General features: G+C 63.6%; 49 protein-coding genes, 1 tRNA gene and 1 pseudogene (1 of these 51 running past the window's edge). 19 read left to right on the top strand and 32 right to left on the bottom strand.

Going from position 1 to position 50,519, the window contains the following annotated elements:
* Positions 1-993: 993 nt before the first annotated feature.
* From rpsI to BMX67_RS12435, 4 genes are all read right to left on the bottom strand, one after another.
* Positions 994-1,485: a 30S ribosomal protein S9 gene (gene rpsI, locus BMX67_RS12450; protein ID WP_090735483.1), complete on the bottom strand. Its 492-nt coding sequence runs from the start codon at positions 1,483-1,485 to the stop codon at positions 994-996.
* Positions 1,486-1,487: 2 nt separating this feature from the next.
* The gene (gene rplM, locus BMX67_RS12445) at positions 1,488-1,952 is read right to left on the bottom strand and encodes a 50S ribosomal protein L13 (RefSeq protein ID WP_090735440.1); all 465 of its coding nucleotides are present in this window, start codon (positions 1,950-1,952) and stop codon (positions 1,488-1,490) included.
* Between the two features lie 216 nt (positions 1,953-2,168).
* Entirely contained in the window at positions 2,169-3,107 is a 939-nt protein-coding gene (locus tag BMX67_RS12440; protein WP_175479892.1) for a collagen-binding domain-containing protein, read from the bottom strand.
* Positions 3,108-3,254: 147 nt separating this feature from the next.
* Entirely contained in the window at positions 3,255-3,677 is a 423-nt protein-coding gene (locus tag BMX67_RS12435) for a PaaI family thioesterase (RefSeq protein WP_090735434.1), read from the bottom strand.
* A 56-nt stretch (positions 3,678-3,733) separates the two neighbouring features.
* Between BMX67_RS12435 and BMX67_RS12430 the strand changes: the two genes are divergently transcribed.
* A complete protein-coding gene (locus BMX67_RS12430; RefSeq protein ID WP_090735431.1) occupies positions 3,734-4,519 on the top strand; it encodes an enoyl-CoA hydratase in 786 nt (261 codons plus the stop codon).
* A 6-nt stretch (positions 4,520-4,525) separates the two neighbouring features.
* On the opposite strand, the gene murD is transcribed toward BMX67_RS12430, so the two are convergent.
* The 9 genes from murD to BMX67_RS12385 all read right to left on the bottom strand — a co-directional run bounded on the left by murD (position 4,526) and on the right by BMX67_RS12385 (position 15,295).
* Complete coding sequence (gene murD / locus BMX67_RS12425) at positions 4,526-5,929, bottom strand: UDP-N-acetylmuramoyl-L-alanine--D-glutamate ligase (protein ID WP_090735428.1); 1,404 nt, start codon at positions 5,927-5,929, stop codon at positions 4,526-4,528.
* A gap of 75 nt (positions 5,930-6,004) precedes the next feature.
* Positions 6,005-7,087: a phospho-N-acetylmuramoyl-pentapeptide-transferase gene (gene mraY, locus BMX67_RS12420; protein WP_090735426.1), complete on the bottom strand. Its 1,083-nt coding sequence runs from the start codon at positions 7,085-7,087 to the stop codon at positions 6,005-6,007.
* A gap of 9 nt (positions 7,088-7,096) precedes the next feature.
* A complete protein-coding gene (locus tag BMX67_RS12415) occupies positions 7,097-8,473 on the bottom strand; it encodes a UDP-N-acetylmuramoyl-tripeptide--D-alanyl-D-alanine ligase (protein WP_090735423.1) in 1,377 nt (458 codons plus the stop codon).
* Entirely contained in the window at positions 8,470-9,969 is a 1,500-nt protein-coding gene (locus BMX67_RS12410; RefSeq protein ID WP_090735420.1) for a UDP-N-acetylmuramoyl-L-alanyl-D-glutamate--2,6-diaminopimelate ligase, read from the bottom strand. Before BMX67_RS12410 ends, BMX67_RS12415 begins: the two co-directional genes overlap by 4 nt.
* Positions 9,966-11,795 (bottom strand): peptidoglycan D,D-transpeptidase FtsI family protein, encoded by a 1,830-nt coding sequence (locus BMX67_RS12405; protein WP_090735417.1) that lies wholly within the window; start codon positions 11,793-11,795, stop codon positions 9,966-9,968. The genes BMX67_RS12410 and BMX67_RS12405 overlap by 4 nt, the downstream gene beginning before the upstream one ends.
* The gene (gene ftsL, locus BMX67_RS12400) at positions 11,792-12,133 is read right to left on the bottom strand and encodes a cell division protein FtsL (protein ID WP_090735414.1); all 342 of its coding nucleotides are present in this window, start codon (positions 12,131-12,133) and stop codon (positions 11,792-11,794) included. Before ftsL ends, BMX67_RS12405 begins: the two co-directional genes overlap by 4 nt.
* Complete coding sequence (gene rsmH, locus BMX67_RS12395; protein ID WP_090735412.1) at positions 12,133-13,101, bottom strand: 16S rRNA (cytosine(1402)-N(4))-methyltransferase RsmH; 969 nt, start codon at positions 13,099-13,101, stop codon at positions 12,133-12,135. Before rsmH ends, ftsL begins: the two co-directional genes overlap by 1 nt.
* Before the next feature lie 3 nt (positions 13,102-13,104).
* Positions 13,105-13,620 (bottom strand): division/cell wall cluster transcriptional repressor MraZ, encoded by a 516-nt coding sequence (locus BMX67_RS12390; protein ID WP_090735409.1) that lies wholly within the window; start codon positions 13,618-13,620, stop codon positions 13,105-13,107.
* Positions 13,621-14,218: 598 nt separating this feature from the next.
* Complete coding sequence (locus BMX67_RS12385) at positions 14,219-15,295, bottom strand: Mrp/NBP35 family ATP-binding protein (RefSeq protein WP_090735407.1); 1,077 nt, start codon at positions 15,293-15,295, stop codon at positions 14,219-14,221.
* A gap of 335 nt (positions 15,296-15,630) precedes the next feature.
* Here BMX67_RS12385 and BMX67_RS12380 point away from each other — a divergent pair, with 335 nt between their 5' ends.
* From BMX67_RS12380 to BMX67_RS12350, 7 genes are all read left to right on the top strand, one after another.
* Positions 15,631-15,858 (top strand): DUF1127 domain-containing protein, encoded by a 228-nt coding sequence (locus tag BMX67_RS12380; RefSeq protein ID WP_425438983.1) that lies wholly within the window; start codon positions 15,631-15,633, stop codon positions 15,856-15,858.
* A 631-nt stretch (positions 15,859-16,489) separates the two neighbouring features.
* Entirely contained in the window at positions 16,490-16,708 is a 219-nt protein-coding gene (locus BMX67_RS12375; protein WP_090735404.1) for a hypervirulence associated TUDOR domain-containing protein, read from the top strand.
* Positions 16,709-16,746: 38 nt separating this feature from the next.
* Positions 16,747-17,526, top strand: coding sequence for a 23S rRNA (adenine(2030)-N(6))-methyltransferase RlmJ (rlmJ, locus tag BMX67_RS12370; RefSeq protein ID WP_090735401.1), 780 nt, complete (start codon positions 16,747-16,749; stop codon positions 17,524-17,526).
* Positions 17,527-17,599: 73 nt separating this feature from the next.
* Entirely contained in the window at positions 17,600-17,893 is a 294-nt protein-coding gene (locus BMX67_RS12365; protein WP_090735398.1) for an FtsB family cell division protein, read from the top strand.
* A gap of 115 nt (positions 17,894-18,008) precedes the next feature.
* Positions 18,009-19,043 carry a pyruvate dehydrogenase (acetyl-transferring) E1 component subunit alpha gene (gene pdhA, locus BMX67_RS12360; protein WP_090735395.1) on the top strand — a complete coding sequence of 345 codons (1,035 nt, stop codon included), beginning with the start codon at positions 18,009-18,011 and terminating at the stop codon, positions 19,041-19,043.
* 13 nt (positions 19,044-19,056) lie between these two features.
* Entirely contained in the window at positions 19,057-20,430 is a 1,374-nt protein-coding gene (locus tag BMX67_RS12355; protein WP_090735392.1) for a pyruvate dehydrogenase complex E1 component subunit beta, read from the top strand.
* A gap of 12 nt (positions 20,431-20,442) precedes the next feature.
* Complete coding sequence (locus BMX67_RS12350) at positions 20,443-21,768, top strand: pyruvate dehydrogenase complex dihydrolipoamide acetyltransferase (protein ID WP_090735389.1); 1,326 nt, start codon at positions 20,443-20,445, stop codon at positions 21,766-21,768.
* 66 nt (positions 21,769-21,834) lie between these two features.
* On the opposite strand, the gene BMX67_RS12345 is transcribed toward BMX67_RS12350, so the two are convergent.
* From BMX67_RS12345 to BMX67_RS12330, 4 genes are all read right to left on the bottom strand, one after another.
* A complete protein-coding gene (locus tag BMX67_RS12345; protein WP_090735387.1) occupies positions 21,835-22,605 on the bottom strand; it encodes a division plane positioning ATPase MipZ in 771 nt (256 codons plus the stop codon).
* 82 nt (positions 22,606-22,687) lie between these two features.
* Complete coding sequence (locus tag BMX67_RS12340) at positions 22,688-22,978, bottom strand: hypothetical protein (RefSeq protein WP_090735384.1); 291 nt, start codon at positions 22,976-22,978, stop codon at positions 22,688-22,690.
* A 93-nt stretch (positions 22,979-23,071) separates the two neighbouring features.
* Positions 23,072-23,197, bottom strand: coding sequence for a type B 50S ribosomal protein L36 (gene ykgO, locus BMX67_RS12335; RefSeq protein WP_042245282.1), 126 nt, complete (start codon positions 23,195-23,197; stop codon positions 23,072-23,074).
* Between the two features lie 81 nt (positions 23,198-23,278).
* Positions 23,279-23,353 (bottom strand) — tRNA-Val (locus tag BMX67_RS12330).
* 156 nt (positions 23,354-23,509) lie between these two features.
* Here BMX67_RS12330 and BMX67_RS12325 point away from each other — a divergent pair.
* The 4 genes and pseudogenes from BMX67_RS12325 to BMX67_RS12310 form a co-directional block, all read left to right on the top strand.
* Positions 23,510-24,379 (top strand): N-formylglutamate amidohydrolase, encoded by an 870-nt coding sequence (locus tag BMX67_RS12325; protein WP_090735381.1) that lies wholly within the window; start codon positions 23,510-23,512, stop codon positions 24,377-24,379.
* Positions 24,380-24,390: 11 nt separating this feature from the next.
* Positions 24,391-25,290, top strand: a complete 900-nt coding sequence (locus tag BMX67_RS12320; protein ID WP_090735378.1) for an SPFH domain-containing protein — start codon at positions 24,391-24,393, stop codon at positions 25,288-25,290.
* Entirely contained in the window at positions 25,287-25,556 is a 270-nt protein-coding gene (locus tag BMX67_RS12315; protein ID WP_090735375.1) for a hypothetical protein, read from the top strand. Before BMX67_RS12320 ends, BMX67_RS12315 begins: the two co-directional genes overlap by 4 nt.
* 131 nt (positions 25,557-25,687) lie before the next feature.
* Positions 25,688-25,963: pseudogene (locus tag BMX67_RS12310) on the top strand (NUDIX domain-containing protein); the annotation flags it as partial.
* On the opposite strand, the gene BMX67_RS12305 reads toward BMX67_RS12310, so the two are convergent.
* Both BMX67_RS12305 and pyrF read right to left on the bottom strand, forming a co-directional pair.
* Positions 25,960-26,670 (bottom strand): DUF998 domain-containing protein, encoded by a 711-nt coding sequence (locus BMX67_RS12305; RefSeq protein WP_090735369.1) that lies wholly within the window; start codon positions 26,668-26,670, stop codon positions 25,960-25,962. The pseudogene BMX67_RS12310 and the gene BMX67_RS12305 sit on opposite strands and share 4 nt — an antisense overlap.
* Before the next feature lie 93 nt (positions 26,671-26,763).
* Positions 26,764-27,450 carry an orotidine-5'-phosphate decarboxylase gene (gene pyrF / locus BMX67_RS12300; RefSeq protein WP_090735366.1) on the bottom strand — a complete coding sequence of 229 codons (687 nt, stop codon included), beginning with the start codon at positions 27,448-27,450 and terminating at the stop codon, positions 26,764-26,766.
* A 158-nt stretch (positions 27,451-27,608) separates the two neighbouring features.
* Between pyrF and clpB the strand changes: the two genes are divergently transcribed.
* Positions 27,609-30,248 carry an ATP-dependent chaperone ClpB gene (gene clpB, locus BMX67_RS12295; protein ID WP_090735364.1) on the top strand — a complete coding sequence of 880 codons (2,640 nt, stop codon included), beginning with the start codon at positions 27,609-27,611 and terminating at the stop codon, positions 30,246-30,248.
* Positions 30,249-30,304: 56 nt separating this feature from the next.
* On the opposite strand, the gene BMX67_RS19890 is transcribed toward clpB, so the two are convergent.
* Positions 30,305-30,955, bottom strand: a complete 651-nt coding sequence (locus BMX67_RS19890; protein ID WP_090735361.1) for a VPLPA-CTERM sorting domain-containing protein — start codon at positions 30,953-30,955, stop codon at positions 30,305-30,307.
* A gap of 271 nt (positions 30,956-31,226) precedes the next feature.
* Between BMX67_RS19890 and BMX67_RS12285 the strand changes: the two genes are divergently transcribed.
* The 3 genes from BMX67_RS12285 to msrA all read left to right on the top strand — a co-directional run bounded on the left by BMX67_RS12285 (position 31,227) and on the right by msrA (position 33,207).
* The gene (locus BMX67_RS12285) at positions 31,227-32,192 is read left to right on the top strand and encodes an NAD(P)H-dependent flavin oxidoreductase (RefSeq protein ID WP_090735359.1); all 966 of its coding nucleotides are present in this window, start codon (positions 31,227-31,229) and stop codon (positions 32,190-32,192) included.
* A gap of 69 nt (positions 32,193-32,261) precedes the next feature.
* On the top strand, positions 32,262-32,708 hold the full coding sequence (msrB, locus tag BMX67_RS12280) for a peptide-methionine (R)-S-oxide reductase MsrB (RefSeq protein ID WP_090735356.1): 447 nt from the start codon (positions 32,262-32,264) through the stop codon (positions 32,706-32,708).
* Entirely contained in the window at positions 32,701-33,207 is a 507-nt protein-coding gene (gene msrA, locus BMX67_RS12275; protein ID WP_090735355.1) for a peptide-methionine (S)-S-oxide reductase MsrA, read from the top strand. The genes msrB and msrA overlap by 8 nt, the downstream gene beginning before the upstream one ends.
* Before the next feature lie 206 nt (positions 33,208-33,413).
* On the opposite strand, the gene BMX67_RS12270 is transcribed toward msrA, so the two are convergent.
* The 4 genes from BMX67_RS12270 to kynU form a co-directional block, all read right to left on the bottom strand.
* Positions 33,414-36,455 carry an efflux RND transporter permease subunit gene (locus BMX67_RS12270; protein ID WP_090735352.1) on the bottom strand — a complete coding sequence of 1,014 codons (3,042 nt, stop codon included), beginning with the start codon at positions 36,453-36,455 and terminating at the stop codon, positions 33,414-33,416.
* Positions 36,452-37,555 carry an efflux RND transporter periplasmic adaptor subunit gene (locus tag BMX67_RS12265; protein ID WP_090735349.1) on the bottom strand — a complete coding sequence of 368 codons (1,104 nt, stop codon included), beginning with the start codon at positions 37,553-37,555 and terminating at the stop codon, positions 36,452-36,454. The genes BMX67_RS12270 and BMX67_RS12265 overlap by 4 nt, the downstream gene beginning before the upstream one ends.
* Entirely contained in the window at positions 37,552-38,625 is a 1,074-nt protein-coding gene (locus BMX67_RS12260) for an efflux RND transporter periplasmic adaptor subunit (protein WP_090735347.1), read from the bottom strand. Before BMX67_RS12260 ends, BMX67_RS12265 begins: the two co-directional genes overlap by 4 nt.
* 64 nt (positions 38,626-38,689) lie before the next feature.
* Positions 38,690-39,877 (bottom strand): kynureninase, encoded by a 1,188-nt coding sequence (gene kynU / locus BMX67_RS12255; protein ID WP_090735344.1) that lies wholly within the window; start codon positions 39,875-39,877, stop codon positions 38,690-38,692.
* 64 nt (positions 39,878-39,941) lie between these two features.
* Between kynU and BMX67_RS12250 the strand changes: the two genes are divergently transcribed.
* A complete protein-coding gene (locus tag BMX67_RS12250) occupies positions 39,942-40,736 on the top strand; it encodes an alpha/beta hydrolase (protein ID WP_090735341.1) in 795 nt (264 codons plus the stop codon).
* 3 nt (positions 40,737-40,739) lie between these two features.
* Here BMX67_RS12250 and BMX67_RS12245 read toward each other — a convergent pair whose 3' ends face one another.
* From BMX67_RS12245 to purQ, 7 genes are all read right to left on the bottom strand, one after another.
* Positions 40,740-41,576, bottom strand: coding sequence for an aldo/keto reductase (locus tag BMX67_RS12245; RefSeq protein ID WP_090735338.1), 837 nt, complete (start codon positions 41,574-41,576; stop codon positions 40,740-40,742).
* A gap of 61 nt (positions 41,577-41,637) precedes the next feature.
* Positions 41,638-42,114: a YbaK/EbsC family protein gene (locus BMX67_RS12240; RefSeq protein WP_090735335.1), complete on the bottom strand. Its 477-nt coding sequence runs from the start codon at positions 42,112-42,114 to the stop codon at positions 41,638-41,640.
* 4 nt (positions 42,115-42,118) lie between these two features.
* Positions 42,119-43,126, bottom strand: coding sequence for a GTP cyclohydrolase FolE2 (gene folE2 / locus BMX67_RS12235; RefSeq protein ID WP_411958300.1), 1,008 nt, complete (start codon positions 43,124-43,126; stop codon positions 42,119-42,121).
* A 68-nt stretch (positions 43,127-43,194) separates the two neighbouring features.
* The gene (gene metZ / locus BMX67_RS12230; RefSeq protein WP_090735329.1) at positions 43,195-44,382 is read right to left on the bottom strand and encodes an O-succinylhomoserine sulfhydrylase; all 1,188 of its coding nucleotides are present in this window, start codon (positions 44,380-44,382) and stop codon (positions 43,195-43,197) included.
* A 421-nt stretch (positions 44,383-44,803) separates the two neighbouring features.
* A complete protein-coding gene (locus BMX67_RS12225) occupies positions 44,804-46,129 on the bottom strand; it encodes a sigma-54-dependent transcriptional regulator (RefSeq protein ID WP_090735327.1) in 1,326 nt (441 codons plus the stop codon).
* Positions 46,130-46,153: 24 nt separating this feature from the next.
* Positions 46,154-47,929, bottom strand: coding sequence for a sensor histidine kinase (locus BMX67_RS12220; protein WP_090735478.1), 1,776 nt, complete (start codon positions 47,927-47,929; stop codon positions 46,154-46,156).
* 79 nt (positions 47,930-48,008) lie between these two features.
* Positions 48,009-48,677 carry a phosphoribosylformylglycinamidine synthase subunit PurQ gene (purQ, locus tag BMX67_RS12215; RefSeq protein WP_090735323.1) on the bottom strand — a complete coding sequence of 223 codons (669 nt, stop codon included), beginning with the start codon at positions 48,675-48,677 and terminating at the stop codon, positions 48,009-48,011.
* 154 nt (positions 48,678-48,831) lie between these two features.
* Here purQ and BMX67_RS12210 point away from each other — a divergent pair, with 154 nt between their 5' ends.
* On the top strand, positions 48,832-49,422 hold the full coding sequence (locus tag BMX67_RS12210; protein WP_090735321.1) for a TetR/AcrR family transcriptional regulator: 591 nt from the start codon (positions 48,832-48,834) through the stop codon (positions 49,420-49,422).
* A 1-nt stretch (position 49,423) separates the two neighbouring features.
* The gene (locus BMX67_RS12205) at positions 49,424-50,356 is read left to right on the top strand and encodes a DMT family transporter (protein ID WP_090735318.1); all 933 of its coding nucleotides are present in this window, start codon (positions 49,424-49,426) and stop codon (positions 50,354-50,356) included.
* 51 nt (positions 50,357-50,407) lie between these two features.
* Here BMX67_RS12205 and BMX67_RS12200 read toward each other — a convergent pair whose 3' ends face one another.
* Positions 50,408-50,519, bottom strand: partial view of an NADP-dependent isocitrate dehydrogenase gene (locus BMX67_RS12200; RefSeq protein ID WP_090735315.1) — the final stretch only. 1,100 nt of this gene lie beyond the right edge of the window; 112 of the gene's 1,212 nt are visible here — the last part of the coding sequence; its start codon lies beyond the right edge, outside the window; it ends in the stop codon at positions 50,408-50,410.

Raw genomic sequence — 50,519 nt, 5'->3', positions numbered from 1 at the left:
CAAACTCTCAAGTTGAAAGTTCCGAAGAACTATCCTTGACGTCGAACCTTGCACATCTGTCATCCAATCCAAAAGGACCGGACAATCATCTGTTCATCGTCCTCACTTGCGTGAGCCGACAAACAGTGAAGCTGACACTCTCATCATCGCCCGAAAGCTAGAGAGCCGATATGCAAGACCTTAGTCGATTACGACCAAACCGCCCGCATATCCCTTCATAATTCCATCAATGTCAAAAAGCAGAGGAAACAAAATCGCGGAAGATGCGCCATTCAAGCGACGCCCCTACCGGTCAGTCATTCCCAGATTGTCTTGCCTTCGCCTTGCGCCATCTGACCGTCTGGTCTGTCTGGCCCGCCTCTCCGGCCCGTTCAGCGTGTCCCGCCGTTCGGTGAAGCGGTGTTTACGGTCAGCGATCAGAACCCGCAAGCAGAAAAATCACCCCAACAGGAAGAAAAGTTGCAACGCACTGAAAACAAACAAATCTTCGCACCATAAAATCCGCCAGAATCTCCACCCCCATCACCACACACCCCACACGGCCCACAGAACCCACAAAGCCCCAAACACCCCCAAAACCCCGCCAAGCCCAGCAAATGCTGACCAAACACCCAAGAACCCGATTCCCAAAATGCAAAACAAACAACCAGAATCAGGGAAGGTCGGGACGGAATCGCCCGAGTCGGTCACCCTGCGACGATCGCGACCAAGGCGCTTGCCCCTTGCCGGACCGTCGGGCGCAAATGACAGGAGGACGGGCGATACCCTCGCGCGCCCGGTGCAGCCCTTATCGGTCCGGCGCGTGATCTGGCGGCGCAATGATCCGCATGACGGGGCTTGCCTGGATGGCCATCGCGTGCGGGCACGGGGGTCGCCCCATAGCGGCCAAGCGCATCCCGGCCACAAGGATAATCCCGCATGTCTTGCAGCCACGGCCCAAACGAAAAACGCGGCCCCGATGGGACCGCGTTCCAGATGCAATATCTGTAGATCTTAGCGCTTCGAGAACTGGAAGCTGCGGCGTGCTTTTGCACGGCCATATTTCTTACGCTCGACCACACGGCTGTCACGGGTCAGGAAGCCTGCGGCTTTCAGTGCGGCGCGCAGGCTGGGTTCGTGCAGCTGCAGCGCCTGGCTGATGCCGTGCTTCACGGCGCCGGCCTGACCCGACAGACCGCCGCCCTTGACGGTGGCCTGAACGTCGTACTGACCGGCAACGCCGGCAACGTCGAAGGGCTGCTTCAGGATCATCTGCAGAACGGGACGAGCGAAATACTCGTTGATGTCCTTGCCGTTGACGGTGACCTTGCCCGAGCCGGGCTTGACCCAGACGCGTGCAACGGCGTCCTTGCGCTTGCCGGTCGCATAGGCGCGGCCCTGCGCGTCGCGCTGCGGTTCGCGCTTGGCTGCGGTCTCGATGACGGCGGCTTCGGTGCCCGAAACGGCCGACTTTAGATCGTCCAGAGTTTTGATGTCTTCGGCCATGATCATGCGCTCCGGGTGTTTTTCTTGTTCAGGACCTTCACGTCCAGAACTTCGGGCTGCTGCGCTTCATGCGGATGCTCGGCGCCGGCATAGACGCGCAGATTGGTCATCTGCTGCTTGCCCAGCTTGTTGCGGCTGATCATGCGCTCGACAGCTTTGAAGACGACGCGCTCGGGGTGGGCGCCTTCCAGGATCTGGCGTGCGGTGCGGTGCTTGATGCCGCCCGGGTGGCCAGTGTGCCAGTAGTATTTCTTGTCATCGCGCTTGGCGCCGGTCATCTGCACCTTGTCGGCGTTGATGATGATGACATTGTCGCCCATGTCCATGTGCGGCGTGAACGACGGCTTGTGCTTGCCACGAAGGCGGTTGGCGACGATCGTTGCGAGACGGCCCAGAACGACGCCCTCGGCGTCGATCAGGATCCACTTCTTTTCGATCTCCGCCGGCTTAGCGGTATAGGTTTTCATCTTTGATCGCCCCTTGACGGGTTGTGTGGAATTCGGATGCGGGCTTTTCCATGATTGGCGACGAAAAAGCAAGATGCATGAAGGTAGATTAATCACGCAAAAACAACGCTTTGCAAAATAGGTATCTAAATACCCCATCCCAGCCCCCCGGAATCGGGGCTGAAAACACGAAGGGCGGCCCGAAGGCCGCCCCCGTGGTTCGCGATGCCGGGAGGGTCAGGCTCGACGTCGCGCCACGACACCAAACACACCCAGCCCAAGCAGAAGCAGGGGCATACCCGCCGGTAGGGGGACCGGTGCAGGTTGGGTCATGTCGGTGGTAGTTCCGGGCAGCTCGCCATTGGCGAGGCCCACATAATGCAGTTCGCTGAGACCGCGGAAACTGTCCGAAAACACGCTGGCTTCGATATTGCCTGCGTTGGTCACCACCTCGGCCCCCTGGGCAAGGATGGCGCCTGCGGTGAACTGGGCGTCAAAGATCACCTGGTCAAAGCCGACAAAGTTCCAGATGACCTTGCTGGCGATGCTGGCGGATTGCTGGGCCTTGAAGGCGGACCCCAGGCTGAAGATCTTGTCGGCCGTCGCGGTGACATTCACGACCAGCCACTCGACCCCGGCCCCCAGATTGAAATTCATGTCGCGATCGGCGCGGATATCGCTTTCCAGCAACGACAGGACACCGATCTCGACCCCGGCGACGTCGTAGGTGTTGGTCGGGTCATGGATGGAACCCTGCCGCGTGATATTGGCCGATGTTTCGGCGTAACCGGCAAGCGTCTGGGCGTAATCGCCAAGGACGGTGCCATAGCCGGTCGGAGCGCTGGCTGCGGTATAGCTGCTTTTGCTGCCGCCGCCATTCATGTTCAGGTTATCCCGCCCACTGCCCGCAACCGCGTCACCGCCATTGTTGACATGGGTGGGCTGGGCAACGTCGCCTGCGATGATCGCGTCGGCAAAGCCGGACTCGGCCCCCTTGCCATTCATGTAGACGACGGTCGAGGGACCGGCCAGCCAATCGCCCCCGACCAGCACGCGGCCATCGACGTGAAAGCCGCCATTGCCGGTGACATCGCCGGTCGTGATCAGGTTGTACTGGCTAAGCAACTCACCCGCGGTCAGCGACGCGGCCTGCGCGAGGGGGGCTGACGCTGCCACGGCAACAATCGACAAAAACAAGGACTTGGTAAAAGACGGACGAGCCACTGAAACAACTCCGGACCTATTGACTGTCCAATCAATTACCATGCACGACACCGCAGGAACAACATACCCAGACGGATAGTCGCGGCTCTCTTTCGGGGATCAGCCGCGCGGGGGGATGGAATAGGTCATCGAACTGCGGGCTACCGGCGCGGGCTCATCCTGCGAGCGGATCAGAACATCCGCGACCGCCAGCACCCGGCCCAGTTTCAGCAACCGGCATTCGGCCAGCAGGTCGCGCCCGGCCACCGGCTTGCGCATGAAATCGATCGACGCATTGGTCGTCACCGCCAGACCGACCGGCCCGATCCGCGACAGGACCGCGCAGTAAACAGCCAGATCGGCCAGCGCGAACATCGACGGTCCGCTGATCGTGCCACCGGGGCGCAGATGGCCGTCATTGACCGACAGCCGCGCGACCAGACCGTCCTGCGACACGTGGTCAATGCTGTAACTGTCGCCGATCTGCGGAAATTCCGCCTTCAGAAAGGCGTTCAGCGCCCCGGCTTCCATCACGATGTCCATACTTTCCCCCTGCCCCGTTCCGCCATAGGCTTTCGGCAAATGGAGGAGAGATCAAGATGTCGGACCTGGTGTTACGCAGCGACACCGGCGCGGTCGCGCGCCTGATGCTGAACAGCCCTGCCAATTACAACGCCCTGTCGCGCGAAATGATCGCGGCGCTGGAAGACCAGTTGACGCGCATTGCCGATGACAGCGAAATCCGCGCCGTGATCCTGGCCGCCGAGGGCAAGGCATTTTCGGCTGGCCATGACCTGCGCCAGATGCAGGCATCGCGCGGCGACGAAGATGATGGCCGCGCGGCCTATCAGGATCTGTTCGGCGACTGCGCCCGGATGATGCAGATGATCCCCGCCCTGCCTCAGCCCGTCATCGCCGAGGTGCAGGGCATCGCGACCGCCGCGGGATGTCAGCTGGTCGCGTCCTGCGATCTGGCCGTCGCGGCCGAATCGGTGCGCTTTGGCGTCAATGGCGTGAATATCGGGCTGTTCTGCTCGACCCCGATGGTCGCGCTGAGCCGGGCGATCCCGCCCCGCGCCGCCTTCGAGATGCTGGTGACGGGCGATTTCATCCTGTCGGACCGCGCACGGGAACTGGGTCTGGTCAACCGGGTCGTACCTGCCGATCAGCTGCCCGATGCCACGATGGACCTGGCGCAGAAGATTGCGGCAAAGCTGCCCGCCGCCGTCCGCATGGGCAAGCGCGCCTTCCACGATCAGATCCGTCTGGGGCTGGCCGATGCCTATCAGCAGGCCGGGGGCACGATGTGCGAAAACATGATGCTGCCCGACACCGCCGAAGGCATCGCCGCCTTTCTGGAAAAGCGCAGCCCCAACTGGGGCTGAGACGCGTCAGGCCTGATCCAGATCCTGAACCAGCGCGGTGAAATGCTCGCCGCGCTTTTCGAAATTCGGATATTGGTCGAAACTTGCCGCCGCGGGGGCAAGCAATACGGTATCGCCCGTTTCGGCCTCGGACGCGGCGGCGGCGACGGCCTGATCCAGCGTCTCGAAGATTTCATGCGGGGTCTGGCCGATCTCAAGCGCGAAATCGCGGGCGGAATGGCCGAACAGATAGGCCTTGGCGACATTGGCCAGAAAAGGACTGAGCCCGGCGATGCCACCATCCTTGCCCAGACCGCCCGCGATCCAGCGGATCTTCTGGAAGGCCTGCAACGCCTTGGCCGCGGAATCGACATTCGTCGCCTTGGAATCGTTGACATAGCGGACCCCGTCCCGCTCGGCGATCAGCTGGCTGCGATGAGGCAGACCGGCAAAGCTGTGAAAGGCGGCCTCGATATCGCGCGGGGCCAGCCCGACCGAGCGGCAGGCGGCATAGGCCGCGCAGGCATTCTGATGGTTATGCGCGCCGGGCAGGCCCTTGACCTCGCGCAGGTCGATCGAGGCGACCTGGCGGCCCTTGCGATATTCCGACAGAAACCCCTTGCGGGCAAAGACCGACCACGCCCCGCGATCCAGCTTCTGACCTGCCGAAATGCGGATCACCCGGTCATCCGCCGGGCTGGTCGCCAGTTGCCCTGCCAGATACAGACCCTCGGGTTCGTCGATCCCGATGACCGCACGGTCCGGGCCGCCCTCGGCGAACAGTCGGCGCTTGGCCGCGAAATAGCCGCCCAGACCGGCATGGCGATCCAGATGGTCCGGGGAAAGGTTGGTCAGCACCGCCACGTCGGGGGTCAGCGCCCGGGCCAGATCGGTCTGATAGCTGGACAGTTCCAGCACCACGACCTCGCCGTCCTGCGCGGGGTCAAGCGACAGGACCCCGGTGCCGATATTGCCCCCCATCTGCGTCGGACGACCGCAGGTCCGCAGAATGTGGTGGATCAACGCCGTGGTGGTCGATTTGCCGTTCGATCCGGTCACCGCGATGACCCGTGGCGGGCGATCGAACGCATCCCAGCCCGCCGTCGCATAGCTGCGGAAGAACAGCCCGATATCATTGTCCACCGGAACGCCAAGCGCGTAGGCCTTGGCGATCACCGGGTGCGGTTTGGGATAGAGATGCGGGATGCCCGGCGAGGTCACCAGCATCGAGATGCCGTGCCACGCATCGTCGCGGGTCAGGTCGAGGACGCGCATCCCCTCGGCCTCGGCGGCGGCGCGGGTATCGACGCCATCGTCCCAGGCCACGACCTGTGCACCGCCCGCAGCCAGCGCGGCGGCGGTCGCCTTGCCCGACCGGCCAAGGCCCAGCACGGCGATCTTCTGATCTTCTACGCCTTCGACAGGGATCATACGTTCTTTCCTGATGTCAAAGCCGGGGGCTGTCTGCCCCCGGACCCCCGAGGATATTTTCACACAGAAGATGGGTCAGCGCAGCTTGAGCGTCGCCAGACCGATCAGGGCCAGGATCAGCGCGATGATCCAGAAACGGATCACGATCTGCGGTTCCTTCCAGCCCAGCTTTTCGAAATGGTGGTGGATCGGGGCCATCAGGAAGACGCGCTTGCCGGTCCGCTTGAAGTAAAGAACCTGGATGATCACGCTGAGCGCCTCGACCACGAAGAGGCCGCCGACGATGGCCAGCACGATTTCGTGCTTGGTGACGACGGCAATGGCGCCAAGCGCGCCGCCCAGGGCAAGACTGCCTGTGTCCCCCATGAAGACCGCCGCGGGCGGCGCGTTATACCACAGAAAGCCCAACCCGCCGCCGATCAGAGCCGCCACGAAGATCAGGATCTCGCCCGAGCCGGGGACATGGTGGACACCGAGATAGTCGGTGAAATCGACGCGGCCGACCGTGTAGGCGATGACGCCAAGGGTCGCGGCGGCAATCATCACCGGCATGATCGCCAGCCCGTCGAGCCCGTCGGTCAGGTTCACCGCATTGGCCGATCCGACGATCACCAGCATGCCGAAGGGAATGAAGAACAGGCCAAGATTGATCAGTGCATCCTTGAAGACCGGCAGGGCCAGTTGGCCGGTCAGGTCGGTCGGATGCAGCCACATCGCCCATGCCGAGGCGATGAAGGCCAGCGCCAGACCCAGCGCCATGCGGATCCGGCCCGGCACGCCCTTCGTGTTGTTCTTGCTGACCTTGGCATAGTCATCCGCGAAGCCGATCGCCGCATAGCCCGCCGTCACCAGCAGCACGATCCAGACATAGCCATTGTCCAGGCGTGCCCAGAGCAGGGTCGAGACGAACAATGCCGACAGGATCAGAAGCCCGCCCATCGTGGGCGTGCCTGCCTTGACGAAATGGCCCTCGGGGCCGTCGTCGCGGATGGGCTGGCCCTTTTTCTGGGTGCGGCGAAGGTAGTTGATCAGCGGACGACCGAAGATGAAGCCGAAGATCAGCGCCGTGAAGAACGCCGCCCCGGCGCGGAAGGTGATATAGCGAAACAGGTTGAAGAGGTCGCCCCCTTCCGAAAGACCGCTGAGCCAGTAAAGCATTGATGCCCCTTACCGTTGCGGCGCGGTTGAGCCCGCGCCTTTGCGAAGCGCATCGACCACGGTCGATACTTTCGAGGATTTCGAGCCCTTGACCAGAACGATATCGCCGGGCGCGACAAGACTGCCCGCGTTCAGGGCAAGTTCGGCCGCCGTGTCCGCCCAAGTGCCGCGTTTGGCCTCGGGCAGCGCGTCGTAAAGATGCCGCATCCGCAGGCCGGCCGCATGGATCAGGTCGATACTGGCGATCGATGGATCGCTGGCCATGTCGCGATGCATGGTCAGTTCCTGATCGCCAAGTTCAAGCATGTCGCCCAGAATCGCGACCCGACGTCCGCCTTGCAGGCCCGCCAGCGTTGCAAGCCCCGCCGACAGCGAGGCGGGGTTGGCGTTGAAGGCATCGTCGATCAGGCGAATCTGGCCGAGGATCTCGACCCCGCCGCGCCCCTTCGGGGGCGTCCAGTCGGCAAGATGCGTGGCAGCCTGTGTCAGGTCGGCCCCCGCCGCCGACAGCGCGGCCAGCACGCCGACCGCGTTCAGCACGAAATGCAGGCCGGTGCTGTTGAGGGTGAATTCGACCGTATCGCCGGTGATCCGGGCGCGGCATTCCAATTGCCCGTCCCGTGGCTTGGCCCAGACCAGACGCGCCATGCCCTCGCGTCCGAAGCCCAGCACCACGGCCCCCGCCTGGTCGGCGCAGTCGCGCAGGATCTGGGTCACCGGCAGATCCTCGGGAAGGATCGCGGTGCCGATGGGTTGCAGCCCCTGAAAGATCGCGCCCTTTTCGCGGGCGATGCCTTCAAGCGCGCCGAAGGCCTCCAGATGGGCGGCGGCGACGGTGGTGATCAGGGCGACATGCGGCCGCGCCTGCCGCGACAACGGGGCGATTTCGCCGGGATGGTTCATCCCGATCTCAATGATCGCAAAATCGGTATCGGCGGGCATCCGCGCCAGCGTCAGCGGCACCCCCCAGTGATTGTTGTAGCTGGCCTCGGCGGCGTGGATCCGGCCCTGCCCGGTCAGGGCAATCCGGGCCATTTCCTTGGTCGAGGTCTTGCCGACCGAACCGGTGATCGCGATCACCTTGCCCGACATGCGTGCGCGACCGGCGCGGCCCAGATCCTCCAGCGCGGCCAGAACGTCGGTGACGATCAGCAGCGGCGCATCGGCCGGCACGCCGTCGGGAACATGCGTGACCAGCGCCGCAGCGGCGCCCTTTGCCAGCGCCTGCGCGACGAAATCGTGACCGTCGCGGACATCCTTCAGGGCGACGAACAGGTCACCGGGCTGAAGGGTACGGGTATCGATCGACACGCCGGTCGCCGACCAATCGGCAGTCGCGCGACCACCGGTGGCCGCGGCGGCGTCGGTTGCGGTCCAAAGGCTCATATCTTGCCATCCAATGCGGCCACGGCGACCGAGGCCTGTTCGGCGTCGTCGAACGGGTAGACATCCTGCCCCACGATCTGCCCGGTTTCATGTCCCTTGCCACAGATCAGCAGCGCATCGCCCGGTTGCAGCGCATCGACCCCGCGCAGGATCGCCTCGGCCCGGTCGCCGATCTCGGTCGCCTCAGCGCCGGCGCCTTCCAGAACGGCGGCCCGGATCAGGGCCGGATCCTCGGTCCGGGGGTTGTCATCGGTGACGATGACCACATCGGCATGTTCCCGCGCCGCGGCCCCCATCAGCGGGCGCTTGCCCTTGTCGCGATCGCCGCCGGCGCCGATGACGACCACGATGCGGCCCATCACATGCGGGCGCAGCGATTGCAGCGCGGCGATGACCGCGCCCGGCTTGTGTGCGTAATCGACAAAGACCGCCGCGCCGTTTTCGCGCTGCGCGACCAGCTGCATCCGACCCCGCACGGTCTGCAACTGCGGCAGCACGGCAAGGATCTGTTCTGCCGAATCGCCCGCCGCCATCGCAAGGCCCATCGCGGCCAGCACGTTTTCGGCCTGAAAGCCGCCGATCAGCGGCAGGCGCACCATATGCGGCTGTCCCATGATCGAAAAGCGCAGGTCCTGCCCGGTCGCGTCATAGCGCTGACCCAGGATCCGCAGCATGGCGTCTTCGCCCTGCCCGATGGTCGTCAGCGCCAGACCGCGATCCTTGGCGATATCGGCCATCTGACGGCCACGATCGCTGTCGATATTGATGATCGCGTCCTCACCCTCTTCGAGGATGTGGTTGAACAGCAGGGCCTTGGCCGCGAAATAGCTGTCGAAATCGGCGTGGTAGTCCAGGTGATCCTGGCTGAAATTCGTGAAGGCCCCGGCCTTGACGCGCACGCCATCCATGCGACGCTGATCCAGCCCGTGGCTGGATGCCTCCAGCGCGGCATGGGTCACACCGGCGGCAGCCGCGTCCGACAAGGCGCGGTGCAGGGTCACGGGTTCGGGCGTCGTATGGGCCAGCTTGGCTTCGTAATCGCCCTGCACGCCCATGGTGCCCAGGCTGATCGCCTTGTGCCCGATGGCCTGCCAGATCTGGCGGGTAAAAGTCGCAACCGAGGTCTTGCCCGAGGTTCCGGTCACCGCAACGACATTTTCGGGCTGCGCCTCGAACCACAGCGCCGCCGCACCGGCCAGCGCGGCACGCGGGTCTTCCGCGATGATCACCGCGCCGTCCCAGCCCGCCAGCGCATCGGCGGCGATCTTCAGTCCGGCGCGGTCGGTCAGGATGGCCGCGGCCTCCATCCGGATCGCGAAGGTGATGAACTCGCCGCCATGCAGGGCCGACCCCGGAAGCGCCGCGAACAGATGCCCCGGCTTGACCATCCGGCTATCGACCGAAATTCCCGAAATCTCGGGATCGCGCCCGTCCTTTGCCCGCAGCCCCAGCTGCGACAACCTTTTTGCCGATTGGCCCACCGTCTCACCCGTCATTGGTTTGCGACGAGCTTTATCCCATCGTCCGAGCCGGGTTCAACACGCGGCTGGAACCGCGCACCGATCATCGGCAGCTTTACGTCCGTTCTCGGCTCGATCCCCAACAGGGGGCCAAGACGGCGCACCATCTCGGCAGCCACGGGCACTGCGGTCATGCCGGCGGTCCGGCTTTCGCCGCGACCATTGCTGATCGAGGGTTCGTCCAAAGTGACGATCAACACATATTTCGGATCGCTGGCCGGGAACATCGAGGCAAAGGTCGCGACGACCTTGTCCTTGTAATATCCCCCCGAGGGGCGCGGCTTGTCGGCGGTGCCGGTCTTGCCAGCGATTTCATAGCCCTCGACCTCGGCCTGCTTTGCCGTCCCGCGCGTCACGACCTGCCGCAGCATGCTGATGGCCATTTCTGCGGCCCGCGGCGACAGCACCTGTTCGCCTGCCGGACGGGCCCGCCCGTGAATCAGGGTCGGCTGAACGCGGCGCCCGTCATTGGCCAGGGTCGCATAGGCCGCAGCCAGATGCAGCGGGCTGGCGGCAAGGCCGTGCCCGAAGGACACCGTGGCCGCCGTCACCGCGGGCCAGCGCGAGGGCACAAGCGGCTGCCCGGTCGGCGCTTCGACCATTTCGACCGGGGTCGGCTGGAACAGGCCCAACTTTTGCAGGAAATCCTTCTGCCGCTCGACCCCAAGAAGCTGGGCGATTCGCACCGTCCCCACGTTCGAGGATTTGACGATGATGTCCGTGACGCTTAACTGTTTGCCGTAATTGTGGAAATCGTGGATCAGGTATTTGCCGATCTTCATCGGGCTGGAGCCGTTGATCCCGGTATTCGGGTTGATCAGTTTCAGATCCAGCGCCTGGGCGACCGGAAAGATCTTGAAGGTCGAGCCAAGCTCGTACTGACCCTGCACCACGCGATTGAACAGCGGACTGTCCGAGGGATCGCCGGTCAGTTGTGGACGGGGGCGGTCATTGGGGTCGAAATCGGGCAGGCTGGCCATCGCGACGATCTCGCCGGTCGATACCTCCATCAGCACGCCGGCGGCGCCCTTGGCACTCATGACCTTCATACCCGATTGCAGCACCTCTTCCATGGCGGACTGCACGGTCAGGTCGATCGACAGGGCCAGCGGCGCACCTTCGTTCGCCGGGTCGCGCAGCCAGCCGTCAAAGGCCTTTTCGACACCCGCGACGCCCAGAACCTCGGCGCTGTTCACACCCTCGTTGCCAAAGCCGGACCCACCCAGAATATGGCTGGCGATATGGCCGTTGGGATAGACGCGCATTTCGCGCGGGCCGAACAGCAGGCCCGGCTCGCCGATATCATGGACCGCCTGCATCTGCTCGGGGCTGATCTTGCGCTTGATCCACATGAATTTGCGCGATCCGGTGAAATCCTTGATCAGCCGCGCCTCATCCATGTCGGGAAAGATCTTGGCAAGGCCCTTGGCCGCGCGGATCGGATCGACCATCTGATGCGGATGCGCATAGATCGAATGGGTCAGCAGATTGGTTGCCAGCACCCGCCCGTGCCGGTCGGTGATGTCAGAACGCTGAGAAATGATCTGCGCCGACAGCACCTGCGCGCGCGGTTCGCTTGGCTGGCTGGATGCCAGCGCCCCCATGCGGACCCCGACCGTCCCGAAGGCCAGCACAAAGCAGCTGGCCATCAGCACCAGCCGCCCCTCGGCGCGACGGCGGGCGCGGTCCTGAATGACATCGTGTCGCCGCTGGCGGTTCTCGGCCTCGATCTCATCGGGGTTTTCGCCGCGCTCGCGGGCGCGAAGGATACGGGCCAGAGGGCGCAAAGGGGTGCGGATCATTGCTGTTCCTCCTCGGTGTCGTCCGCGTCAGACGGTTCCGGCGGTGCCGGGGGCTTGGGGTAATCGATATTGCCGACATCCAGCCGCTGCCCCGTCTCGATCGGGACAAGACGCAGCCGTTCGAAATTCAGATCGACCAGCTCACGCAGGCGCTGAGGCCGGTTCAGATAGGCCCATTCGGCACGCAGCACGCCCAGATCCTCGCGCAGGCCGGCGATTTCACGCTGCACCCGGCTCATGTCGCTGATGGCGGCCTGCGTGCGATAGTTTTCGCGATAGGCCCAGAAGGCCAGGCCCATCACCACCAGAACGCAGGACAGGTACAGGATCGACCGCATCAGCCGCCTGCCTTTCCGGGCAGTCGCGGCATCGCAAGACCTGCGTCATCATTGCTGCCGGCGGGCGCATCGGTGCGGATCGCCACCCGCAGCAACGCCGAGCGCGACCGGGGGTTTACCTCAAGCTCATCGGCATCGGGGCCGATCGCGCGGCGATAGGGTTGCGAAAATGCGGGCGCGACCGCGTCCTGCACCGGCGCATAGCGATTGCCGCCGCCCCCGGTGCTGGACCGCGCCTGCATGAACCGTTTGACGATCCGGTCCTCCAGCGAATGAAAGCTGACAACGGCCAGCTTGCCGCCGGGCTTCAGCGCGCGTTCCGCCGCGAACAGCCCATCGACCAACTGCCGGAATTCGTCATTCACCCAGATGCGGATGGCCTGAAAGCTGCGCGTCGCGGGATGGCTTTGACCGGGCTTCGGGCGCGGCAGGCAAGAGGCAACGACCTCGGCCAGCTGCGCGGTGGTGGTCAGCGGCCGGGCGTTGACGATGGCCCGCGCGATGCGCCGCGAGGCACGCTCTTCGCCATAATGGTAAAGGACATCGGCGATCAGCGCCTCTTCGACGCTGTTCAGCAGATCGGCGGCCGACGGTCCGTCGCGCCCCATCCGCATGTCCAGCGGACCGTCGCGCAGAAAGGAAAAGCCGCGCTCGGCCTGATCCAGCTGCATCGAGCTGACACCCAGATCCAGAACCACCCCGTCCAGGGGCTCGCCCGCCAGACTGTCCAGATCCGAAAAGGTGCCCTCGACCAGCCGCAGCCGATCGCCAAAGTCCCCGGCCCAGGCCTGCGCCATGTCAAAGACCGACGGATCGCGATCGACGCCGATCACCTGATCCGCCCCGGCCGCCAGCAGACCGCGGGTATAGCCGCCAGCCCCGAACGTGCCGTCCAGCCAGATGCCCGCGACCGGATCGACCGCGCGCAGCAGGGGATTCAACAGGACCGGGATATGAGGATCGGCCATGGCTTATTCCTTGTCCGCCACCTGCGCCAGAAATTCGCGGGGGTCGAAACCCTCGCCCTTCTCGGCGGCGAATTCTTCGATTTCCGCGATATCCTTGGGCGGCGATTCCGGCAGATACACCTTGATATAGTCGCCATGCGAGGCAAACAGCGTCTCGACGCCCGCCTCGAAGCCCAGCTTTTCGCGCAGTTTCAGTGGCAGCACCAGCCGCCCTTCACGGTCGATTTCCAGATCGGTGGACTGGCCGTTCATCAGCTGTTCCAGCCAGCGGCGTTCGCGGCTGCCGCGTGTCAGGCCGTCGATCTGTTCGTCGATCTCTTCGATGGCGTCGATGGTGTAAAGTTCGATCCAGTTCCACCAGTCCGGCCCATAGACTGCCACGACCTGCGTGCGCCCGGTATTGCTGGTGGAAAATGCGGGGTCGCCAGCGTCAAACACCTTGCGCAGCCGGGCCGGAATCGACATGCGACCCTTGCCATCGACCTTGACGCTTTCGGTGCCTCTGAACTTCCGCGCCACCCTCGCCCGTCCTCACTGTCCCGTCTCTTCCGCCCGCCCGAAAGAGAAAGGGCGGATCGGGCTGCTGCCACTGCCCGATCCGCCGCCCTCGTTCCCATTACCTGGGCCCCTTTGCGGGGTTGTCCGCCCTGTCGCGCGCCACCTTGGGGGAGGTGCTGCTCGCACGCGCGGGCGGATCGCATTGGAAAACGGGTGCCTGTATGAAAGCTGCTTCGCCTTGGGGTCTTGATGCCCCTTCACTGCCCGTCTTCGTGAGTTCGTTGTGACATGGGAATTCATGGGAAGCAACGGAATTCTACACCCCAGACGGGAAGAATTCTGGCCTCAAGAGTTCATTAATCTTAATTAACGCCCTATATCGAGATGTTTTTCCCAATTTTTGGTGATTGTGACCCCGATGCCACACAATATATAGGGCCGATCGGACTGTGGCACAAAATCCCATATTTTTGCGGATTTCCCATGCCCGATCGGTCACAGCACGCTGACTCACGTTCAAACCGGCGATTCTCACGCACAATCACATAAAAAAGAGCAGGGCATTTGCCCCGCTCCCGTGAATTCCCACCGGTCCCGTAAAATCCCAGACGGACCCCGATCAGGCCATTCCGCCCTGGACCAGACGATCGGCAAGTCGCGCATAGGCATCGGCCGTCGCGCCGGGTTCAAGCGCGACCGGGCGGCCCGCATCGCCTGCAAGACGCACTTCCAACTGCAAGGGCAACTCGCCGAGGAAGGGCAGCCCAAGCTCTTGCGCCTCGGCCGCGACCCCGCCATGGCCGAACAGATGCGCCTCGTGGCCGCATTTGGGGCAGGTATAAGACGACATGTTCTCGACCAACCCCAGAACCGGCGTTTTCAGCTTGTCGAACATGTTGATCGCGCGCCGCGCATCCAGCAGCGCGACGTCCTGCGGCGTAGAAACGATGATCGCGCCGGTGACGGGCGTTTTCTGACACAAGCTCAGCTGCACATCGCCCGTGCCCGGCGGCAGGTCGATCAGCAGGACGTCCAGCTCGCCCCAGTTCACCTGTTGCAGCAATTGCTGCATCGCGCCCATCAGCATGGGGCCACGCCAGACGACGGCCTCACCTTCTTTCAGCATCAGCCCGATCGACATCATGGTCACGCCATGCGCGTGCATCGGTTCGATCCGCTGCCCGTCCGGGCTGGCAGGCCGACCCGAGACACCCATCATGCGCGGCTGCGACGGGCCATAGATATCGGCATCCAGCAAGCCCACCTTGCGCCCGGCCTTGGCCAGCGCGACGGCAAGATTCGACGAGACGGTCGATTTCCCCACCCCACCCTTGCCCGAACCGATGGCGATGACATGCTTGACGCCGGGAATCGGCTGCGGCCCGGCCTGTGGCGTGGGATGGCCGCCGACCTTCAGCGATGGCGCCGGCTGCTGCGCGGCGGGGCGACCCGCGGGCGCAGTCATGACGATACTGACGCTGTCGACACCCGGCAGCGCCATCAGACGGCGCTTGGCCTCGGCCTCGACGGGCTGCAGGGCCTTGGCCGCCTCGGCGCTGCCGACCTCAAGCACGAATCTGACCGCGCCATTTTCGACCGTCACGGCGCGAACAAGATCGGCACGCGCCAGCGTTCCACCCCCCGGAATCGTAATGTCAGAGATTTCCCTAAGGACAACTTCGCGGTCTACGGACATGTGATCTGCCTTGCTGCTGCTTTACCGTGCAAGATGGGGCATGACGTCCGCGCCGACAACCGCCTTGCACAGGATGCAAGCAGGATCGAGTTATGCAGTCAGAACCGCTACTTTGCAGTTGCAGCGTTATCGTTAACAATTGTGTCAGTTTTATTTCCGACCACATTTTCATCAGTGAAGCGACAGATAGGTCAGCATCAGTCATGCATTTGCTGCATGGCAGCATTGGGGTTTTCACGGATTGTGCAAACGCAGCATTAGCGCCATCTTTGTCTCAACCAAGCGACGGGCCATCCGGGCAGGTCGCAAAGACGAGATGTGAAAGGAAGACTGAAATGGCTGTTATCGCACAAGCACAGAACGTTGTTGCTGAAGCTGGCCTGCGTGGTCGCATCATGGTTGCGATCCAGCGCATGCAGGAAAACCGCGCTCGCCGCGCCGTTTACCGCCAGACGCTGCGTGAACTGAACGCGCTGACCACCCGCGATCTGAACGATCTGGGCATCAGCCGCTCGATGATCACCCGCCTGGCCCGTGAAGCGGCCTACGGCGAAAGCGCCTAAGGAATTCGAACTCCCGACCCCTCTCCTCCTCCCTGGGGTTCGGGATCTGGCAGCACCCTCCTCTCCTCCTCCCTGGAGGGTGCTGCCCAAAGAACGCCCCTCGGCCCTACCTCCTCCCAGGGCCTGTGGTGCAAAGCGGCGGCTCCTCTCCTCCTCCCCGGAGCTGCCGCATGACATAGCCGCCCTATCCGCGGCACCCAGACACGACGGGCGACTCCTCCTCCCTTAGCCCTGTCGTTCGCGGTGAGCCCTCTCCTCCTCCCTGGGTTTCACCGCACCCCATAGCCGCCCCATATGCGGCACCAAGTTGCTTCGGACCTCCTCCTCCCTCGGTCCGGACAACGCGGCAAAGGCCTCTCCTCCTCCCTGGCCTTCGCCGCACCCCATAGCCGCCCTGTTTGCGGCAACCGATACGACGGGCTCTCTCCTCCTCCCTCCGAGCCCATCGTTCGCGGTGCGGGCCCACCTCCTCCCTGGCCTTCACCGCACCAATACGCGGCCCTCCCTCCTCCCTGGGCCGGCGTTGAGCGGCGGCGCCCCTCCTCCTCCCTGGGTGCCGCCGCAATTCATTTCCACGTCCGGAACCTGACGACCTGCCGCGCATTCCCTTGCATCAGCAACGGAGTTCGGCATGCAGACCTATCGCAAGGGCACGAAGGTGCAGTGGAAATGGGGCAACGGGCACGGGACCGGCACGGTCGAGGACAGCTTTACCGAAGATGTGCAGCGTCAGATCAAGGGCCAGACCGTCAAGCGCAAGGCCAGCAAGGATGATCCCGCCTATCTGATCGAACAGGACGACGGCGACCGCGTCCTAAAGGGGCATTCCGAACTCAGCAAGGTGAACTGACCCCTTCCCCCGCGCCGTCACCGCGGGTATGGCAGGCCATGCTCAGCTATCAGCACGCCTATCACGCCGGAAACCTGGCCGATCTTCACAAGCACGCGCTGCTTGCGACGGCGCTGGACTACCTGACCCGTAAGGAAAAGCCGCTCAGCTATCTGGAAACCCATTCCGGTCGCGGCCTGTACCATCTGGACAGCGACGAATCCCGCAAGACGGGCGAGGCGCGCGCCGGAATAACCCGTGCGCTGTCCGAAGACTGGCTGGGCGACGATCATCCGCTGACCAGGGCATTGACGGCAACGCGCGACCGCCACGGCGCCTTCGCCTATCCCGGCTCACCCCTGATCGCGGCGCATTTCCTGCGCAACGGCGACAGTGCGCATCTGGCCGAATTGCATCCGGCGGAACATGCCGCGCTGTCACAGGTCGCGTGGTTTGCCAAGCTGTACGAACAGGACGGCTTTCAGATGGCGCAGGCCGTCTGCCCGCCGACCCCGCGTCGCGGAATGCTGCTGATCGATCCCAGCTATGAGGTGAAAAACGATTACGCCGGGATCCCCAAGGCGATCGATCAGATCGCACGCAAGTGGAATGTCGGGATCATCGCGCTGTGGTATCCGATCCTGACCGACAACCGACATCTGGGCATGACGGCGGCGCTGACGATGAACCATCCCGATGCGCTGTTGTCCGAGGTGCGCTTTGCGCCCGCGCGGCCCGGTCACGCGATGGTCGGTTCGGGCATGTTCGTGATCAACCCGCCCTGGGGGCTGGCGGGCGAATCCGACCGGCTTCAGGCAATGTTCCGCAAGCTGGGCTAGGGGCGCAGATCCGGGATTCCCCTGACCGCGCCCCTGTGGCATCATCCGCCCCACAACCGACGGACCGCACCCGATGTCTCAGCGCTTTTCGATCAGCTCGACCATCTTCTTTGCACTGGCATTCGCGCTTGGGCTGTATTTCGCATTCGCGGCGGTGCAAGGCCCGTCGGGCATCCTGCGCCGCGTGCAGATCGAATCCGAAACCGCCGAACTGGCCGAAGAACGCGACCGCCTGCGGGCCGAGGTTGACCGCATGCAGAATCTGACCCACCGTCTGTCCGACAAGTTCCTGGATCTGGATCTGCTGGACGAACGCGCGCGCGAGGTTCTGGGCCTGATTCGCGCCGATGAGGTCATCATCCGCTAGGCGGCGGCGGCTTGCCGCACGGGTCCGGGGTTTCGCAAGTTGCACCCCCCGAAGCGATGCGCTACGGATAGTTTAACGCTGAACTATTCCGACCCGCATCCAGGAGGATTGCCGTATGGCCAGGAGACCCGCAGCCAGCAAAGCAACGTCCAACGTCTCCAAGGACGAGCTGCTGAAATATTATCGCGACATGCTGCTGATCCGTCGTTTCGAAGAAAAGGCAGGACAGCTTTACGGCATGGGCCTGATCGGGGGCTTCTGCCACCTGTATATCGGGCAGGAAGCCGTCGTCGTCGGCCTCGAGGCCGCGGCCGAGGAAGGCGACAAGCGCATCACATCCTATCGTGACCACGGCCACATGCTGGCCTGCGGCATGGACCCCAAGGGCGTGATGGCCGAACTGACCGGACGCGAGGGCGGGTATTCCAAGGGCAAGGGCGGCAGCATGCATATGTTCAGCCGCGAAAAGCATTTCTACGGCGGGCATGGCATCGTCGCGGCGCAGGTGCCGCTGGGTGCGGGTCTGGCCTTTGCCGACAAGTATCTGGACAATGGCCGCGTCACCTTCACCTATTTCGGTGACGGGGCCGCCAACCAAGGCCAGGTCTATGAAACCTACAACATGGCCGAGCTGTGGGACCTGCCCGTCATTTTCGTGATCGAGAACAACCAGTACGCGATGGGCACCTCGGTCAAGCGCTCGACCAAATCCACCAGCCTCTATGAACGCGGCGCCGCCTTCGGGATCGAGGGTGAACAGGTCGACGGCATGGACGTTCTGGCGGTGAAGGCTGCCGGCGAAAAGGCCGTGGCGCATTGCCGCGCGGGCAAGGGCCCCTACATCCTGGAAGTGATGACCTACCGTTATCGCGGGCACTCGATGTCGGACCCGGCAAAATACCGGACCCGCGAAGAGGTCCAGAAGATGCGCGACGAACGCGACGCCATCGAAAATGTCCGCGAGCTGCTGTTGCAGGGCAACCACGCCTCGGAAGACGAACTGAAGGCCATCGACAAAGAGATCAAAGAGATCGTCAACGAATCGGCCGAATTCGCCAAGGAAAGCCCCGAACCCGCGTTCGAGGAACTGTGGACCGACATCTATGCCGAAGACCTGCCGCAAGGCTCGGCCGAAGACATGAACGCCTGAGGGGGGACCAAGAATGGCAACCGAAATCCTGATGCCCGCCCTGTCGCCGACCATGGAGGAAGGCACGCTGGCGAAATGGCTGAAGAAAGAAGGCGATGAGGTGAAGGCCGGCGATATCATCGCCGAGATCGAAACCGACAAGGCCACGATGGAGTTCGAAGCGGTCGATGAAGGCACGCTTGGCAAGATCCTGATCGAGGAAGGCACCGAAGGCGTCAAGGTCAACACGCCCATCGCCGTGCTGGTCGAGGAAGGCGAAAGCGCCGACGACATCAAGGTCCCGGCCCCGGCAGAGGCGCCGCAGGCCGATGCGTCGAAATCCGACGAGGCACCAACCAAGTCGGCCGTCGCCGAGGTCAAGACGCCGCAGCCCGACCGCAGCCCGGACTGGCCCGAAGGCACCAAGATGAAGTCCATGACCGTGCGCGAAGCACTGCGCGAGGCCATGGAAGAGGAAATGGACCGCGATGCGACCGTCTTCCTGATGGGCGAAGAGGTCGGCGAATATCAGGGCGCATACAAGATCAGCCAGGGCTTGCTGGACAAGTTCGGCCCCCGTCGCGTCGTCGACACCCCGATCAGCGAAATCGGCTTTGCCGGGATCGGCACCGGCGCGGCCTTTGCCGGTCTGCGCCCGATCGTCGAATTCATGACATTCAACTTCGCGATGCAGGCGATCGACCACATCATCAACTCGGCCGCCAAGACACTGTATATGTCGGGCGGTCAGATGGGATGCCCCATCGTGTTCCGCGGCCCGAACGGCGCCGCCGCACGTGTGGCCGCCCAGCACAGCCAGGATTACGCGGCATGGTATGCCCAGATCCCCGGCCTGAAAGTGGTGATGCCCTACAGCGCGGCTGATGCGAAGGGCCTGATGAAGCAGGCGATCCGCGACCCGAACCCGGTCATCTTCCTGGAAAACGAGATCCTTTACGGCCGCAGCTTCGAAGTGCCGGATCTGGAGGATTTCACCATCCCCTTCGGCAAGGCGCGCATCGCCCGCGAAGGGTCGGATGTCACCCTCGTCAGCTTTGGCATCGGCATGTCCCACGCACTGGAAGCCGCCGACAAGCTGGCCGAACAGGGCATCGACGCCGAGGTGATCGACCTGCGCACGCTGCGCCCCATCGACTATGGCACCATCATCGAATCGGTGAAGAAGACCAACCGTCTGGTCACCGTCGAAGAAGGCTTCCCCGTCGCCTCGATCGGCAACCACCTGTCGGCCTATGTGATGGAAAACGCCTTCGACTGGCTGGACGCCCCGGTGATCAACTGCACCGGCAAGGACGTGCCCATGCCCTATGCCGCCAATCTTGAAAAGCACGCGCTGATTACCTCGGACGAGGTGGTCGAGGCCGTGAAGAAAGTCACCTACAAGTAAGGGGAACGCGTTATGCCGACAGAAATCCTGATGCCCGCGCTGTCCCCCACGATGGAGGAAGGCACACTGGCCAAATGGCTGGTGAAAGAGGGTGACGAGGTCAAATCCGGCGACATCATCGCCGAGATCGAAACCGACAAGGCCACGATGGAATTCGAGGCCGTGGACGAAGGCAAGATCGGCAAGATCCTTGTCGAGGAAGGCAGCGCAGGGGTGGCCGTGAACACCCCCATCGCCGTGCTGCTGGAAGAGGGCGAAAGCGCCGATGATATCGGCAGCAGCGCCGCCAAGCCTGCGGCCGCGTCGGGCGACGACAAGGCCCACCCGAACGATACCGGCCAGACGGTCACCCGCGCCGACAGTGGCGGCGACGCTGCCAAGGCACCGCCCGCCCCCGTCACCGACAAGGGCGACCGTGTCTTTGCCTCGCCGCTTGCCCGTCGCATCGCGGCTGACAAGGGCATCGACCTGACGACCCTGACCGGATCCGGCCCGCGCGGCCGGATCGTCAAGGCGGATGTCGAGGGTGCCAAGGCGGGTGCCGCACCGGCCAAGTCCGACGCCCCTGCCGCAGCACCCGCCCCGGCAGCCGCCGCCGAAGCGCCCAAGGGCCCGTCCGCCGATGCCATCGCCAAAATCTATGCCGACCGCGAGACCGAAGAGGTCAAACTGGACGGGATGCGCCGCACCATCGCGCAGCGTCTGGGCGAAGCCAAATCGACGATCCCGCATTTCTACCTGCGCCGCTCGGCCAAGCTGGACGAGCTGATGAAGTTCCGCGCCACGCTGAACCAGCAGCTGGAAGGTCGCGGCGTCAAGCTGTCGGTCAATGATTTCATCATCAAGGCCTGCGCGCTGGCGCTGCAACAGGTGCCAGACGCCAATGCCGTCTGGGCGGGCGACCGGATCATCAAGCTGAAACCCTCGGACGTGGCTGTCGCGGTCGCGGTCGAAGGCGGGCTGTTCACGCCGGTTCTGAAGGACGCCGACGCCAAGACCCTGTCGAAGCTGTCGACCGAGATGAAGGACCTGGCCAACCGCGCCAAGAACAAGAAGCTGGCCCCGCATGAATATCAGGGCGGCAGCTTTGCGATCAGCAATCTGGGCATGTTCGGCATCGAGAATTTCGACGCCGTGATCAACCCGCCGCATGGCGCGATCCTGGCCGTTGGTGCCGGCATCAAGACCCCGGTGGTCGAGGATGATCAGGTCGTGATCCGCAACGTGATGTCGATGACACTGTCGGTCGATCACCGCGTGATCGATGGCGCATTGGGTGCCCAGCTGCTTGAGGCGATCGTCGCGCATCTGGAAAACCCGATGGGCATGCTGGCCTGATCACGGGCGACGGAAACGCAAAAAGGGGCCCGCCGGGCCCCTTCTTTCTTGGCCGCGTCGGACGGGTCAGAAATTGACCGTCACATCCGGCAGGTTCACCTCGGTGATCAGATCGCGCAATTCCTGCCGCGCGGCGATGTTCGACATGCTCAGCTGTTCGGTGCCGATATCCTTCAGGTCCAGCAGGGTCAGTCCGCGCGGAAACAATTCCCGAAAGATCACCCGTTCCGAAAAGCCTGCCGAGACGCGAAACCCGATCCGCTTCGACAACGTGGTCAACGCGCCACCGACCTTGCGCTTGTTATGCATGGCCTGCGTGCCCAGCCGGTTGCGCAGCACGATCCAGTCGATCGGCCCTGCCCCGGCCTGTGCCCGCATCTGCCGCGCCGACCACACCATTTCGGCATAGATCGAGGGGCCCAGCACCTTCCCCTCGGGCGACATGCGGGCCAGCAGGTCGAAATCCACAAAGCTGTCATTCAGCGGCGTGATCAGCGTATCGGCCAGCGTATGGGCCATCTGGCTAAGCTTGGTATGCGAGCCGGGGCAATCCAGCAGGATAAAGTCGCAGGTCTGTTCCAGCTGTTCCAATGCGGGGGTCAGCGGGTCGCCCCCCTCGCCCAGCACGCCCAGTTGGGGCGTCGGCAGATCCAGGTCGCTGCGCTTCAGGAAAGCCATGCGATTTTCCAGATAGCGGGCGAAGCTGCGCTGCCGGACATCAAGGTCCAGCCCACCGACGCGATGCCCCATCCGTGCCAGGGCAGTCGCCACATGCATCGAGGTGGTGGATTTCCCGGACCCACCCTTTTCGTTGCCGACAACGATGATATGCGCCACCCACTGCCCCTTTTTTCGTTCACGTTTTTGGGAAACTAGCCGTGCCTGACCGGGATGAAAAGCGTCACGATGCGCCCTAGCATCACGCCTCGTCGCGCCGCAGCAGAATCAGCGCAATCAGCGTGACGATCACACCCGGCAAAGAAGAAGGCGCCAAGATGCGCGAAAATCGCGCCGGTTCAGGCCAGGCCCAACGATCACGCAGGTGCCGCCGATGATTGCCCCCGGCCAGAACGAATCGCAATGCGGTGATGGCCGCCGGGTCGATCAGATTCGCCACCCTTGCGCCAAGCGAGACGGACCCCGCCACCAGCGCCGAAAACTGCAACATCCCGACATGGCCCCCAACATCGCCTGTCCGATTCGGTGCCATTACGCCTTCGGGCATGAAAAAACCCGCCGAAAGCGGCGGGTTTTGTCGTTTTCGCGTGACTTGCCGACCAGTCGTCGGCCAAGATCCACCAGATCAGCCCTGACGGGCCTTGAAACGGCGGTTGGTCTTGTTGATCACGTAGATGCGGCCCTTGCGGCGCACGACCTGGCAGTCGCGGTGCCGGCTCTTGAGCGAGCGGAGCGAGTTGCGAACCTTCATCGGTTTTCTCCATCGTCGCGGCGCGTCGCAGCCGCTTGGAAAACGAAATGCCCCCGACATAGGCCGGGGGCGGCGAAAGAATGGTGGGCGGTACTGGGATCGAACCAGTGGCCACTACGATGTCAACGTAGTGCTCTACCGCTGAGCTAACCGCCCGTCCCTTGAAGATCTGTCCGTGTTTCATCTGAAACGCCGTTCAAACCGTCTCGGTGCGAGGGTCTATATAGGGGCTTTCAGGGACATTCAAGGCCTATTGGAGAGGTAATTTAATCGGCTATAAATAGCGGATCGCAACTGCGTGGGGGGCAGTCGTTGAAAGCCGCAAATTCGCCTGTCGTTCTGACGCGCCCGGTCCATTGGGCCAGCGGCGTGATCTTCGCATCGCCCCATTCTGGCCGCCACTACCCCGACTGGTTCACCGAAAACAGCTCATTACCGCTGGAATTGCTGCGTTCTTCGGAAGATGCCTTTGTCGATCGCCTGATCGAATGCGCCACCCGACACGGTGCGCTCACGCTGTCGACCACGATCCCGCGTTGCGTCGTGGACCTGAACCGCGGCGCAGATGAAATCGATCCGCTGATCGTGCGGGGGGTTCCGCGGCATCCGCTGAACCAGCGCACCCTTGCCGGATTGGGGGTGATTCCCCGCGTCGTGGCGCATGGCCGCCAGATCCACCGCGAATCGATGGACCGGGCCGAGGCCGAGCGTCGAATCAATGCCTATTGGCGCCCCTATCACCAGACACTGAACGCCCTGATCAGCGAAGCCCGCACACGTTTTGGCCAGGCCGTGCTGATCGACATGCATTCGATGCCTCATGACGCGCTGACCCATCTGGGCGGCGCGCGGCCCGACATGGTGTTGGGCAATCGCCACGGGCTGTCGGCGGCGGCCCGGATCTCGGACGCGGTGGCCGATGCGCTGCAATCGGAAGGCTGGCGCGTGCGGCGCAATTCGCCCTTTTCGGGGGCCTATATCTGTTCGGCCTATGGCCGTCCCAGCCAGAACATCCATGTGCTGCAGGTGGAAATCGACCGTTCGCTTTACATGGACGAAACGCGAATCGCCCCGCTGCCCGATTTCGACCGCTTTGCCGACAAGCTGGGCCGCGTGATCAAGCGGCTTGCCACGCTGGACAGCGATGGCAGCGCGGGCTGCAACCGCATCGCCGCCGAATAAAAGGACCCGACATGCAGGATATTCCCGACAGCCTTCTGAACCTGCTGGGGCAGAACGCCGCCCTGATCGTGCTGGCGGTGGTCCTGTTCATGGCCATCAGCTCGGCCGTGCGGATCGTGCCGCAATCGCAGAAATTCGTGATCGAGCGTTTCGGCCGCCTGCGCGCGGTTCTGGGGCCGGGCATCAACTTCATCGTGCCCTTTCTTGACCGCGTCGCGCACAAGATTTCGGTTCTGGAACGTCAGCTGCCGACCAGCAGCCAGGATGCCATCACCGCCGACAACGTGCTGGTGCAGGTCGAGACCTCGGTCTTCTACCGGATCATCGAGCCGGAAAAGACGGTCTACCGCATTCGCGACATCGACGCGGCCATCGCCACCACCGTCGCCGGGATCGTGCGCTCGGAAATCGGCACGATGGAACTGGATCAGGTGCAGTCCAACCGCGCACAGCTGATCACCCGCATCCGCGAATCGCTGGCCAATGTCGTCGATGACTGGGGCATCGAGGTGACGCGGGCCGAAATTCTAGACGTGAACCTGGACGAGGCCACCCGCGCCGCCATGCTGCAACAGCTGAACGCCGAACGTGCCCGCCGCGCCCAGGTGACCGAGGCCGAGGGTAAGCGCCGCGCCGTGGAACTGGCCGCGGATGGCGAACTTTATGCCGCCGAACAGCAGGCCAAGGCCCGCCGCGTTCTGGCCGAGGCCGAGGCCTATGCAACGGCGACCATTGCCGATGCCATTTCCAAGAACGGGCTTGAGGCCGCGCAGTATCAGGTCGCCATGAAGCAGGTCGATGCGCTGGCCCAGATCGCCGAGGGACAGGGCAAACAGACGCTGGTCCTGCCCGCATCCGCAATGGACGCGTTTTCGGATGCCTTCGCGCTGTTGAAGGGGCGCGCCTCGTGATCTGGCTGAACGGCTGGCTGTGGATCATCGCCGCGCTGGTTCTGGCGGCGCTGGAACTGGTCGTGCCGGGCTGGGTGTTCATGGGGCTGGCCGGGGCCGTCGCGGTCATGGGGGTGCTGCTGCTGACCGGGATCTGGTCGGCGGGCCTGCCGCTGACACTTCTGGCGACCGCGATTCTGTCGGGCGTCGTCTGGTTCGTCCTGCGCCGCGCGGTGGGGATCCGACGCTCGCAGGTGCGGATCTGGGATCGCGATATCAACGACTGATCCAGATGGACCGCCCCTTTCATGGCGCCAAGCTGTTCCTGACGCAGGGCGACCGGCTGCTGACCTATCTGCGCGACGATCGGCCCGACATTCCCTTTCCCGCGCATTGGGATCTGCCCGGCGGCGGGCGCGAGGGCCGGGAAAGCCCGGTGGCCTGCGCCCTGCGCGAGCTACACGAAGAATTCGGCCTGACATTGCCCCCTGCCCGGCTGACCGGGCGCAGTTTTCCATCCGTTCAGGGGCCGGGCATGATGTCGTGGCTGTTCTCAGGGTGCCTGACGCCACAAGAGATCGCCGCGATCCGCTTTGGCGACGAAGGCCAACGCTGGCAGATGATGCCCGTCGCGACCTTTCTGGCGCATCCCCGCGCGATTCCGCATTTTCAGCGCTGGATCACGGCCCGTTAACGCATCAGGCTGCGAATCAGCGGTTGCAGCGCGTCGCCCTTGACCATCCAGCTTGTCGCAAAGGCGAAGGTCGCGATGCTTTCCAGCCAGAAGACAGGCTGCAACGCGCCCAGACTGTCCCCCAGATCCGTCAGCATGACGACGCCCAGCAACAGCAGGCAGGCCACGATCACCCAGCCACAGATCCGGTAGATCCGGTTCGAGGCCCGCTTTTCCGGCCCATCGACCTGCCCGCGCGTGAACAGGATCAGGCAATAGACCGCCAGAGCCGCGAAAAAAACCGCGGCAGCCCCGAAATGCAGACGCGCGGCCAGATCCGCGCCCAGGAGGCATTGCAGCAGGGTGCAACCGGGATCGACGCCCTCCATCTTCGCGGGATCATGCGTCGGGCACAGCGCCACCAGCGCCACCGCGATCGCGGCAATGCGGGCCGTCGCCTTGTCGCTGATCACCTCACCCGCATTGGGGCGAAAACCCTCATAGGCCCACAGAAAGACCGCCAGCGCGATCAGACAGCCCACGAAAACCTCGCGCATGGGGCTGTAATAGGCCGCCGACAGGCTGGGCAGCAGATCCCCCGCGATCAGCCCATAGACCAGCAGTGCCGTGGGCAGGAAAAAGCCCAAGGCCCCGATGGCCCGGCGCACGGCCAGAAAGGATAGCACCAGATCGTTCTGCGCCTTTTCGGTGAACCCCCGATCGCCCATAGCCCCTCGCATCGCTGATCAGGTCAAGGGTGACGCCGACGCCCGCAGGCGTCAACGTGTTGCGCGATCCGGCCGCGATGCGTGCGCTGCGCGTTACAGGGCCGCGATTTCGGCCTGAATGGCCGATGCGGCAGCCCTGGGATCCTTTGCCTGCCAGACCGGACGCCCGACCACGATATGATCGGCACCGGCCCCGATGGCACTGGAAGGGGTTTCGACACGTTTCTGATCGCCAAGCGCGGCGCCGGTGGGGCGGACCCCCGGCGTCACGATCAGCCGCGAATCCGGCAGGGCACGGATCGCCGCCGCCTCGCGCGGGGAACAGATGATGCCATCGGCACCGGCCTCGAAGGCGCGGGCCGCACGCTCGACCGTGATGTCGTGGACATCGCCCGCCCGGATCATGCCCGCGTCCAGATCGGCCCGTTCCAGCGAGGTCAGGATGGTCACGCCAAGGATCTTCAGATTGCTGCCCGAGGCACCCTCTTTCGCGGCGCTGACCACATGCGGGTCGCCATGAACGGTCAGAAAATCGATGTCGAACTGCGCCAGCCCGCGCACGGCGGCCTCGACCGTGGCGCCGATATCGAACAGCTTCATGTCCAGGAAGATGCGCTTGCCATGTTCCTGTTTCAGCTCATTGGCAAGGGCCAGCCCGCCCCCGGTCAGCATTCCCAGCCCGATCTTGTAAAAGCCGACGGCATCGCCCAGCTTGCCCGCCAGATCCAGCCCCGCAACCGCGTTCGGCACATCCAGCGCCACGATCAACCGGTCATCCATCCTTGCCCCCATTCGCCGCAAAATCGCAGCGTTATGACACAGGCGGGCAAAGCTTGAAAGCGCCGTGAAACATCCCATTTCTTCTATGAAGACCCGGACAGGGGCGTGCCGCAACAGGGCGCCCACGACACGGGGGCTATTGAAAAGGAGAACTGCCGATGAACATGGAAAAGTTCACGGAACGGTCGCGTGGCTTCCTGCAGGCCGCCCAGACCATTGCGATCCGCGAAGAACAGCAGCGGGTCGTTCCCGAACATCTTCTGAAAGCGATGATGGACGATGATCAGGGGCTGGCCGCCAATCTGATCAACCGCGCTGGCGGCGATGCCGGGCGCGTGAAACAGGCCGTTGATCAGGCCGTGGCGAAACTGCCCAAGGTGTCGGGCGGCAGCGGTCAGGTCTATGTCGATCCGTCGATGGTGCGCGTGCTGGACGAGGCCGAAAAGATCGCCAAGAAGGCCGGCGACAGCTTTGTTCCCGCCGAACGTGTGCTGATGGCGCTGGCGATGGTGAACACCAACGCCAAGGATGCGCTGGATGCGGGGGCCGTCAGCGCCCAGAACCTGAACAGCGCGATCAACGACCTGCGCAAGGGCCGCACCGCCGATTCGGCCAGTGCCGAGGACAGCTATGAAGCCCTGTCGAAATATGCCCGCGACCTGACCGAGGCCGCCGAACAGGGCAAGATCGACCCGATCATCGGCCGCGACGAAGAAATTCGCCGCGCCATGCAGGTGCTGTCGCGCCGCACCAAGAACAACCCGGTGCTGATCGGGGAACCCGGCGTCGGCAAGACCGCCATCGCCGAAGGGCTGGCCCTGCGCATCATCGACGGCGATGTGCCCGAGTCCCTGCGCGACAAGAAGCTGATGGCGCTGGACATGGGTGCGCTGATCGCCGGATCGAAATATCGTGGCGAGTTCGAGGAACGGCTGAAGGCGATCCTGAAGGAAATCGAGACCGCCGCCGGCGAAATCATCCTGTTCATCGACGAATTGCACACCCTTGTCGGGGCCGGCAAGACTGATGGCGCGATGGATGCCGCCAACCTGATCAAGCCCGCGCTTGCACGGGGCGAACTGCATTGCGTCGGTGCGACCACGCTGGATGAATACCGCAAATATATCGAAAAGGACGCGGCCCTGGCCCGTCGTTTCCAGCCGGTCATGATCGAGGAACCGACCGTCGAGGACACGATCAGCATCCTGCGCGGCATCAAGGAAAAATACGAACTGCATCACGGCGTCCGCATCAGCGATGCGGCGCTGGTGGCGGCTGCGCAGCTGTCGAACCGCTATATCACCGACCGTTTCCTGCCCGACAAGGCGATCGATCTGGTCGATGAGGCCGCCTCGCGCCTGCGGATGGAGGTCGACAGCAAGCCCGAAGAGCTGGACGCCCTGGACCGCCAGATCCTGCAGATGCAGATCGAGGCCGAGGCCCTGAAAAAAGAGGACGACGACGCCAGCAAGGATCGTCTGGAACGGCTGGAAAAGGATCTGTCCGAACTGCAGGAACGCAGCGCGGAAATGACCGCCCGCTGGCAGGCCGAACGCGACAAGCTGGAAGGATCCCGCCACCTCAAGGAACAGCTGGACCGTGCCCGGGCCGAACTGGATCAGGCCAAGCGCGAAGGCAATCTGGGCCGTGCGGGCGAGCTGTCCTATGGCATCATCCCGGGACTGGAAAAGCAGCTGGCACAGGCCGACGACGCCGAGGCCGACGGGCTGATGGTCGAAGAGGCTGTGCGCCCCGAACAGATCGCCGAGGTGGTCGAACGCTGGACCGGCATCCCCACCAGCAAGATGCTGGAGGGCGAGCGCGAAAAGCTGCTGAAAATGGAAGAGGAAATCGGCAAGCGCGTCATCGGCCAGTCCGAAGCCGTGATCGCCGTCAGCAACGCCGTGCGCCGTGCGCGTGCGGGTCTGAACGATGAAAACCGTCCGCTTGGCAGCTTCCTGTTCCTTGGCCCCACCGGCGTCGGCAAGACCGAACTGACCAAGGCCCTGGCCGAATACATGTTCGACGACGATCAGGCGATGGTCCGCATCGACATGTCCGAGTTCATGGAAAAGCATTCGGTCGCCCGCCTGATCGGCGCGCCTCCGGGTTATGTCGGCTATGACGAGGGCGGCGTCCTGACCGAGGCCGTGCGCCGCCGCCCCTATCAGGTGATCCTGTTCGACGAGGTTGAAAAGGCGCATCCCGACGTGTTCAACGTGCTGTTGCAGGTGCTGGATGACGGGCAGCTGACCGATGGTCAGGGCCGGACAGTGGATTTCAAGCAGACGCTGATCATTCTGACCTCGAATCTGGGGTCGCAGGCGCTGTCGACCCTGCCGGAACAGGCCGACTCGACCGAGGCACGTCAGCAGGTAATGGAGGCGGTTCGGGCCCATTTCCGTCCCGAATTCCTGAACCGTCTGGACGAGATCATCATCTTCCGCCGCCTGACGCGCGAAAACATGGACGGCATCGTCAATATTCAGCTGTCGCGGCTGGAATACCGCCTGGCGGCGCGCAAGATCACGCTGGAACTGGACGCCGATGCACGCAAATGGCTGGCCGATCAGGGCTATGACCCGGTTTTCGGCGCCCGTCCGCTAAAGCGGGTGATCCAGCGCGCGCTACAGGATCCGCTGGCGGAACTGCTGCTGTCGGGCAAGGTGCTGGACGGGCAGACGGTGCATGTATCGGCATCCGATGACGGGCTGGTCGTTGGGGACCGGATCGGCAAGGCCGGCCACCGGCTTGGCGCGGTCGGCGAAGGCCCCAAGCCTGACACGCCGTTGCACTAACAGGAAAGGCCCCGGAAATCCGGGGCCTTTATCATCTCGCTGCGTCAGGTTCGCGATCAGGCGGCGCGCGATTTGCGGCGACGTGCCGCAATGCCCATGCCCGACAGCGCGCCCATCAGCAGCAGCGCCGAAGCCGGCAGCGGAACCGGCGCGATCGACACGTCGTCGATAAAGCCGCCAAGGCTGTTGCTGATCCCCTCGGCCGAGAAGGTCAGGCGCAGCGTGTCGCCGGCATCGACCTTGAAGCTGCCCGAGGTGACTTTCATCCAATCCGCCGGTGCGACGCCATCGACCAGACCCGACACCAGTTCGCTGCTGCCATTGGCGATCGAATAGCTGACGCCATTGTCGCCCGGCGTCTTGGTGCGCGGCGCATAGAAGAACGACATCGCATAGACACCGGCGGTGCTGAAGGTGATGTCCTGATACATCGACGAGTTGCGCGTGCTGTCCAGCTCGACATACCAGTTGCCGCTATTGGCATCGCGGTTGCCAAGGGTGGCGTTGTTCTGCAGCTCGATGCCGCCGCCGGTCGCCTTGGTCCAGCCCGAGATCGACTCGTAAATGCCGTACTTGCCCTTGTTCAGGCCGCCCTTGTTCAGACCGCTGACATCCTCGAACCCGCCATTGACGACGGTTGCCGCCGAGGCAGCACCCGCAACCAGAACGCCTGCAACCGCAGCCGCCAGAAACTTGCCGAAACGCATTACTACTCTCCAAAATAACGCAATGGTCGCCCCTGTCCCGGCGCGACGCCCAAGCCCTGTGTATAGGGCCCGCTTTCCCGAAAAGGCAGCTGATCTTTTCGGCAGTTTCCAGAACGTTACGTAATCGCCACGCTTTTTCCATCCTGAGATGTATCGCGACAGAAGACTCAATTTTCACTGGTGCCGTCGGCTGGCCAGGGCTTTGTCGCGGCGTCATTCTTGTGCCTTGGCGACACAGGGTTATCGTTCAGTTCGAATCGAGGAGGAAACAATGCTACCCGCCATTCTGCAAAATCTGCGCATCCCTGTGGTCGCGTCGCCGATGTTCATCGTCTCGGGCCCGGAACTGGTCATCGCCCAGTGCAAGGCCGGCATCGTCGGCAGCTTTCCCGCCCTGAATGCGCGCGAAAAGGATGGCGAACCGGCATTGCTGGAATCCTGGCTGACCCGGATCACCGAGGAACTGGATCGCCACAACCAGGCCAATCCCGATCATCCGGCCGCGCCCTTTGCCGTGAACCAGATCGTGCATCGCAGCAATGCGCGGCTGGAACGCGATATCGAGATCTGCCACCGTCACAAGGTGCCGATCTGGATCACCTCGCTTGGGGCCCGTCCCGAGGTCAATCAGGCCGCCCATGATTGCGGCGGGATCGCGTTGCATGACATCATCAACAACATGTTTGCCAAGAAGGCGATCGAAAAAGGGGCAGATGGCCTGATCGCGGTTGCGGCGGGCGCTGGCGGGCATGCCGGACCGCAATCGCCCTTCGCGCTGATCCAGGAAATCCGCGAATGGTTCGAGGGCCCCCTGCTGCTGTCGGGTTCGATCGCAACAGGTCGTGCAGTTCTGGCCGCGCAGGCGATGGGGGCCGATCTGGCCTATATCGGCAGCCCCTTCATCGCCACCGAAGAGGCGAACGCCCAGCCCGAATACAAGCAGATGATCTGCGACGCCGGCGCGATGGACATCGTGACATCGTCGCTGTTCACCGGCGTGTCGGGCAACTACCTTGCGCCGTCGATCCGCAATGCCGGGCTTGATCCCGACGATCTGGACAGCGCCGATACATCGGCGATGAACTTTTCCCAGGGCGCGTCCAAGGCCAAGGCCTGGAGCCAAATCTGGGGTTCGGGCCAAGGGATCGGCGCGGTCCGCGACGTGGTGCCCGCCGCCACGCGGATTGATCGGCTGGCATCCGAATATGCCGATGCCAAACGCGCGATCTGCGGCTGATCGCCTTTGCGCAAGCGCCGTTTGATCCCCATATGGGGGTCAAACAGGCTTTCATGCGCGGAGGACCAATTGGCCTATCAGAAATCGAAAGACGCGATCGACCGGCTGACGCCCGAGCAGTTTCGCGTGACGCAGGAAAACGGCACCGAGCGCGCGTTTACCGGCGAATACGATCACCATTTCGAGCCGGGCATCTATGTCGACATCGTCTCGGGCGAGCCGCTTTTCGCGTCATCGGCCAAGTATAATTCCGGTTGCGGCTGGCCTGCATTCACCAAGCCCATCGACAACGTGACCGAGCATCGCGATGTGTCCTTCGGGATGATCCGGACCGAGGTGCGCTCGAAGCATGGCGACAGCCATCTGGGCCATGTCTTTCCCGACGGTCCGCCCGACGCCGGCGGGCTGCGCTATTGCATCAATTCGGCCTCGCTGCGTTTCGTCCCGAGGGACCGGATGCAGGCCGAAGGCTATGGCGACTATCTTGATCAGGTTGATGAGGTGAACCATGACTGAGCGCGCAGTGCTGGCAGGTGGCTGTTTCTGGGGCATGCAGGATCTGATCCGCCGCCTGCCCGGCGTGATCTCGACCCGCGTGGGCTATACCGGCGGCGATATCCCGAATGCGACCTATCGCGATCATGGTACGCATGCGGAAGGAATCGAGATCACCTTCGATCCCGAAACGATCTCGTATCGCAAGCTGCTAGAGTTCTTTTTCCAGATCCATGACCCGTCGACGCCGAACCGGCAAGGCAATGATCTGGGCGCCAGCTATCGTTCGGCGATCTACTATGCGGATGAGGCGCAGCGGGAAACAGCGGTCGAAACCATCGCGGATGTCGACGCATCCGGCCTGTGGCCCGGCAAGGTCGTGACCGAACTTGAACCCGTGGGCGACTTCTGGGAAGCCGAGCCCGAGCATCAGGACTATCTGGAGCGTTTTCCAAACGGCTATACCTGCCACTTCCCCCGCCCCGACTGGGTGCTGCCCAAACGGAGCGCCGCCGAATAGGCGGCGTGACCTGATCGCTTAACCTGCCGCAGGCAGGTTTCAATCGAATTTGCCAAAAGCAGGGGCGCATCGAAGCAAGCTTCAATGCGCCCTTTGCGTCCCGCGATGGCGCCGCCGTCAACCGTTGCGGTTTCTGCGACCTGTGCACACAGGCGGCGCCTCAGGCGGCGATCGGAAAGTACAGGCCCGTCCTGAAGCACAATCCTTTATCGCGCCGGCGGCTTGACCCGGAAGACCGCGCAGTAAAGCGCCGGAACAAAGATCAGGGTCACCAACGTGCCCGCGATGATGCCACCCATCATCGCGTAGGCCATCGGCCCCCAGAACACCTGCCGTGATATCGGAATCAACGCCAGAGACGCCGCAGCCGCGGTCAGAAGAATAGGTCTGGCCCGGCTGTCAGACGCCTCGAACACGGCATCCCAGCGATTTTTTCCCTGCGCGATCAGCACCTGGATCTCGTGCACCAGAATGACCGAATTTCGGATCAGGATGCCGATCAGTGCCAGGATCCCCAGGATCGCGACAAACCCCATGGGCACGCCGAAAGGCACCAGCACCGCCACCACCCCGATCAGGCCCAAGGGTGCCGCCGCGAACACGATCAGCGACAACCGAAAGCTTTGCATCTGCGCCATCACCAGGAACGCCATCAACAGCAGCATGACGGGGACGACGGCCGCAATGGGCGCCTGACTTTCGCCCGAGCTTTCAACGGTGCCGCCCAACTCGATCCTGACGTCTTCTGGCAGCGTTGCAGCGTAGTCTGCCACACGATCCGCCAGTGCCGCCACCAATGTCGCCGGCTGGTCCTTGCCGTCTATGGCCGCATTCACCGTCACGGTCGGCAAGCCGTCGCGCTGCATGATCAGGGGCTGTTCAGTTTCATATTCCAGGCTTGCCAGCGCGATCAGCGGGATATTCCCCGAGCGGCCCGTCATCAATTGCAGATTGCGGATCGATTCAAGCGACTGGCGATCCGCATCGCTGCCGCGCGTCACCACATTGATCAGATAGATGTCGTCGCGCAATTGCGTGACCGTCGTGCCGCTGAAAACGGCCGACAGCGCGTTGGCGACATCCTGACTGGAAACGCCCAGCTGCCGCGCCTGATCCTGATCGACGCGCAGCCGGATCACGCGGGCGGGTTCATTCCAGTCCAACGTGATATCGCGCAAGCGTGGCTCGGACGCGACCACGCTGGCCAGCCCGCGCGCGGCATCGCGGGCGTTACCGATAACCGGGCTGCTGACGCGATACTGCACCGGTTTGCCAACCGGCGGCCCGATTTCCAGGTTCTTCACATAGACATCAAGGCCCGGAAATTCGCGCGCGGCGACATCGTTCAGCAACGCCTTGACCCGATCCCGCGCCGCCAGATCGGGCGTCTGGATCACGATCTGCCCCAAATGCGGGCCAGCGGTCGGCACATCCATCGACAGCACGAAACGCGGCGCGCCCCGGGCCACATAGGACGTCCAGAACAGGACATCGTCGTTGTCGGCCAGATAGCTTTCCAGCCGGTCCATATCATCGCGCGTCTTGGCGATCGAAGCGTTCTGCCGTTCGGAGATATCGACCAGAACCTCGGTCCTGTCCGAACTTGGGAAGAACTGCTGCTCGACAAAGCGCATGCCGAAGACCGCGCCCCCGAAAATCATCAGCGTAAGGATGATCGTCGCCCCTTTGAACCGCATGCCCAGACGCAGCAACCGGTGGAAGCCGCGCCGCAACCGACCGGGTGTGTGGTCGTGATGGCCGATCTTGGTCGTCAGGAAGGTGACGCCCAGAAGCGGCGCAAACAGCACCGCCACGATCCAGGAGATCAGCAGCGAAACCGCGATCACCACGAACAGTGAAAAGGTGAACTCTCCGGCGGCGGAATTGTTCAGGCCGATGGGGATGAATCCTGCCACCGTCACCAGGGTGCCGGTCAGCATCGGGAAGGCGATCGAGGTCCAGGCATAGCTGGCGGCTTCGGACAACGAGGCCCCGACCTCCAGCCGGGAAATCATCGTCTCGATCGCGATCATCGCGTCATCGACAAGCAGGCCAAGCGCGATGATCAGCGCCCCCAGCGAAATCCGCTGCAAGGTGATGCCATAGATTTCCATGATCACGAAGGTGATCGCCAGCACCAGTGGAATGGTCAGCGTCACCACGAACCCAGCCCGCAGACCCAGGCTGACGAAGCTGACGATCAGGACGATGATCACCGCCTCGGCCAGCGCCTTCACGAAATGGCCGACGGCCTCGTCGACGACATGGGGCTGATCGGCGACCTTGGCCATGTCGATCCCGATCGGCAGATCGGCGGCGACCCCGGCCATCAGCGCATCCAGCTCCTTGCCGAATTCAAGGATGTTGCCGCCCTCGCGCATCCCGATCTGCAATCCGATCGCGGGCCTGCCCTGATAGCGGAACAGACTGGACGGGGGATCTTCGTAGCGGCGCGACACCGTGGCCACATCCGCCAGATTGAAGAACCGCTCTCCGATACGCAGATTTACGGCCGAGATGGCATCGGCATCGTCAAACTGTCCACCGACACGCACCAGAACACGCTCGGGCCCGTCCTCGATCACCCCCGAAGGCGCGATGGCGTTCTGCGTCGCTAGCGTGGCCATGACCTGTTGCTGGTTCAGCCCCAGCGCCGCCAGACGCGCGGTCGAAAATTCCAGATAGATGCGTTCGTCCTGCTCGCCCAGAAGCTCGGTCTTGCCGGCGGCAGGCAGCGCCGCCACCCGCTTGCGGATCGCCTCGACCCGGTCGCGCAACTCGCGCTGGGTATAGCCATCGGCGGTGAAGGCATAGATATTGCCGAACACGTCGCCAAAATCGTCATTGAACTGAAACCCCTGAAATTCCTGCGGGAATTCCGGCCTGATATCCGACATCATCTGCCGCACGCGGTTCCAGATCATCGGCACCTGCGGGCCGCGGGTGGTGGGCAGCAATTCGACATAGACGACCGATTGGCCGGGGGTGGTCACGGATTCGGTGTAATCCAGCTCATCCAGTTCCCCCAGTTTCTTCTCGATCCGCGCAGTAACCTGTTTCAGCGTCTCTTCGATGGTGGCACCGGGCAGCGCGGCGCCGATCACCATGCGCTTGATGGTGAAATTCGGATCCTCTTCCCGGCCCAGATTCATGTAGCTGAGCGTCCCCGCGATCATCGAGACGACCAGCAGGAACCAGACGAAACTGCGATGATGCAGCGCCCAGTCGGACAGATTGAAACGTTTCAAGGATCGACCCTCCGCCCGACCTGCTGGCCGGGCTGCAAATGATGAACGCCGCGCACCACGATTTCGTCGCCCTCGGAAAGACCGTCCAGGATCAGGCAGCGCCCCTCGAAACTGGGCCGGGTCCGGACCGGCACCAGCTTGACGGTCGCGCTGTCGCCTTCGCGGGTCACGCGCCAGACATGGCTTTGCCCGTCGCGCATCAGGATCGCGGCATCCGGCAGGGTCAGGGCGGGTTCGCCCGCCGCACCCAGTCGCGCCCGGATCAACGCCCCAAGGCGGAAGGGCGCATCGGGCGGCAAGGTCAGATACAGCCGCCGGGTGCGCGTCGCGATATCGGCCAGAGGCTCGATCCGGTCAATGGTCGCGGTAACCTCGTGGCCGGGATTCTGGCGCTGCCAGACGGTAAAGGCGGGGTCGTCGGGCAGCACCGCCAAGGCGCCCTCGGGCAGGTCGATGGCGGCCTCATGGGTGTCATCGGCGGATAGCTGCATCACCGGCGCACCGGCGCTGACCACTGCGCCCGACGCCTCGTAGACGGCGCTGATGACGCCGGAAAACGGCGCCGTCATTCGGGCATAGCCTTCGGTATCCTGCGCCTGGATCAACTGTGACCGCGTCTGTTCGGCATTCGCCTCGGCGGCGGCCAGCGCCTGTTGCGCCTGTTCCAACTGCGAGTCCGAGGCGACGTCGCGCCGCGCCAGGGCCTCGGTCCTTTGCAAGGTGGTGCGGGCGGTTTCCAGCTGCACCTCGGCGGAATCGACCGCGGCCCGCGCCGCCCGGGTCGAGGCGACCAGATCATCGGTCGACAATTCGGCAAGCAGTTGCCCCTTCTCGACCCGGTCACCCAGATCGACATGGCGGGCAATCATGCGGCCAAGGGTCTGAAACGCCATCGTCACCTCGGTCCGGGACACGATGACGCCGGGAACCGATCTGGCGTCGCTGCCCTGATCCATCACGATTTCCGTCACGACCGGTCGCGGCGGGCCCGGATCGACCGAGGCATGGCTGCCGAAACGCATCCATTCCGGCAGATGAAGTGCCGATGCCGGCGACGCGGTCAGCAGAATCAGGGCGATGGCCCCCAGTCGCAGGATCATTGCCGCGCTCCTTCCCCGGTGTCGACAGGCTGCACCCGGCGTCCGGGGAACAGCAGTTGCGACCCTGCGCCCACGACCTTCTGTCCGCTGACAAGACCGTCCTGAACGAAAACTTCACCATCGCCGAAATAGCGGATCTTGATGGGCGACAGCGTCACCCGGCCATCCTCGCCCACGACCCAGACGGCGGGCCTGCCCTTGGCACGGGCCAGCGCGGTCCATGGCACCGTCAACGCCTGATCGACCGTGACCATCAGACGGCCCCGCACCGCCGCGCCCAGCAACTGCGCGGTCACGGGCGTCTTTTGCAGTTCGGCGCGGACGGTCACGGTCCCGGTGCCCGGATCAACCAGCGGCGCGATTTCCGTGACGGTTCCGATCATTTCCGGCAGATCGATGTCCAGCGCCGTCATATGGACATCATTGCCCCGCATCGCCGTCAGCAACGGATGATCGGGCGCGGCAAAGACAGCCTCCATCGGGCCCAGTTCCGCCAGCGATACGACCGGCTGCGCCGCCCCGACGATCTGTCCGGCGGCCATCGCGCGCGCCGTCACGATGGCATCGCCGGGGGCACGCAGGACCGTATCCTCGACCGCGCGTTGGGCCTGTTCCAGATTGCTTTGCGCGCGCTCCACCGCGCCTTCGGCCTGCGACAGGGCGCGCACCGCGTCATCGCGTGCCGCCCGCGTGCCAACCCCGCGCGTCAACATCGCGGCCGCGCGGTCGCTGGCCTGGCTGGCCTGCTTGCGCGTCGCAAGGGCCGCCGACAGACTGGCCTTGGCCACGCTGAGGGCCTGATCCTGCTGCACCGAATCCAGCCGCGCAATTTCCTGATCGCGCCGAACGGTATCGCCTTCTTCAACCAGAACCTGCTGCACCCGGCCGCTTTGACGAAAGCCCAGTTCGACGCTGTTATGGGCCTGCAATGTGCCGGAAAGTTCCAGTGCCAACCGCAGGGGCCGTTCGACCACGGGCACGATCTGCACCCGCAGATCTTCGGGCGCGGCCTGCGCGGGAAGCGCGCCTGCGACAAGCATCGCGCCAAGGGACAAGAATTTCCTGATCATGTCGAGCACCGTTCTATCCCGCAAGTTGTGCGCCGAACCGCGCGGGCTGAGAAGCCCCATGCCCCTACGTCACACTGGCCCTTTCGTGAAATTCTTCTCGATCCCAGCTTTTGTCCTTCAAGATCATCGCCATGATCTGAACGGCGTGCGCCACATCGTCCAGATCGACATAGAGCGGCGCGAACCCGAACCGCAGCACATCCGGCGCACGGAAATCACCGATCACCCCTTGGGCGATCAGCGCCTGCATCACCGCATAGCCCTGCGGATGGCGGAAACTGACCTGAGAGCCGCGCTTTGCCGGGTCGCGGGGCGAGTTCAGGACCAGATCGGGGCAATGTTCCTCGACCCCGGCGATGAAGGCCTGTGTCAGCTCGATCGACCGGGCACGCAGATCGGGCATCGACACATCGTCCCAGACATCCAGCGCCGCATCCAGCGCGGTCAGCGCGATCACCGGCGGGGTGCCGACGCGCATCCGCTCGACCCCCGGGGCGGGCTGATAGCTCTGGTCGAATGCAAAGGGCGCCCTGTGCCCCATCCAACCCTGCAAGATCGGCTGCGCCGCATCCGCGTGGCGCGGGTGGGTCCAGATGAAGGCCGGGGCGCCGGGGCCGCCATTCAGGTATTTATAGGTGCAGCCCACCGCGAAATCGGCGTCGCAGCCCAGCAGATCGACATCCACGGCCCCCGCCGAATGCGCCAGATCCCAGACCGTCAACGCGCCGGCCGTGTGCGCGGTCTGGGTCAACGCCTTCATGTCGTGGCGTCGGCCAGTGCGGTAATCGACCTCGGTGATCATCAGGACGGCCACGGTATCATCGATGGCGCCTGCGACCTCTTCGGGGGCGACGACACGCAGTTCCGCATCGACGGCACGGGCCAGTCCTTCGGCGACATAAAGGTCCGAGGGGAAATTACCGCTATCGGACAGGATCACCCGCCGCTGGGGGCGCATTGCACGGGCGGCACTGACGGCCTGAAACACCTTGATCGACAGGGTATCGCCCATCACCACCTGCCCCGGCCCGGCCCCGATCAGGCGCGCGATACGATCGCCGACCTTGCGCGGCTGCACATACCAGCCGGCCTTGTTCCAACCGGTGATCAGCATTTCCGACCACTCGTCGGCCATCATGTTGGCCACCCGCGCCTTGGCGGCCTTTGGCATCGGACCAAGCGAGTTGCCGTCCAGATAGGTTACGCCCTGCGGCAAATGAAATGCCTGTTTCGTCTTGTCAAAATCGGTCATCGCCGCGCCTCCCTGATTGACGGCACGCTATCAGCAGGGTTCCCTGCCCGAAAGAGGAGACGAGATGCTGTACCACGTAAACGACTGGGACGATGCCTATGCCAATGGCCCCCATATCGCGGGTGCCGACGCCTATCCGCCGCGCTGGACGGAACTGGCCCAGGTGTTTCGCGCCCAGCATCCCCCGCAGCCCATCGGCCGCGGAGATCTGTTTCGCCCCGACGGCATCGCCAAGGGGCTGGCCGTGTTCATTCACGGTGGCTACTGGATGAAATTCGACCCATCCGTCTGGTCGCATTTCGCGGCGGGTCCGTTGTCGGCCGGATGGGCGGTACTGATGCCCGCCTATACGCTGGCCCCGACGGCGCGAATCGCCCAGATGACGACAGAGGTCGCGCAGGCGATCACCGAGGCCGCATCACAGGTTTCCGGGCCCATCGCGATCACCGGACATTCCGCTGGTGGCCATCTGGCGGCGCGGATGATCTGCGATGACGGGACATTGCCGCAGAGCACCGCTGACAGGATCAGTTCATGCGTCCCGATCTCTGCCCTGACTGACCTGCGACCGCTGATGCGCACGGCGATGAACAAGACGCTGCACATTGATGCGGCCGAGGCGGCTTTGGAAAGCCCCGCCCTTCTGCAACCCCGAACCGGGATCCCGGTCACCGCCTGGGTCGGCGGGGCCGAGCGCCCCGAATTCATCCGTCAGTCACGGTTGCTGGCCGATATCTGGGCGGGAATGGGCGTGGCGACCGAAACCGTGGTCGATCCCGGTCGCCATCATTTCGATGTCATCGAAGGATTGCGCGACGCCAGCAGCCCGCTGACCCGCAGGCTGTTGCGACCGGACTGATGCCTAGCCGGGGAATTCGCGCATATCAAAGCTGTCGGGATGCGGACCGGTGCGATGATCCCGGTCCAGACCGTCCAGCGCAGCCATTTCGGTATCATCCAGCGTAAAGCCCAGAATATCGAAATTCTCGGCCAGTCGCCCTTTGTGGGTGGATTTCGGAATGACCGACAGCCCGTGCTGCATATGCCAGCGCAGCACGATCTGCGCGGCACTGCGGCCATGACGCTCGGCAATCTTCTGAACCTCGGGCAGGTCGAAGTCGCCCCGTCCCAACGGAGTCCAGCTTTGAGTAACGATGTGCAGGCGTTTGTTGACTTCGCGCATGTCCGACTGAATCAGCGTCGGATGCAGCTCGATCTGGTTCAGCGCCGGCGCAACGCCGGTTTCGTCGATCAGGCGGCGCAGATGTTCTTCGTGGAAATTGGCAACCCCGATCGAGCGGATGCGCCCTTCGTCCCGCAGCTTGATCAGCGCCTTCCAAGTCTCGACATATTGGTCATTCTGCGGCAGCGGCCAATGGATCAGGTACAGGTCCAGATAATCCAGCCCCAGACGGCCCATGGATTCCTCGAACCCTTTCAGCGCATTGTCATAGCCGTGATGCGAGTTCCACAGTTTCGAGGTCACGAAGATATCGCCCCGTGCGACATCGGCGTTGCGAATCCCCTCACCCAGACCGGTTTCGTTCTGATAGGCCGCAGCGCCGTCGATCAGCCGATAACCGACCTCAAGCGCGTCCTTGACCACGCGCGGCGTATCGGCATCCGGCACCTGCCAGATCCCTGTGCCAAGCTGGGGCATCCGATTGCCGTCATTGAAGGTCAACATCGGTTGGGTCATGAAACGCTCCTTTCCGGGGGCTTTTGTATCGCCTGTTCAACGCCGCCAGCCGCGTGCGGTTTCATCCGGTCTGGGTAAACTGCGCCGTGATCGCGCCTGTGATCGACTGCAACTGGCCGGGGGCGATGGAAAAGATGTGGCGCGGCGTGCCGGCGGCGGCCCAGACCAAGTCGAAATCACCCAGCCGCGGGTCGAAATAGATCGTCACCGGTGACAGATGCCCCACGGGCGATACCCCGCCGATGGCAAAGCCTGTTTCGGCCCGAATCTGCGCGGCATCGGCCTTGCCAAGCGCCTGCCCGGCGACCCTGGCCGCCTTTTCGGGATCCACGCGATTGCCGCCCGCCGTCAGGAACAGCACGATATGCCCGGTCTGGGCGCCACGAAAGACGATGGATTTCGCGATCTGGTCGATCTGGCAGCCGGCGGCATTGGCGGCCTCCGCGGCGGTACGGGTCGATTCGGCCATTTCCAGAATCTCGACCGCGGCACCGGCATCATCCAGCGCCGCGCGAACGCGCTTCAGGCTTTTGCTCATCCGTTCAGGCCCGCAGCCCGGCGAATGTCATCGGATCAAGCGAGCTTTGGGCAAAGGTCGTGCCCTGGGTCAGCAGACTGACCGCATCATGGGAATGCAGCGATTCCTGATGGCTGGCGACGACACGAAAATCGCCGATGCGCGGATCGTCCTGCAACCCCTGGGCAAAGGCCCGCACCGCATCCTCGACGAAAATCGGGTTCGCGGCGTTCAGTTCGGCAAAGGCCTGTTCATCCTCGCGCTTGACCATGACCTGGGTTTCGGTCGGCACGGCGCGGCGGCAGATATCGACCATATCCTCGAACCACAGCTTGTCGGGACCGTCCATGACCACCGAGATCCGCGCGATCGAACGCTGCGAATGCGGCGTCGCCAGACGGGCGCGCGATTCCCGCGCATGTTCCGACAGTTCCAGCGAACAGGGGCAGGTCGAGGAATAGACATAATCGAAATGCATGATCCGCAGGCGTTGCCCGGCCTGTTCCACAACCTCAAGCGCGATGTCGTAATACTGCCACCCACTCAGACCAGAGCGCAGGCTGTCCACCCGGATCGGATAGCTGAAGCGCATCTGGATCCGCGCATCGAACGCGTCCAGATCGGCCTTGTAATCGTCCAGCGCGGCCTCAAGCACCTTCAGGCTGAACAGATGATCGGAATGACCATAGAAGGACCGCATGATGCGGCTCATGTTGATGCCCTTGCGATCCGCCTCAAGGCTGACGGTGCCGGTCACGCTGGTTTCCAGAACCAGTTCGCCCCCGTCGCTGGTCTGATAGCGGATCGGCAGGCGGAAATTCGAGATCCCGACATGCTGAATCGGCGCACGGGCACCCACGATCAGGCTGGCAGGGCCGTTCTGCAGGTCGGGCAGATCGGCCTTGTAATCGTCGGTGACGCGGAAATCGGCGTCATATTCGCGAACCAGCGCCGGGTAGGACGGGATCATCGGACGGGCATCGGTCATGCGGGCATCCTTGTTCGAGACTGCGCCCCGAATATGGGGGCGCAGGACAGCTTTCTAAAGTAGCGGCGCTGAAAATGCACCATTTTCATGCCCGGACGGCCGTCGCGACGCGATCAGCCGTTCAGCGCGTTGACGAGATCGTCGATCAGGTCCTGCGCATCCTCCAGACCCACGGACAGGCGCAGAAGGCCCGGCGTAATGCCCAGTTGCGCCTTGTTTTCATCCGACAGGCGCTGATGCGTGGTCGTGGCGGGATGGGTCACGATGGATTTCGCATCGCCAAGGTTGTTCGAGATCTTGATGATGTTCAGCCGGTCCAGCGCCGCGAAGGCCGCGTCCTTGCCGCCCGCGACCTCGATCGCGATCATCGTCCCGCCCGATCCCATCTGCCGCATCGCCAGATCGTGTTGCGGATGGTCTGCCAGTCCCGGATAGATCACACGGCTAAGACCGGCATGGCCCTGCAACGCCCTGGCGATGGTTTCCGCCGATTGCGCCTGCGCCCGGACGCGCAGATCCATCGTCGCCAGACCGTTCAGCATGATCCAGCTGTGGAACGGGCTGATCGCGCCGCCGGTATGTTTCAGATAGGGCTCGGCGGTGCCGCGAATGAAATCGCGAGTGCCGCAGATCACCCCGGCCAATGCACGTCCGCCGCCATCGATATGCTTGGTCGCAGAATAGACGACGATATCCGCGCCCATGTCCACGGCCCGCGAAAAGACCGGGGTGGCAAAGACATTATCGACCACGACCTGCGCGCCGGCGGCATGGGCCAGATCGGCAACCGCCTGCATGTCGATCACTTCCAGACCGGGGTTGGACACGGATTCGAAGAACACCGCTTTTGTGCCGGGACGGATCGCGGCCTTCCACTGATCCAGATCAGTGCCGTCGACATAACTGACTTCGACCCCGAACTTGGCCAGCAGATCCAGCACATACAGGCAGGAACCGAACAGCGCCCGCGCGGCGACCACGTGATCACCGGGGCTGCACAGCGAAAACATCGCGCCATTCACCGCCGCCATCCCGCTTGCGGTGGCAAAGGCATCCTCGGTCCCTTCCAGGGCGGCGATGCGGTCCTCGAACATGCGGCTGGTCGGATTGCCATAGCGGGCATAGATGAACTCGTCCGGGCCGGATTCGACAAATCGCGCCTCGGCCTGCGCGGCGCTGTCATAGACGAAGCCCTGCGTCAGAAAGATCGCCTCGGCCATTTCGCCATACTGGCTGCGGCGGGTGCCGTGATGAACCGCCTGAGTGCGGGGATGAAGGCCCTTGGCCGATGTAACGCTCATGTTTCGGTGCCCCTTCTAGCTGGCGTCGGGTTAGCCCCAGTCGTCTGACCATGCAAGCATTTGCCCCGCAGGCCACCTTCACCAGACAGTCATATTGACCAAAACGACAGGTTGAGCCGCACAACCGATGCGGTAAGTTGACCGGGTAGTCAGCAGACGGGTCGGGGCGACGTGATCGGCATCTGTCGCCCCGGCCTGTGTGACGCCTGCATCTGCAAGACCTGTTTTATCCAGTCGGCGGGCTGTCACCGTTGTTCGGCGGCGCGTTTTTTTGATCAGTTTTCAAGCCAGGTCCTGGCGATTTTCGACGATCCCGACCACCTTGTCGCGTGTGTCTGTTTAGCTGTTCGGGTTGGGATGTCCGATCGAAACGGGGGCGGAGAAATCCGCCCCCGTTTGCATGTCGGGCCAATGGCCTGCGTTACAGATAGTCGCTGCGCTGAAGGCCGTATTTCGCCATCTTCTCATTCAGGGTCCGCCGCGGCAGGCACAATTCGTCCATGACGCTGGCGATGCTGCCCTTGTGGCGGCGCATCGTGTTGTCGATCAGCATCTTTTCAAAGCTTTCGACATATTCCTTCAGCGGCTTGCCCTCGGTCGTAGTGGCCTGCTGGTTGTCATCGCCATCCGCCATCAGCAACGAGGCGATGCTGCCCGTGCCGCGCCGATTCTGCAGGACCGCGCGTTCGGCCACATTGATAAGCTGACGGATATTGCCCGGCCACGGCGCCTGCAGCAGTTGTGCGGCCTCTTGCGCGGAAACCTGCGGCGGCTCGCAGCCATATTCATCCGCGAACTGTTCGCTCATGCGGGTGAACAGTTGCAGGATATCCTCGCCCCGCGCGCGCAGCGGCGGCAAGGTGATCTGCAGCGCCGACAGGCGGTAGAACAGGTCGGGACGCAGCGAATCCTCGGCCTTGCGGCCTTCGCCGCGGGCGTTGGAAATGGCGATGATGCGGGTGTCGGCGGGGCTGCCCTGTTCGCTGATGAATGCCAGCAGACGCGCCTGCAACGGCTCGGACAGGGCTTCGATATCCTCAAGGCACAGGGTCCCGCCGCGGGTTTCCTCGACCGCCGGCAACCCGTCTTCGATCGGCCCGAACAGGCGCGCGGCCAAAGCCTCGTCGTTATAGGCGGCGCAGGACACAGGCACGAATTTCTTCGAGGCGCGCGGCCCCACGGCATGAAGCGCATGGGCCACCAGCGTCTTGCCGGTGCCGGTCTCGCCGTCGATCAGGACATGGCCGTCAGCCTGCCCCAGATCCAGAATATCCTCGCGCAGGCGTTCCATCACCGGGCTGGACCCGATCAGCTTGGACATGACCTGCTGACCTTCGGACAGGTCGCGGCGCAGATCACGGTTGTCCAGCGTCATGCGGCGCATCTGTGTTCCCTTCTTGGCCAGCTGCGTCATGCGGTCGGGATCGAAGGGTTTTTCCATGAAATCCATGGCCCCGATCCGCATCGCCTCGACCGCGATGGGCACGTCGCCATGTCCGGTGATCATGATCACCGGCAGGCTGGAATCCAGCCCCATCAGGCGTTTCAGAAAGGCGATCCCATCCATGCCCGGCATCCGGATGTCCGAAACGACGATCCCCGGCCAGTCCGCGCCGATCACCTTCAACGCATCCTCGGCGCTGGCGAAGGTTTCGGTGTCGAACCCGGACAGGACCAGCCACTGGCTGATCGATTCCCGCATGTCGGGTTCATCGTCGACGATGGCAATCTTTAACTTGCGCGACATGAGGCCACGACTCCTTCCTTGTTCTTATTCTGCGCCCAACGCCTCGCGGGGCTGACCGGGCCGGTGCAGCGGCAATTCCACCTGAAACACCGCGCCTCCCTCGGTTTCATTATGTGCTGTCAGCCGTCCGCCGAAATCAGCGACGATCGAAGAAGAAATCGCAAGTCCCAATCCGGTTCCCTCGCCGGGCTTCTTCGTTGTCCAAAAGGGTTCAAACAGCTTTTCTAGGTCAGAAACACCGGGACCGTTATCGCGCACGGACACATAGGCGTGAGAGCCGACCTCGACCACGATGTCGATGGTGGCCTCGCGCCGGTCCTTGACCGCATCGACGGCATTGCGCAGCAGGTTGATGATGACCTGTTCCAGGCGGATGCGATCGGCCAGCACCATGACCTTGCCACGGGGAAAATTGCGGTTGACCCGGATCGGACGGGTGCGCAGCTGCGGCTCCATCATGGTCAGCGCATTGCTGACCGAGGCGCGCAGATCCACCGGCTCGACCGCCTCGCCGCCCTTGCGGGCATAGGATTTAAGCTGTCGGGTGATGGCCCCCATACGCTCGATCAGGTCATCGATGCGCTGAAACGAGGACAGCGCCTCTTCGCTGCGACCGCGTTGCAGCAACAGCCGCGCCCCGGCCAGATAGGTTTTCATCGCCGCCAGCGGCTGGTTCAGTTCGTGGCTGACCCCCGCCGACATTTCCCCCAGCGCCGCCAGCTTCGAAGATTGCTGCACGGTCTGTTCGGCGACGCGCAGTTCCTTCTGGACCCGCTCGCGTTCGGCAATCTCGCGCGTCAGCCGCGCGTTCAGGGCGCGCAGATCCGCGGATTCGCGCATATAGGCCGCCGATTGCCGCCGCGCGCGGCGCGACATTAGATAGAATGTCCCCGCCAGCAGGATCGCAAAGCCCATGATTTCCAGCGCAAGGACCGCGTTCACCCGCTCTCGGATCGAGGCGTAGGTGGTAAAGCTGATCATCCGCCAGCCGCGGAACGGGATCCGCGATTCACTGCGCATCACCGCCCTGCCCTGCAGATAGGCGTCGGCGGGCATGCTGGTCCAGTCCGCGGTCACCTGGAACGCGCGTTGAATGGCCGAGGGGGCCGAACGGACGGCCAGCGCTTCGGGCATGGTCAGCCCGCGCCAGCGCGGTTCGGTCGCAAGGATGATGTCGCCCGCGCTGTCGGTCACGGCCACGGCATCGGAAATTCCGGCCCAGGACCGTTCCAGACGCGTCAGATCCGCGCCGACCACGATCACGCCAAGCGTCTTGCCATCGGCCACGATCGCGCGGGAATAGGTGAATTCATAGGCGCCCGAGCCCTGGTTCGACACGCTGAACACCGTATCACGGGACCGCAGGGCCTCGACATAATAGGGGGCCTGCACATTATTGGTGCCCAGCTGATAACGGTCGGTCGCGCCGACCGTGCGCCCGGACGCATCCAGCAGGCGGATCGAGGCCGCGCCGATTTCCTTCTGCGCCGCCATCAGCCGCGCCGAAGTGGTCGAGAAATCGTTGCTTTGCAGCGCCCCGATCAGGGCCGGGTCGCGTGCCAGCAGCAGCGGCACCACCGCAGTTCGCTGCAATTCGGACAGAAGGTTGCCCGTATACAAGGCCAGCCGCAGTTCCGACCGCACGCGGGTGTTTTCGGAAAACCGTTCCGTCAGCCAGGTATTCGTCGTCCAGATCGAGGCCAGCGCGGTCAGGAAGATCAGCCCGATGACAGAGCGCAGCCACCACGGGTTCGGCGACTGCCCACCGGCAGGCCGACCCTGCGGGTCATGCGCGTCCATCTGTTCGTCATCGTTCACGGTGGGCCCAGTCAAGCTGCGGAATTGTCGCAATCTAAGCGCAAGACCCGCGCCGCTCAAGTCAGGCGTTGATCAAGCCACCGACAAGACCCGCGAACATCGCGGCACCGTCATTGCCGCCCAACGCCGGATCGGCGGCGCGTTCGGGATGCGGCATCATGCCCAGCACCCGGCGGTTTTCCGACAGAACGCCCGCAATATCCGCGACCGACCCGTTGACGGCAGGGGCATAGGTAAAGGCGATGCGGTCCTGATCGCGAAGCTGCGCCAGACCGTCATCGGTGATCTGGTAGTTGCCGTCGTGATGGGCCACCGGAATGGTGATCGTCTGACCCTTGGCGTAACCTTGGGTATACGCGCTGTCTGCCGTTTCGACACGCAGACCGGCCGGGCGGCAGATGAAGGTCAGGCCCTGATTGCGCATCAGCGCGCCGGGCAGCAGCTTCAGTTCGGTCAGCACCTGAAAACCGTTGCAGATGCCCAGAACGAAGCCGCCCCGCGCCGCATGGTCGCGGATCGCCGCGGCGATCGGCGATTGCGCGGCGATCGCGCCGCAACGCAGGTAATCGCCATAGGAAAACCCGCCCGGCACGGCGACAAGATCGGTGCCTTCGGGCAGGGCCGAGTCCTTGTGCCAGATGCGCGTGACCTCGGCCCCTGCCTGCTGCAGGGCGACGGCAAGATCACGGTCGCAGTTTGATCCGGGAAAAGTGACGACGGCGGCTTTCATCGCGGGCTCCTGTCAGCGGGGATGGCACGGGCCATAGCGCATGCGGCCCCGCAAAGAAAGAGGGGCCGCAGCCATTGCGGCACGGCGTCAATGACTTCGCTTGCCAAATCACAAATGTAGGTATACCGGTCTACCTACTTTGACGGAGATGCCCATGACCACGACCGACGACACCCCCAGACCATCCGCCCATGATCGCCTGATGCAGGCGGCGATGGTGCTGTTCTATAACCACGGGATCGCAGGCACCGGCATCGACAGCATCATTCAACGTGCGGGCGTCGCCAAGAAAAGCCTGTATAACAACTTTTCATCCAAATCCGATCTGGTGAACCAGTATCTGCAGGCGCGGCACGCGGAATGGCTGGACCTGTATCGGCACCGGCTGCAAGGGGCCGACGACCCGGCGCAACGTATTCTGGCCGTGTTCGACGCCTATCAGGACCATGCCGAATTCGCCTATGAACGCGGCTTTCGCGGCTGCGGATTGCTGAATGCCGCGGCCGAGCTTGAGGCCGGCGATGAAGGCCGGACCGCTGTGCGCCAGCACAAGGAAGAGGTCGAGGCGATCATCGCGCAGCATTTGACCTCTCTGCTGCCCGCCGATCCGGATCGCGTGACCGCGCTTGCTGCGCATATCGCGTTCCTGCTTGAAGGGGCGATGGCCCGCGCCGGACTGGACGGCAACAGTACCCGCGTGGGGACTGCCCGCGCGATCGTCCACGACATGCTGAAGGTGCTGTAGGATGATGCAGACTCAAGCCCTGGGCGTTCTCGCCATCCTGTTTTCCGCCTTCGTCTGGGGCACGACCGGCACCGCCGCCACATTCGCCCCCCAGGTCGGTGCCGCCGCCATCGGTGCGGCCGCGATGGGGCTGGGCGGGATCGCACAGGCGCTCGTCGCCGCACGTGGCATCGCCCGCGCCCGCGTGGCCCTGTGGGGGCAAGGACGGCTGCTGATCATCGGCGCGATCGCGGTCGCGATCTATCCGCTTGCGTTCTACGGTTCGATGCGGCTGGCGGGCGTGACCGTGGGAACGGTGATCACCATCGGCTCGGCCCCGCTTCTGTCGGCGCTGATCGAGTATCTGCTGGAACGCAGGCGGCTGACCTTGCGCTGGTCGGTCGGCGCCTTGGTGGGACTGGTCGGCATGGGCCTGATCTGCGTGGCCGAAAATGCGGCCCATGGTGCGGATATCGGCGGGGACTCGGTCCCGCTTGGGGTGTTTCTGGGGCTGATCGGCGGGTTCACCTATGCGCTGTATTCCTGGACTGCGCGCAAGATGATGCTGGATGGCACCCGGTCCTCGGTGGCGATGGGCGCGACCTTCGGGCTGGGCGGGCTGCTGCTGATGCCGGTTCTGGTCATGTCGGGCGGGCCGTTCCTGGCCTCGTGGACGAATGCAGCGGTCGGCCTGTACATGGCGGCGGTGCCGATGTTTCTGGGCTATGTCGCCTTCGGGTATGGTCTGGCCCGCGTGCAGGCCAGCATGGCCACCGTCATCACCCTGTTCGAGCCGGTCGTGGCCGCCGTCCTTGCCGTCCTGATCGTGGGAGAGCGTCTGCCCGTATTGGGCTGGATCGGGGTCGCCATGGTCATCGGCTGCCTTGCGATCATCACCCTGCCGATACCCCGGACCCTGCGCAGCCGTCCAAGACCGGGTATGCAACCGCTGTAAGCTGTCGCAATGAAAAAGGCCGGGCGTTTGCCCGGCCTTTGCATGTCGCCCTTAGCTGAGGGCCTTGTTCAGGTACTCATCGACCTTCTCAAGGAAGCCCATGGTGGTCAGCCATTTCTGATCCGGACCGACCAGCAGCGCGAGGTCCTTGGTCATGAAGCCG

The sequence above is a fragment of the Paracoccus homiensis genome, assembly GCF_900111675.1.
Classification (GTDB): Bacteria; Pseudomonadota; Alphaproteobacteria; order Rhodobacterales; family Rhodobacteraceae; genus Paracoccus; species Paracoccus homiensis.
The sequence above is the reverse complement of the archived record's forward strand: the minus strand, read 5'-3'. Positions and strand labels throughout refer to the sequence as shown.

What these genes read in the sequence shown, in the direction of transcription:
- BMX67_RS12435 (WP_090735434.1), bottom strand. Translation starts at nt 3,677, where the DNA reads ATGGACATCGTGATGGAAGCCGGGGCGCTGAACGCCTTTCTGAAGGCG.
- BMX67_RS12340 (WP_090735384.1), bottom strand. Translation starts at nt 22,978, where the DNA reads ATGGCACCGAATCGGACAGGCGATGTTGGGGGCCATGTCGGGATGTTG.
- metZ (WP_090735329.1), bottom strand. Translation starts at nt 44,382, where the DNA reads ATGAGCGTTACATCGGCCAAGGGCCTTCATCCCCGCACTCAGGCGGTT.
- purQ (WP_090735323.1), bottom strand. Translation starts at nt 48,677, where the DNA reads ATGAAAGCCGCCGTCGTCACTTTTCCCGGATCAAACTGCGACCGTGAT.
- ykgO (WP_042245282.1), bottom strand. Translation starts at nt 23,197, where the DNA reads ATGAAGGTTCGCAACTCGCTCCGCTCGCTCAAGAGCCGGCACCGCGAC.
- BMX67_RS12320 (WP_090735378.1), top strand. Translation starts at nt 24,391, where the DNA reads ATGCAGGATATTCCCGACAGCCTTCTGAACCTGCTGGGGCAGAACGCC.
- BMX67_RS12225 (WP_090735327.1), bottom strand. Translation starts at nt 46,129, where the DNA reads ATGTCGCGCAAGTTAAAGATTGCCATCGTCGACGATGAACCCGACATG.
- msrA (WP_090735355.1), top strand. Translation starts at nt 32,701, where the DNA reads ATGACTGAGCGCGCAGTGCTGGCAGGTGGCTGTTTCTGGGGCATGCAG.
- BMX67_RS12265 (WP_090735349.1), bottom strand. Translation starts at nt 37,555, where the DNA reads ATGATCCTGCGACTGGGGGCCATCGCCCTGATTCTGCTGACCGCGTCG.
- BMX67_RS12430 (WP_090735431.1), top strand. Translation starts at nt 3,734, where the DNA reads ATGTCGGACCTGGTGTTACGCAGCGACACCGGCGCGGTCGCGCGCCTG.
- murD (WP_090735428.1), bottom strand. Translation starts at nt 5,929, where the DNA reads ATGATCCCTGTCGAAGGCGTAGAAGATCAGAAGATCGCCGTGCTGGGC.
- BMX67_RS12240 (WP_090735335.1), bottom strand. Translation starts at nt 42,114, where the DNA reads ATGAGCAAAAGCCTGAAGCGCGTTCGCGCGGCGCTGGATGATGCCGGT.
- BMX67_RS12205 (WP_090735318.1), top strand. Translation starts at nt 49,424, where the DNA reads ATGATGCAGACTCAAGCCCTGGGCGTTCTCGCCATCCTGTTTTCCGCC.
- rplM (WP_090735440.1), bottom strand. Translation starts at nt 1,952, where the DNA reads ATGAAAACCTATACCGCTAAGCCGGCGGAGATCGAAAAGAAGTGGATC.
- BMX67_RS12285 (WP_090735359.1), top strand. Translation starts at nt 31,227, where the DNA reads ATGCTACCCGCCATTCTGCAAAATCTGCGCATCCCTGTGGTCGCGTCG.
- BMX67_RS12410 (WP_090735420.1), bottom strand. Translation starts at nt 9,969, where the DNA reads ATGACGGGTGAGACGGTGGGCCAATCGGCAAAAAGGTTGTCGCAGCTG.
- BMX67_RS12415 (WP_090735423.1), bottom strand. Translation starts at nt 8,473, where the DNA reads ATGAGCCTTTGGACCGCAACCGACGCCGCCGCGGCCACCGGTGGTCGC.
- clpB (WP_090735364.1), top strand. Translation starts at nt 27,609, where the DNA reads ATGAACATGGAAAAGTTCACGGAACGGTCGCGTGGCTTCCTGCAGGCC.
- kynU (WP_090735344.1), bottom strand. Translation starts at nt 39,877, where the DNA reads ATGACCGATTTTGACAAGACGAAACAGGCATTTCATTTGCCGCAGGGC.
- rpsI (WP_090735483.1), bottom strand. Translation starts at nt 1,485, where the DNA reads ATGGCCGAAGACATCAAAACTCTGGACGATCTAAAGTCGGCCGTTTCG.
- BMX67_RS12220 (WP_090735478.1), bottom strand. Translation starts at nt 47,929, where the DNA reads ATGGACGCGCATGACCCGCAGGGTCGGCCTGCCGGTGGGCAGTCGCCG.
- mraY (WP_090735426.1), bottom strand. Translation starts at nt 7,087, where the DNA reads ATGCTTTACTGGCTCAGCGGTCTTTCGGAAGGGGGCGACCTCTTCAAC.
- pyrF (WP_090735366.1), bottom strand. Translation starts at nt 27,450, where the DNA reads ATGGATGACCGGTTGATCGTGGCGCTGGATGTGCCGAACGCGGTTGCG.
- BMX67_RS12210 (WP_090735321.1), top strand. Translation starts at nt 48,832, where the DNA reads ATGACCACGACCGACGACACCCCCAGACCATCCGCCCATGATCGCCTG.
- BMX67_RS12375 (WP_090735404.1), top strand. Translation starts at nt 16,490, where the DNA reads ATGCAGACCTATCGCAAGGGCACGAAGGTGCAGTGGAAATGGGGCAAC.
- BMX67_RS19890 (WP_090735361.1), bottom strand. Translation starts at nt 30,955, where the DNA reads ATGCGTTTCGGCAAGTTTCTGGCGGCTGCGGTTGCAGGCGTTCTGGTT.
- BMX67_RS12385 (WP_090735407.1), bottom strand. Translation starts at nt 15,295, where the DNA reads ATGTCCGTAGACCGCGAAGTTGTCCTTAGGGAAATCTCTGACATTACG.
- BMX67_RS12305 (WP_090735369.1), bottom strand. Translation starts at nt 26,670, where the DNA reads ATGGGCGATCGGGGGTTCACCGAAAAGGCGCAGAACGATCTGGTGCTA.
- BMX67_RS12350 (WP_090735389.1), top strand. Translation starts at nt 20,443, where the DNA reads ATGCCGACAGAAATCCTGATGCCCGCGCTGTCCCCCACGATGGAGGAA.
- pdhA (WP_090735395.1), top strand. Translation starts at nt 18,009, where the DNA reads ATGGCCAGGAGACCCGCAGCCAGCAAAGCAACGTCCAACGTCTCCAAG.
- BMX67_RS12355 (WP_090735392.1), top strand. Translation starts at nt 19,057, where the DNA reads ATGGCAACCGAAATCCTGATGCCCGCCCTGTCGCCGACCATGGAGGAA.
- BMX67_RS12405 (WP_090735417.1), bottom strand. Translation starts at nt 11,795, where the DNA reads ATGATCCGCACCCCTTTGCGCCCTCTGGCCCGTATCCTTCGCGCCCGC.
- ftsL (WP_090735414.1), bottom strand. Translation starts at nt 12,133, where the DNA reads ATGCGGTCGATCCTGTACCTGTCCTGCGTTCTGGTGGTGATGGGCCTG.
- BMX67_RS12365 (WP_090735398.1), top strand. Translation starts at nt 17,600, where the DNA reads ATGTCTCAGCGCTTTTCGATCAGCTCGACCATCTTCTTTGCACTGGCA.
- BMX67_RS12260 (WP_090735347.1), bottom strand. Translation starts at nt 38,625, where the DNA reads ATGATCAGGAAATTCTTGTCCCTTGGCGCGATGCTTGTCGCAGGCGCG.
- BMX67_RS12250 (WP_090735341.1), top strand. Translation starts at nt 39,942, where the DNA reads ATGCTGTACCACGTAAACGACTGGGACGATGCCTATGCCAATGGCCCC.
- rsmH (WP_090735412.1), bottom strand. Translation starts at nt 13,101, where the DNA reads ATGGCCGATCCTCATATCCCGGTCCTGTTGAATCCCCTGCTGCGCGCG.
- BMX67_RS12245 (WP_090735338.1), bottom strand. Translation starts at nt 41,576, where the DNA reads ATGACCCAACCGATGTTGACCTTCAATGACGGCAATCGGATGCCCCAG.
- rlmJ (WP_090735401.1), top strand. Translation starts at nt 16,747, where the DNA reads ATGCTCAGCTATCAGCACGCCTATCACGCCGGAAACCTGGCCGATCTT.
- BMX67_RS12380 (WP_425438983.1), top strand. Translation starts at nt 15,631, where the DNA reads ATGGCTGTTATCGCACAAGCACAGAACGTTGTTGCTGAAGCTGGCCTG.